Below are 54,231 nucleotides of genomic sequence, written 5' to 3' on the forward strand. Positions count from 1 at the left end.
AAGGCGCCAAGCCGATTGTTGCGAATGTTGCGGACCCTGCGGCTTTGGCCGCGGCCATGGCTGGTCAGGATCTGGCCGTAAGCGCTGTGCGTACACCGGCCGGGCGTGAAGGCGAAATTGTTGCTTTGACCCGATCCATCCTGCATGTCGCATCACTTGTCCGTCTTCGTGTAATTATTATTGGGGGTGCCGCTCGTCTGCATATGCCCGATGGCAGCCCGCACACTGTCTTATCAGATCCAGACTTTCTGCCTGAAAGCATAGTCCCAACCGCACGTGCATCCATGGCGCAGTGGGAACTCTGTTCATCGGATGCCTCAGCAAACTGGACCTATGCCAGCCCGTCCGCCTTATTGCAGCCCGGTGAACGCCTAGGCGTCTTCAGAACCGACACAGATAACCTGATTGTTGATGACGCCGGCAACTCAGAAATCTCCATGGAAGATTTTGCAGTGGCAATTGTAGATGAGGCTCAATCGCCCAAATATCCACGCGCCGCCTTTACCGTAGGCTATTGAACCTCCAACGACCTAGTCGTTTTGGGAGAGCGCCCCGCCTGCAGTTCGCAAGCGGGGTATTTTCTCGAATGCGGTCTCGTCACGCGACCTTACGAATACGAACAGGCCGCACCACGGCATCGACAGTCGCTGACGTAAGGCAGCTATGAGCCGATTCAACAGGGCGGTCCATGGCGGCTGGTGAGAAACTGCAGGCTCACCAATGACCGAGAAAAGCCCCATCGCCACAGGGCAGGTAAATGTCTCACCCAGGATGGCCAGACCCGGCATCACACCGACACCGGCGCGCAGATACACCTGGCTTGCGACGTCCATGGACCCTAGCGTTTGCACCAGTTTGAAATAGATCGGCAGGGCCACACCAGTGCACAAGGTCAAAAGAACGCTTGTTGCCGCCAATGCTGTTACACTCGGCGTCAAGGTCCATGGACGGTCCAGCAGCAGCTTAGCGCCCATCACCAAAACGCTCCGTCGGATCGCATGTCTGACTAAGGAAGTGTGACCACCACTCTCACGAGTGGGTTTTTCCATCTTGATCTCTGGCCAGAAACCATTCCCTGGGGAGCCGCAGCAAGCTGATGCTCAGATAATCAGCTTGGATCAAGGCAAACACGTATTTTTGATTCACTTCTGCAACATTCTTGTGAATGCTGCATTCCCGTCTCTTTTCCGCCGGATTTTGTGCTGATAAGCAATGATTGAATATCGGGATGTTAAATAGTGCGAGTGGGCAGATGAGAGCCGGAGTTAACGGTCAGGTAGCCATTTCATGGGATCAAACTGAAATCGACGGACTCGAGGACGCGCCTCTGGCGTGTCTGGCCGTCGGCGCGGCTTGGTCATGGCGCGGACAGGCGATAGTGCTGAGCGCAGAAGCCGAGAGCAGCGTCGAACAGATTGGATATGCGCGGGGCGCTGCAACCCGCATACAAAACCGCTTCCCGATTGTCCGGGAAATCTCCGGCTACGTGACCGGAGCTTTGACGCTTACCAATGGGTCGCAGCGGTTTTCAGCCAACCTTGTTGCCGACACCAATGATGCAGCGCCGACCATCGTTTTCGATGGCGCTTGCCCGCCACGGGATGAAGAATTCTGGATCGTCGACGTGACCGAGGTTGTGATGGTGCACAAGGCGGGTGTTGAAGGCGGCGGGAATGTCGTTGCATTTCCGGCCTGAACGCGACCTGTATTTTTTTTGATGAAAGCAGTGTGACAGCAACCGTCGCTATGCGCGCAGGGGCCTGTGCTGCCAGCGGTGAACATATCTTTGCAGATATTCGAAACTGCGTTGAATGCCGTGTTGACTCTGCCGGCTTTGCGGATATAAGCGCGGCTTCATTGGTGTTGGTGGCCCCCGCAAGGGGAAGCCTGTCATGAGGGAAATCTCAAGAGGACAACGCCCTTCATAGTTGCCCGTTTGGGCATCGACCTAAAGAAGGAGATCAGCCGTGACCAAACGCACGTCTGCCAAGTACAAAATCGACCGCCGGATGGGCGAAAACATCTGGGGTCGTCCGAAATCCCCGGTCAACCGTCGTGAATACGGCCCCGGCCAGCACGGTCAGCGCCGCAAGGGCAAACTGTCGGACTTCGGTCTGCAGCTGCGTGCCAAGCAGAAGCTGAAAGGCTACTACGGCGACCTGACCGAAAAGCAGTTCCGCCGCATCTATGCCGAAGCCGAGCGTGTAAAAGGCGACACCGGTGAAAACCTGATCGGCCTGCTGGAGCGCCGTCTGGACGCCGTCGTCTATCGCGCCAAGTTCGTACCGACCGTCTTCGCTGCGCGTCAGTTCGTGAACCACGGCCATGTCAAAGTGAACGGCAAGCGGGTGAACATCCCCAGCTACCGCGTCAAAGAAGGCGACGTCATCGAAGTGCGTGACAAGTCCAAGCAACTGGCTGTTGTTCTGGAAGCTGTTGCCCTGGCCGAGCGTGATGTTCCTGACTACATCGATGCTGACCACTCGAAAATGACCGCAACGTTCGTTCGCGCACCGGGCCTGAGCGATGTGCCGTACCCGGTCATGATGGAACCGAACCTGGTCGTCGAATTCTACGCGAAGAACTGATCTTCGCATTCCGATCCGGAATTCAGAGCCGCACCTTTGGGTGCGGCTCTTTTCATTTTCAGCCCAGCAGAACGATATCTGACGCACCTGCGCTGCGACGCAGCTCGTGAATGTCTTTTAGTTCCGGGTCGTTGATCCATCCCATCGCCGCGTCCCGGTTGGGAAAGGAAAGCAGGGCTGCAACGTCAGGCAAGTCCGGTGTGCCGTCCAGCGCGGTTGTTTCTTTGGTGGCGTGTTCGACCTTTCCGCCATGGCGGGCCAGTGCAGGCCCGGCCTGTTCGCGATAAGCGGCCAGCGCGTCGGGATTCTTTACGGTAAGTTTTGCGTAGGCATAGATCATGGCTTTGCTCCTTGATGTGTGGGCAAAAGCTAGGGTGTGATCTGCTTTGCGAAAACACGTGTATTTGCATCAGTGATGTGCGAATTTGCATGTATGGATATTCATTGGGATGATTACCGGGCCGTACTCGCCGTGGTCCGCAGGCGTACCCTGTCCGCCGCGGCACAAGAGCTTGGCGTCAACTACACAACTGTTGCCCGCCGTATAGCCCGCGCCGAAGCTGCGACAGGCGAAGTGCTGTTCGAAAGGCTGACCGACGGGTATCGACCGACAGAAGCAGCGCACCTAGTCGCTGCGTATGCTGCCCGGATGGAAAGCGCAGAACACGCAATGCTGCGCGGTTTGTCAGGGCGGGATGCCCGGTTGGAAGGGCAGCTGACCTTAACCGCGCCGCAACTGTTAATTGCCCATGTGCTGGCCCCGGCGCTGGGCGAGTTTGCTCAAAGGCACCCTGCTGTGTCTTTGCAGGTGCGCGCGGCAAACGAGATTCTGGACCTTAATCGACGCGAAGCCGACATTGCGATCCGGATCAGCCGCAACCCCGGCGATACGTTGAAAGGTCTGCGCCTGACGCAACAGCACAGCGCTTGTTTTGCCACGTCGGAATGGGCCGCGCGAATGCAGCAAGATCCGAACGCGCCCGTGGATTGGTTGCTTTATGAAAAGCAGCCGAACCTGCCGGACGGCGTCGACAATATCTATCCGAACTCGCGCATACATATGCGTTTTGATGACATGGTCGCGATGGCGGGTGCCGCACAATCAGGGTTGGGCGTTGTGCGTATGCCGGTGTTTCTGGGCCGCTCACTTCGGGGCTTGGTGCAGGTTCCGGTTCTTTCACCGCAACCCTACGCAGATATCTGGATCGTGGCGCACCCGGATGTTTGGCCTTCGGCAAAACTGGTCGCGTTCCGCGATATTGCGGTGCCCTTTTTCAAACAAAAAAGCCCGCTGTTTACGGCGTGATCAAATCGGCAAAGGTCGCCCTTCGGCGATTGCTTCCATCGCGAAATACGACGTGACGCTGTCCAGCTCGACCTTTTCGATCAGCCGTTGATACACCTTGTCGTAAGACGCCATATCCTGTGTGACGACTTTCAGCTGATAATCGTAGTCACCACCAATCCGATGAAAATCCACGACCTCGGGGATCGTCAGAACGTGGCTGCGAAAGGCCTGTAGCCACTCGGCCGAATGATGCCGCGTGCGCAGCATGACAAAGACCACAAGGCTCAGGCCCAATTTCTCGCGTGCGATGCGGGCGGTTGAACCGATCAGGACGCCATCTTCGTTCAAAGCCTTCAGCCGCCGCCAGCAGGCGTTCTGCGAAAGCCCCGCACGATCCGCTAACTCCCGTTGCGACAGGGTGGCGTCCTTCTGCAGTTCTTTCAGAATGCGTGTGTCAATTTGATCCAATTTTGATGCCATTACTGATCATATGACACAAAGATTTTAAAATCTATGCAATAATAGGTGAAGTTTTCGCGCTGACAATAAATCACATTAGTCGGACAGTTAGGAGCCAATGCAATGTCCCTGTCCAAGTTTCGTGCGGAACTCTGTTCCACCGCTCACAATTCAAACCTGCGCGATGGGCTGATCGGAGAGAATGTTCTGATCCCGGGTCTGCATGGGGACGTGCCGCTTGTCTATGCGGATTACGTCGCTTCGGGTCGCGCCTTGCGGCAGGTCGAAGACTTTGTGGCGCAACATGTGTTGCCGTTTTACGCGAACAGCCACACCGAGGCCTCTTACTGCGGATCTTACATGACACATCTGCGCCGCGAGGCGCGGGCGGAAATAGCCCGCATTGTAGGTGCCCAGGAAGAGGACGCGGTGATCTTCACCGGGTCTGGTGCCACTGCGGGGCTCAACCGGTTGGTCAGCCTGCTCGGGGTGGCAGAGGCCGACCAACCGGTTGTCTTGATTGGTCCTTACGAGCATCACTCGAACATCCTGCCGTGGCGGGAAAGCAAGGCACTTGTGGTTGAAATCCCCGAAGCCGAAGGTGGCGGTGTTGACCTGGGGGCGCTGGAAACCGCGCTGTTGACCCATGCAGGCGCAGATCTTCTGATCGGTTCCTTTTCGGCGGCGTCCAATGTAACCGGAATTGTCACTGACCCTGATCCGGTGACGCGGTTGCTCAAGGCGCATGGTGCCGTGGCGATTTGGGATTACGCCGGAGGCGGGCCTTACCTGCCGATGGATATGGGGCCGGCGGACGCGCGCAAGGATGCGATCGTCGTTTCCCCGCACAAGTTTCCGGGCGGTCCGGGGGCCTCGGGTGTTCTGATCGTAAACCGGGCTGCAGCCAAACGGAACTGCCCCAGCTGGCCGGGTGGTGGCACCGTAAGTTTCGTGTCACCGTGGCGGCATGACTACAACGCGGACCTGTCTGCGCGGGAAGAGGCGGGAACGCCCAACGTGATCGGCGACATCCGCGCGGCGCTGGCCTTTATCGTCAAGGATGTCGTCGGCACGGAAGAAATCGCAAGGCGCGAGGCGCAGTACAACCAGATGGCGCTGCACGGGTGGAAGGATAATCCGAACCTGACATTGCTTGGGGTCAATAACCCGCATCGCCTGCCGATCTTCTCTTTCCTCGTGCGCGACAATGCGGGGCAGCCCGTGCATCAGCAGCTGTTTACCCGGATGCTCAGCGACGTCTACGGCATTCAGGCACGCGGCGGCTGTGCCTGCGCAGGGCCTTATGCCCACCGCCTGCTGGGGATTGACCGCGCCGCGTCCGAGGCGCTGCACGCGGCCTTGTCTGCGGGCGAAGAGATGAAGAAACCCGGCTGGGTACGCCTGAATTTCTCGTACCTGATGAGCGAGGAAACGGTTCAATTCATCATCGACAGTGTCAATGATCTGTCCCGCCGTACCGAGGAATTCGTGCCGTATTACAACGCCGACCCGGCGACTGCGCGCTTCAAGGCCGCATGATGGAATTGTCGCTTTTCTCAATCCGTTGAGACAGGTATGAGGGGCCCAATCAACGGAGCCTCTCATGACCAAGATCACCCCGCAACCCGGCATTATGGACATCGCGCTTTATCAGGGCGGCCAGTCGCATGTGGCGGGGGTTGAGCATGTGATCAAGCTGAGCTCGAACGAGAACCCGTTCGGCCCCAGCCCCAAGGCAATTGAGGCGGTGCGCGACAGCGCGGCAAATTTGCATCGGTACCCCAACACCGACCACGCCAGTTTGCGCGCGGCCATCGGCGCACGTCACGGGCTGGACCCTGCGCAGATCATCTGCGGTGTCGGCAGCGACGAGGTGCTGCAATTCATCGCTCAGGCCTATGCAGGGCCGGGGGATGAGGTGGTCTATACCGAGCACGGGTTCTCCATGTACCCGATCATTGCCCGCATGGCAGGTGCCACGCCGGTCATGGTGGCCGAGCGCGACCGCAAAGTTGATGTGGATGCCATTCTGGCCGCCGCAACCAGCCAAACGCGGATCGTGTTTGTCACCAACCCCGGTAACCCGACCTCGACCATGATCTCGAACGACGAACTGGACCGTCTGGCGCAGGATCTGCCTGATACCTGCCTGATGGTCTTGGATGGCGCCTATGCCGAATTCGTCGACGGTTTCGATGGTGGCGCGTCATTGGTGGATGCGTATGAGAACGTGATCATGACCCGCACATTCTCGAAAGTGTACGGGTTGGGCGGGATGCGGGTCGGCTGGGGGTATGCGCACCAATCGATTATCGATGTTCTGAACCGGGTGCGTCAGCCCTTCAACCTGTCTTTGACAGCCCTGGCCGCAGCCGAAGCAGCGATCAGCGACGTCGATTTCCTGACGTTCTGCCAATCTGAAAATGCGCGCCTGCGAGTGTGGCTGGCCGAGGAGCTGGACAAGATCGGCGTGCCCTCGGACCCGTCCTGCACCAATTTCATCCTCGCGCGTTTTGCCGACAGGACCGAGGCCGAGGCCTGTGACGACTATCTGAAGACGCAGGGTTTGATTGTCCGCCGGGTTGCAGGCTACAACCTGCCGAATGCCCTGCGGATCACCGTGGGCGATGAGGAAGCCTGCCGCCGCGTCGTTGCGGTGATTACAGCATTCAAAGAGGGCGCAGCATGAGCCAGATTTACGACCGGGTTGCGCTGATCGGGCTTGGCCTGATTGCCTCCTCCATGTTCTGGGCGATCAAGCGTGGAGGCCTGGCCGGGGAAGTGACCGGCTATGCCCGGTCCGAGGCGACACGTGACACGGCGCGCAGAATCGGGCTGTGCGACCGCGTCTGTGACACGGCGCGCGAAGCGGTCGAAGGTGCGGATCTTGTCGTTCTTTGCGTGCCCGTGGGGGCAATGGGGGCCGTCGCAGAAGACATCGCGCCCGTGCTCAAGCCCGGCGCGACCCTGTCGGACGTGGGGTCGGTCAAGCGGCATGTCATTCAGGCGGTTCAGCCGCATATCCCCGAAGGTGTGCATTTCATTCCCGCGCATCCTTTGGCTGGGACAGAGCATTCCGGTCCGGAATCGGGTTTCGCAAAATTGTTCGACAATCGCTGGTGCCTGCTGGTGCCTGTCGAAGGGACCGACCCGGATGCAATCGCCCGCCTTCGGGCGTTGTGGGAAGGTATGGGGTCCCATGTGGATGAGATGGACGCCGATCATCACGATCTGGTTCTGGCCGTCACGTCCCATGCGCCGCACCTGATCGCCTACACGATGGTTGGTGTGGCCGACGATCTGCGCCGGGTGACCGATAGTGAAGTGATCAAATACTCGGCTGCGGGTTTCCGGGATTTCACCCGCATTGCGGCATCTGACCCGACCATGTGGCGTGATGTGTTCCTGTCCAACAAAGATGCGACGCTGGAAATCCTGGGCCGGTTCACGGAGGAGCTGTTTGCGCTGCAACGTGCCATCCGCACCGGGGACGGGGAACATTTGTTTGACTACTTCACCCATACCCGTGCTATTCGTCGCGGCATCATCGATGCGGGGCAGGACACGGATGCTCCGGATTTCGGGCGGGGAAAGGCAGGTTCATGAGGTCATACCGGGGGCAATTTCTGATCGGGATCATGGCGTTGTGCGCCGTGGCCACACAGGCAGCCCCTCTGGAACGATCTCTGGTCCCACCTGCACGTCCGATTCTGGACCAGCAAAACGTGCAGGTTGTGTCCGCCGTTGCCCCGGTGTCCGTCGCGGTCATAACCGATCTGCGCCCCATCTCACGTCCGGTTTCACCGCAGGTCACTGCTGCACTGGCGCGACCTTCGGATTTGCCGCTGCTGGGGCCCGACACCTCGCTGATACCTAACATGAGACCTGAATTGCTTGAACAGCAGGTGCTTTTCAAAAAACGCAAGCTGCGCAAAGGGTCCGTTTGCGGAGATATCGCAATTCAGGGCAAGCCCGTCGGAAGGGTCGGCAGCGAGAATTCAGCCTGTGGCGTAAAAGATGCAGTGCAGATCACCTCTGTTTCCGGTGTGGCACTCAGCCGCCCGTCGACAATGGATTGCGGCACCGCCGTTGCGCTGAACAAATGGGTCGATAAGACAGTCAAACCCACCTTCAAACGTCGCGGCCCGGTGGTCGAGTTGCAGGTGGCGGCTCATTATGCCTGCCGAACTCGAAACAATCGTAAAGGCGCGCGGATTTCCGAGCACGGCAAAGGGCGCGCGATCGATATTTCGGCCTTCAAAATGGCCGATGGTGAGGTGGTGACTGTCTTGGAAGGATGGCGCAAGAACCCGTCACAGAAGCAGCTGCAGAAAATCTGGCGCGGCGCCTGTGGCCCGTTCGGCACCGTTTTGGGGCCGAACTCGGATAGCTACCATCGCGATCATTTCCATCTGGATACGGCACGCTACCGCAGCGGAGCGTATTGCCGTTAACGCAGGATCAGCCGCGGGGCGGGGCCCAGCGGCACCGGCCCCAGGGCGACAAAACCATCCCGGAAGTTCAGCTGAAGGTCCAGCGCGTTGGGGTTGCCGCCCAGCCCTGCCAGAAAATTCAGTGCGCGGGTGACAGGATCAACCGCCTGATCAGGCAGGGCACCTGCCGCGTTTGCCATGTCGATCATATCACGCCAGTTCTCGGCCTTGACAGCGATCTCACCACTGGGAACACCCTGCGCGTCTACATCCAGTTTACCGGCAGCAAACAGACGCAATCCACCCCATTTGATCTCGGCCAGTCGCAGGTCGATGGCCACGGGCTGCGGCCTGCTGTGTTCCAGCGCCGACCTGTCCCAGACTTTGCTGAACGTGGTGACCATGTCCAGTTCCAGCGTTTCGAAGGACTGCGGCAGCGAAGCCGCCGAATTCATAAGGACCCGCAACCGGTCGCCGGGTGTGAACCCATCCGCGCGGGCGGTAATGGCATAGGCTTCGGGCTGGGATGTTTGCGCCATGATCAGGCTCAGGGTGTCCCCGGCGGCCAGTGCAGTGGAGTTTTCGGTCACCGACCAAGCCCCTGCCGTCAGCGCCAGTTTCTCAAGCACAAGCGAAACGCCGGGCTGCAACTGTAGTTCTGCAATCAATTCATCGGCAACAATCGTTGAGGTTTGATCGTAGTAAGACAGTCGTTGCGGCGTCTCGGCAAACCGCAGCACCTGCCGGCCGGGCCAGATCGCGGGGCTTTCGAATTCGATCCAGTCCGCACGCCAGGCTGTGCCATTCACCGGATCTGCAAGGGCAGGGTTGTTCAGACGAGTCACGTGATGGGTCGGATACCCTGCCGTTGCCACGTCCGAGAAATCAGCCAGCCAGCCGCGCGCCTGTTGTTGATCAAACCAGCCAGTGATTGCCGCGCGCAGACCATATCCGGCGACAAACCAATATGCGCTCCACAGGACGCCGATAAAAATGATCACTCGTATGATACGGCGCATGAGCTTTGGCCCTTTTTCCTGCCTCGGAATTGATGTTTATAGGCCCAAACGGGCAAGGACCAGTGCAATGACGATGTGGGTTTTCGGTTATGGATCGCTGCTGTGGAATCCGGGCTTTCCGGTCGCGCGCAGCGAACGCGCGACACTGCATGGCTATGCCCGGTCCTTCTGCATGAGCTCGATCCACCACCGGGGAACCGAGGAAGAACCGGGGCTGGTGCTGGCGCTGGACGAACAGGCAAACGCGATTTGTACCGGTCTGGCCCTTGCGGTTGAAACCGGTCACGAAGACCGCACCCTGCACGAACTGCGCGAGCGCGAGCTGATTTCGTCGGCCTATGTCGAACGTATGCTGGATGTGCACCTGGAAAATGGCGACATCGTCAACGCCGTGACCTATGTGATCGATGCCGACCATGTGCAGTATTGCGGCGGGATGCCGTTGGAGGATCAGGCCCGGATCATCGCCCATGCGGTTGGCGGGCGCGGCCCGAATGACGAATACCTGTACAATACCGCCGAACATCTGGCCGAGATCGGCCTACGCGACGCCGATCTTGAGTGGTTGGCGCAACGGGTGCGCAGTATTACCGCATAAACTCTTGGCGTCACCAGTGGAATTTCGCTAGTTTCGACGCAGAGCAGGCAAATACCGGGAACCACGCGCATGGCGCAGGCACATCAGGGCGCGAGACCCCATTTCTCGCATCCAACACGGCAGATTCTGTTGATGTTGATGGCGATCGGCCTGTCCGGGCTGGGTGTGTTTCTGGCGCTGCCCTATGTGTTGCCGGTGTTCTTCGCCAACCCGTACCTGAACGGCTTCATCCTGATGGTGTTCCTGATCGGCGTTCTTGCCTGTTTCTATCAGGTGACGCAACTGATCGGATCTGTACGCTGGATCGAGGCCTTCGTCGGCGGTGTTGTTCGCGAAGACGCCCGCACGCCGCAATTGTTGGCTCCTTTGGCCTCATTGCTGCGCGAACGGGGCGCGAGGTCGCAGATCAGCTCCACTTCAACCCGCTCGATTCTGGATTCCGTAGCCGAACGGGTCGAGGAAGAGCGGGAGATCACTCGCTATATCACCAACGTGCTGATCTATCTGGGTCTTTTGGGTACGTTCTTTGGACTGGCGACAACCGTACCGGCCATTGTCGATACCATCCGCAGCCTAAACCCGCAGGAGGGCGAGGAAGGGCTGGCCGTTTTCAACCGCCTGATGACCGGGCTCGAGGCGCAATTGCAGGGGATGGGCGTTGCGTTCGGATCGTCTCTGTTGGGTCTGGCCGGGTCGCTGATCGTCGGCTTGCTCGAAGTTTTTGCAGGGCACGGGCAGAACCGCTTCTATCGCGAGCTTGAAGAATGGCTGTCTTCGATCACCCGCTTAGGTTTCGCGGGTGGAGAAGAAGGCGGTGCCGAAATTGCCGTGCTCACGCCGGTGCTGGACGCCATGTCAGAACAGATGGATGCCTTGCAGGATCTGTTCTCTGCGCAGGAAAGCGACCGGGCCGAGGTTTCTGCCAAGCTGGGTTTGCTGGTCGATGTGATCGGTGAGATGAACAACCGTCAGGCCAATACCGAAGGAGTCACCTCGGCTTTGGAACGCGTGGCGCTGGGTCAGGAAGCCCTGCTGGATCACATGCGCGATCACGGCGCGGGTGAAGGCATCGACGCCGAAAGCCGGATGCGCCTGCGCTCGATGGATGTGCAGCTGCTGCGTATCCTCGAAGAGATTTCGGCGGGCCGTCAGGAAAGCATGAACGAGTTCCGAAAGGATATAGAACTGCTGGTCAAGGCGCTGACCCTGCCGCGCGGTGCGGTGCGTACCACGCCGGAAGGAGAATAACCCATGGCGCTGTCCCGCCGCACCGGTCAACGGTTCCAGGGCTCGGTCTGGCCCGGTTTCGTCGACGCGATGACGGGGCTGTTGATGGTGCTGACCTTTGTGCTGACCATCTTCATGGTGATCCAGTTTGTGCTGCGCGAAACCATCTCGGGTCAGGAAGACGAACTGACCACATTGGCCGACGAAATCGCGGCTTTGGCGGGCGCGCTGGGGCTGGAAGAACGCGAAAACAGCCGGTTGCAGGCGCGGCTTGGGGCGTTGAACACCACCCTGTCGCGGGCTGAAGACGATCTCGCGCAAGCCCAGTCACTGATCGCGTCACTGACCACCGAGCGCGACCGTCAGGCTGCCGCATTGGATCAGGCACAGACCCGGATCACCAACTTCGAAGCGCAAGTTGCCGCCCTGCTGGCCGAACAGGAACGGGCACTGGGCGATATTGCAGCGCTTGAAACGCAGCGCGCGCAACTGTTGACCGAGCAAGAGGCGCTGAACCTGGCGCTTGCCCAAAGCCGCGAGGAAATCGACGCGCAGACCGAAGCCGCCCGTTTGGCCGCTGCCCGTCGGGAAGCACTGGAAGCACTGGTGGCGGATCTGGAGCAAGGCAGCGCCGACCGAGACGCCCAGATCACCACCCTTGAACAGCAGCTCAGCGATGAAGAAGCCGCCCGTCTGGCCGAAGCCGCCGCCGCCGAGGCATTGCGTAACCGTCTTCAGGATGCCGATGCCGAGCTGACGGCCATGACACTTGCGCTGGAAGCGCAACGCAAAGAGGCCGAAGACACACTCACCCTGTTGGCCGCAGCACAGGCGGCGCGTGCCGCGTTGGAGCGTCAGTTTGGTGACGTGAACCCGGATCAACTGCGGGCCCAGCTTGAAGCCGCTTTGCAGGCGCAGACGCAGGCGCAGGCGGATGCCGACGCACAACGCTCTCTGGCCGAGCAGCGGCAGGCCTTACTGGACCTCGCCAATGCGACGCTTTCGGATGAAAAAGAAATCTCTGCCGAGGCGCAGCGAGAAGCCGCCCTGCTGAACCAGCAGATCGCCGCCCTGCGCGGGCAACTTGGCTCCTTGCAGGCTTTGCTTGACGATTTCGAAGAACGCAACGCTGCCGCCGAGGTGCAGATTCAGACGTTAGGGCAGGACCTGAACGCCGCACTGGCTCGTGCCGCATCCGAAGAACGCAGGCGCCGTCTGCTGGAAGAAGCGGAACGCCTGCGTCTTGAGGCCGAGGCCGAGGCACTGGCCGGGCAGAACCAGGAATTGGCGGCACAGGCCGAGGACCTGCAACGCTATCGCTCGGAATTCTTCGGTCGTTTGCGGGACGTTCTTGGCGGTCAGGAAGGGGTGCGCATCGAAGGCGACCGGTTTGTGTTCTCTTCCGAGGTTCTGTTCCCGACCGGGTCCGCCGTACTGTCCGCAGAAGGGCAGCAGGAGGTCGCCAAGGTGGCTAACATCCTTCGTAGTGTTGCCGCTGAAATCCCGCCGGGTCTGAACTGGGTGATCCGGGTCGACGGCCATACCGACAACGTTCCTCTGGCCGGGTCGGGCAGGTATCGCGACAACTGGGAGCTCAGCCAGGGTCGAGCGCTGTCGGTTGTGCGCTATATGGTTGACGCACTGGGCATTCCGCCCAACCGTCTTGCAGCCAACGGGTTTGGTGAATTCCAGCCCGTAAACCCCGCTGACACGCCCGAGGCACACGCGCAAAACCGCCGGATCGAGTTGAAGCTGACCGAAAGGTAAGGTCACTGGCCCTTAGCAGCCACGAAAACAAACAGCCGATCCGCAACCGGTTATTGGCGATACCGACCCCAGCGACCCGAACCGTTGGAAAATCAAGGCGGTGCATGTCCGCCAGACGTTTCACACGCAGCCTAACCGAGATAGTTAACGCGCCCCCGGTTGAGCAGATAAGTCCTTGCCTGTGCTGGGCGAAACAAAAAAAACCCGCCTTGGTAGGCGGGTTTTCTGTTAAATGCGGCGGGCGATCAGTCCGCCGTCAGAAGCGGAGGCTTGTCACCCGAAATGCGCGGTTGATCCGGGCCAAGGATCTCAAGATCCAGATCACCTTTCTTGACCGAGACACGGACCACACCGCCTTTTGCCAGCTTGCCAAACAACAATTCTTCGGCCAGCGGTTTCTTGATGTATTCCTGAATGACGCGACCCAGCGGGCGCGCACCCATCTTGTCGTCATACCCTTTATCCGCCAGCCATTCGGCGGCTTTGGGTGTCAGATCAATGGTCACACCACGATCCAGCAACTGCGCTTCCAGTTGCAGGACGAATTTCTCGACCACCTGCAAAATGACCTCTTTCGGCAGCGGCGCGAACGAGATCACGGCATCCAGACGGTTGCGGAATTCCGGCGTGAACATGCGTTCAATCGCGGCGGTGTCTTCGCCCTCGCGACGGTCACGACCGAACCCGATCGCGGCCTTGGCCTGCTCTTGCGCCCCCGCGTTCGAGGTCATGATCAGCACCACGTTGCGGAAGTTCACTGTACGGCCGTTATGGTCGGTCAGTTCCCCATGGTCCATCACCTGCAACAGGATGTTGAACACGTCCGGGTGCGCCTTTTCAATCTCGTCCAGCAGCAACACACAATGTGGATGCTGGTCGACACCGTCGGTCAGCAGGCCGCCCTGATCGAACCCGACATAGCCCGGAGGCGCGCCGATCAGACGGCTGACCGCGTGTTTCTCCATGTATTCCGACATGTCGAAACGCAGCAGTTCAACGCCCAGCGTATCCGCCAGCTGTTTCGCCACCTCGGTCTTGCCCACGCCGGTCGGGCCGGCAAACAGATAGTTGCCGATGGGCTTTTCGGGTTCCCGCAGGCCGGCGCGGGCCAGTTTGATTGCGCTGGCCAGCGCCTCGATCGCCAGATTCTGACCAAACACCACCCGTTTCAGCGAGGCTTCGAGGTCTTTCAGCACCTCGGCATCGTCCTTGGTGACGTTCTTGGGCGGGATGCGGGCGATCTTGGCAACCACGGCCTCAATCTCTTTGACACCAATGGTTTTGCGCCGTTTGCTTTCCGCCACCAGATGCTGCGCCGCGCCAGCCTCGTCAATCACGTCGATGGCCTTGTCGGGCAGCTTGCGGTCGTTGATGTAACGTGCCGACAGCTCGACCGCCGTTTTGATCGCATCAGCGGTATACTTGATGTCGTGATGTTTTTCGAAATAAGGCTTCAGACCGCGCAGGATCTTGACGCTGTCTTCAACCGAAGGCTCGTTCACATCGATCTTCTGGAACCGGCGCGACAGGGCGCGGTCCTTTTCAAAATGCTGGCGAAACTCTTTGTAGGTGGTCGAGCCCATGGTGCGCAGCTTGCCGCCCTGCAACGCAGGTTTCAGCAGGTTCGAGGCATCCATTGCCCCGCCCGAGGTTGCACCAGCACCGATCACGGTGTGAATTTCGTCGATGAACAGCACCGCGTCGGGGTGCTCTTCCAGCTCGGTTACAACCGCTTTCAGGCGTTCCTCGAAATCGCCGCGATAACGGGTCCCGGCCAGCAGCGCACCCATGTCCAGCGAGTAGATGGTGGTGTTTGCCAAGACATCCGGCGCCTCTCCGGCGACGATCTTGTGCGCCAGACCTTCGGCGATGGCGGTTTTGCCCACGCCCGGATCGCCCACCAGCAGCGGGTTGTTCTTGCGGCGGCGGCACAGCACCTGGATGCAGCGTTCCACCTCATCCGCCCGCCCGATCAGCGGATCGACATCACCCGCACGCGATTTCGCGTTCAGGTCAATGCAGTATTTCCCAAGCGCACTTTCCTTTTGTTCCGTGTCGCCGGAACCTGACTGAGCTTCTTCTTCCACCTGATCCGCACCGGATACCGACCGGCTTTCGCCATACGCGGGGTCTTTGGCCACGCCATGGGCGATGAAATTGACCGCGTCGTACCGGGTCATGTCCTGTTCTTGCAGGAAATAGGCGGCATTGCTTTCGCGTTCGGCGAAAATGGCGACCAGCACATTGGCGCCGGTCACTTCGGTCCGGCCCGAGCTTTGCACGTGGATAGCGGCGCGTTGAATGACGCGCTGGAACGCTGCCGTTGGTACGGCTTCGGACCCGTCAATATCCGTGACCAGATTCGATAGGTCCTCGTCGATGAACTCAACCAGAGTGCTGCGCAACTCGTCCAGATCAACGCTGCACGCTTTCATGACGCGTACCGCATCGGGTTCTTCCAGAAGCGCCAGCAGCAAATGCTCCAGCGTTGCAAATTCGTGTCGCCGTTCATTCGCAGCTGCAAGGGCCGCGTGGATGGCTTGTTCCAGTGTGCTCGAGAATGAAGGCACGCGGGTGCTCCTCTGTCTTGGGTCAGAAGGGGGCGGGCTTTCGGCCGGAACCCCATCCCAACCATGTCCTCATACTATTAGAGTTTGGTTGATCGTGGCCCGGCTTCAAGGGTTTTCTTTCACTTGACAGTCACATTTGTTGTGACCGTGGCCGTGAAGAGGGGCAAATAAGCATCAGAACCTGTCTTTTCTACCCCGGATTTCGGCGAAAACCGCCGCAGGATCGGCGTTTACCATACCAAGATGGGCCTGAATCGCCGGATCCGTGGCCCTCAGGAACGGGTTGGTGGCTTTTTCAAGCGCCAAAACCGACGGAACAGTGGCTTCGCCAGCGGCGCGGGCGCGGTCGATATCGGCAATTCGCTGTTTCAGCGCAGCGTTCTCGGGATCGACGGTAATGGCGAATTTCGCGTTGGATTGTGTATATTCATGCCCCGAACAGACAAGGGTGTCGTCCGGCAAAGCGGCCAGCTTGCTCAGCGACGCCCACATCTGCGCCGGGCTGCCTTCGAACAGACGCCCACACCCGAGGGCCATCAGGCTGTCAGCGGTAAAGACGACCGCGCTTTGCGGAAGATAAAACGCGACATGACCAACCGTGTGCCCCGAAACGTCCAGCACCTCGACCAGTTCGCCACCCACCTCAAAGCTGTCGCCTTCGGCAACCTGCTGGTCCAGCGGGGGCAGGCGGTGCGCGTCGGCGGCCGCACCGATGACCTTTGCGGGGTGATGGGTCAGAATTTCGGGCAGCCCTTCAACGTGATCCCAGTGATGATGGGTCAGCAGCACATGTGACAAGCTCCATCCCCGATCTTCCAGTGCTGCAAGAATCGGCGCGGCTTCGGGCGCATCGATCAGCGCAGTCTGGCCATTGCCGCTGTCATGGGCCAGAAAGGCGTAATTGTCGCTGAGGCACGGGATTGTAACGATTTCAAGAGGCATGGCCTTTTGCCCTTTCATTGCTAGACTGCGCCCAGCTAAGCCGATTGACCGGATGTCCGCAATGCATCTTGATGTGCAGGATCTGAGGAACTTCTACTACCGCAGCACCCTTGGGCGCGCGGCACAGGCAGCTATTCGCGGGCGGCTGACCGAGCTCTGGCCCGAAGCCAAAGGTCAGACCGTTGCCGGTTTTGGCTTTGCCGTGCCGCTATTGCGCCCTTATCTGGCCGGTGCGCGCCGGGTCATCGGGCTGATGCCCGGCCCGCAGGGCGTGATGCCCTGGCCTGCGGGGATGCCCAATGTCTCTGTGCTGACAGAAGAAACCCGGTGGCCCATTGAAACCGGTCACGTGGACAAGCTGGTGGTGATGCACGGGCTGGAAACGTCCGAGCGGCCAAACCAGCTGCTGGAGGAATGCTGGCGTGTTCTGGGCCCTGGTGGCAGGGCCGTGTTCATTGTTCCGAACCGGGCGGGTCTGTGGTCACGTACGGACAAAACGCCATTTGGCTTTGGTCGTCCCTATTCCGCCACTCAGCTGGAAAATCAGCTCAGGTCGCATTACTTCCTGCCCGAGGCGCATTGCTCGGCTCTTTACATGCCGCCGTCCTTCCGGCGGTTCTGGTTGAAATCGGGCAGTCTGATCGAAAAAACCGGACAGCGCATTCCAACTGTCATGGCGGGCGGGGTGTTGATGGTTGAGGTCACAAAGAACATTCATCCGCCTCGGGGCAATGTCACCAAAGATGCCATAAGGAAGCCGATCAAGGCGCTTGACGGTTTGCTAAAGCCTGCATGACAACTGCGTGCATCCCAAAGTGACAAATTCGCGAGAAAAAAGTCACAGGAATCGCAAAAACCTGCATATTCGTAACATTTTTCAACCGGGTTGACGGGTCCAAACGGTCGCACTTGGTGTAAGTGCATGAAAATTAACATTTTGTGGATAAATCTGTTACCGCTATAGCGTATTGCTTGGTTGGTTCACCTCTGCTACATCCCCGGTGATTTTGATCCCCGACCGTCTGGCCGGGGTTTCCTCACGCCCCAAGGTAGCGGCCGCTACCCAAAATCGGGGCCTCAAATATCGGAAGGGTGGACGTGTCCGAACCAGCTTCGATTTCCACAGGCATCGCCGAGCGCTATGCCACCGCGATCTTCGAGATCGCAAAAGAGAATAATGACCTTGCGGGTCTGGAATCCGGCATCAATGATCTGGCAGCAGCACTGGGCGACAGTGCCGACCTGCGTGACCTGATCGCATCGCCTTTGATTTCGCGGGCCGAGCAAGAAGGAGCAATTGCCGCTGTTGCTGACAAGATGGGGCTGAACGCCATCCTGCGCAACACGCTGGCTCTGATGGCGCAGAAACGCCGCCTGTTTGTTGTGCCGCAACTGGTGCAGGTGCTGCGTGACATGCTGGCAGATGAGCGTGGCGAAGTGACCGCCGATGTCGCCTCGGCCAAGGCGCTGACCAAGACACAACTGGAAAAACTGTCCAAGACGCTGTCCGAGCGTGTGGGCAAGACCGTAACTATCAATGCGACCGTGGATGAAAGCCTCATCGGCGGTCTTGTCGTCAAAGTGGGCTCGAAAATGATCGACAGTTCGATCCGTTCGAAGCTGAACTCCCTACAGAATGCAATGAAAGAGGTCGGATAAATGGGAATCCAAGCTGCAGAGATTTCTGCAATCCTGAAGGACCAGATCAAGAATTTTGGTCAGGAAGCCGAAGTGGCCGAGATCGGTCGCGTGCTGAGCGTCGGTGACGGGATTGCCCGTGTATATGGCCTGGACAACGTTCAAGCCGGTGAGATGGTCGAATTCCCCGGCGGCATCATGGGTATGGCGCTGAACCTGGAAAGCGACAACGTCGGTGTCGTTATTTTCGGTTCTGACCGTGACATCAAAGAAGGTGACACTGTCAAGCGCACCAACTCGATCGTGGACGTTCCGATCGGTGACGAGCTGCTGGGCCGTGTTGTTGACGGTCTGGGCAACCCGCTGGATGGCAAAGGTCCGATCAATGCCACCAAGCGTGGCGTTGCAGACGTCAAGGCACCTGGCATCATCCCGCGTAAATCGGTGCACGAACCGATGGCAACCGGCCTGAAATCGGTTGACGCGATGATCCCGATTGGCCGCGGCCAGCGCGAGCTGATCATTGGTGACCGCCAGACCGGTAAAACCGCCGTGGCTCTGGACACCATCCTGAACCAGAAGGTCTATAACGAAGCCGCAGGCGACGACGAGTCGAAGAAACTGTACTGCGTTTACGTTGCGATCGGTCAGAAGCGTTCGACCGTTGCCCAGCTGGTGAAGAAACTGGAAGAATCCGGTGCGATTGAATATTCGATCGTTGTCGCCGCAACCGCGTCCGACCCGGCACCGATGCAGTTCCTGGCACCCTATGCCGCAACCGCGATGGCGGAGTATTTCCGCGACAATGGCCGTCACGCGCTGATCATCTATGATGACCTGTCGAAACAGGCCGTGTCCTATCGTCAGATGTCGCTGCTGCTGCGCCGCCCGCCGGGCCGCGAAGCCTATCCGGGTGACGTTTTCTACCTCCACTCCCGTCTGCTGGAACGTTCGGCGAAGCTGAACGAAGATTTCGGTGCCGGCTCGCTGACCGCTCTGCCGGTTATCGAAACCCAGGGTGGTGACGTTTCGGCCTTTATTCCGACCAACGTGATCTCGATCACCGACGGTCAGATCTTCTTGGAAACCGAACTGTTCTATCAGGGCATCCGTCCTGCCGTGAACACCGGTCTGTCGGTTTCGCGTGTGGGCTCGTCGGCTCAGACCGACGCGATGAAATCGGTTGCCGGTCCGGTCAAGCTGGAACTGGCTCAGTATCGCGAAATGGCGGCCTTTGCGCAGTTTGGGTCCGACCTCGACGCCGCAACCCAGCAGCTGCTGAACCGCGGTGCGCGCCTGACCGAGCTGATGAAGCAGCCGCAGTACTCGCCGCTGACCAACGCGGAAATCGTCTGCGTCATCTTCGCGGGCACCAACGGTTACCTCGACAAGATCGACGTGTCGGATGTTGGCCGCTACGAGGCTGGCCTGCTGGCGCATCTGCGCGGCAAGCACGCTGACCTGCTGAAGTGGATCACCGACGAAGATCCGAAGATCAAAGGCGACGCGTCCGACAAACTCAAAGCAGCGATCGACGAATACGCCGCGACCTTCGCTTGATAGGAGGTTCCGATGCCTAGTCTGAAGGACCTTAAAAACAGGATCGAGTCGGTCAAATCGACCCGCAAGATCACCAAGGCCATGCAGATGGTCGCGGCCGCAAAACTGCGCCGCGCCCAGGAATCTGCCGAAGCCTCGCGCCCTTATGCCGAGCGGTTCAATGCCGTGATGGCCGGGCTGGCGGCGTCGGTCGGGGGCAGCGACAGCGCCCCCAAGCTGCTCCGTGGTACGGGCAGTGATGATGTCCATCTGCTGGTTGTGTTGACAGCTGAACGCGGCCTGTGTGGCGGCTTCAACTCGAACATCGCCAAGCTGGCCCGCCAGAAGGCGGAAGAGCTGCGCGGCAAGGGCAAGACGGTCAAGATTCTGACCGTCGGCAAGAAAGGCCGCGACGCGCTCAAGCGTGATTTTGGCGATCTGTTCGTTGGGCATGTGGACCTGAGCGAGGTCAAGCGTCTGGGTTATTCCAACGCGCAGGACATCGCAAAGGACATCCTGTCCCGCTTCGACGGGGGCGAGTTCGACGTTGCCACGATCTTCTACTCGAAGTTCGTCAACGTTGTGACCCAGATCCCGACGGCACAGCAAGTCATCCCCGCCTCGTTCGAGGAATCGGAAGGTGACGACAGCGGTGCCATTTTCGACTACGAGCCCAGCGAAGAGGCCATTCTGGCCGACCTGCTGCCCAAGGGGGTTGCGACCGCGATCTTCTCGGCTCTGCTCGAAAACGGAGCGTCTGAACAGGGCGCGCGGATGTCCGCAATGGACAACGCGACACGCAACGCGGGTGAGATGATCGACAAGCTGACGATCCAGTTCAACCGCTCGCGTCAGGCCGTGATCACCAACGAGCTGATTGAAATTATTTCCGGCGCCGAGGCGCTGTAGAGACAAACCGGAGACGAAACATGGCGAATGCAAAAGGCAAAGTCACACAGATCATCGGGGCCGTCGTCGACGTGCACTTCGAAGATCAGCTGCCTGAAATTCTGAACGCGCTGGAAACCACCAACAACGGCAAGCGCCTGGTGTTGGAAGTTGCTCAGCACCTGGGTGAAAACACTGTCCGCACCATCGCGATGGACGCGACCGAAGGTCTGGTCCGTGGTGAAGTGGTCACCGACACCGGTGCACCGATCTCGGTTCCGGTTGGCAACGCCACCCTGGGCCGCATCCTGAACGTGGTCGGCGAGCCGATCGACGAAAAAGGCCCGGTTGAGGCAACCGAAGCGCGCGCGATCCACCAGCCCGCACCGACCTTTGCCGAACAGTCGACCGAGTCCGAAGTTCTGGTCACCGGCATCAAGGTGGTTGACCTGCTGGCCCCTTACGCCAAAGGCGGTAAGATCGGCCTGTTCGGCGGCGCCGGCGTTGGTAAAACCGTTCTGATCATGGAACTGATCAACAACATCGCAAAAGTGCACTCGGGCTTCTCGGTGTTTGCGGGTGTTGGTGAACGGACCCGTGAAGGCAACGACCTGTATCACGAGATGATCGAATCGAACGTGATCAAGCCGGACAACCTGTCGGAAAGCCAGGTGGCCCTGGTTTACGGTCAGATGAACGAGCCTCCGGGTGCGCGTGCGCGTGTTGCTCTGACCGGTCTGACTCTGGCCGAGCAGTTCCGCGACCAGTCCGGTACCGACGTTCTGTTCTTCGTCGACAACATCTTCCGCTTTACACAGGCGGGTTCCGAGGTGTCGGCTCTGCTGGGTCGTATTCCGTCCGCCGTGGGCTACCAGCCGACACTGGCTACCGACATGGGTGCCCTGCAGGAACGCATCACCTCGACAAAGGCCGGATCGATCACTTCGGTGCAGGCGATCTACGTGCCTGCGGACGACTTGACCGACCCTGCGCCGGCAACCTCGTTTGCTCACTTGGATGCGACCACCGTTCTCAACCGTGCGATCTCGGAAAAGGGTATCTACCCGGCGGTTGACCCGCTCGACTCGACCTCGCGCCTGCTCGACCCGGCCATCGTCGGCGAAGAGCACTACAAGGTTGCGACCGACGTTCAGCAGATCCTCCAGCGCTACAAGTCGTTGCAGGACATCATCGCCATCCTCGGCATGGACGAACTGTCGGAAGAGGACAAGCTGACCGTGGCCCGTGCCCGTAAGATCGAACGCTTCCTGTCGCAGCCGTTCGACGTGGCCGAGGTCTTCACCGGCTCGCCGGGTGTTCAGGTTCCTCTGGATGTCACCATCTCGTCGTTCAAGGCCGTTGTGGCTGGCGAATACGATCACCTGCCCGAAGCAGCCTTCCTGATGGTTGGCGGCATCGACGAAGTGATCGCCAAAGCCGAAAAAATGGCAGCAGCAGCCGCCTAAGGAGTATCCCTGATGGCAAACACGATGCATTTCGACCTCGTCAGCCCCGAGCGGAGCCTTGCTTCGCTCGAGGTCACCGCGGTCCAGATTCCCGGCGCGGACGGGGACATGACGGCGATGCCCGATCATGCCCCCACCATCACAACGCTGCGCCCCGGTCTGCTGAAGGTTGAGGCACCCGAAGGGTCCAGCGAATACCTGGTCACCGGCGGGTTTGCCCAGATCAACGGCGACAGCCTGTCGGTTCTGGCCGAAAAGGCGGTTCCGGTTTCGGAAATCACCCGTTCGCATATGGACGAGCTGATTGCCGAGGCACGCGCCTCGCACGAAGCGGCAAAGGGCGGCGACGACATGTCGATCGTCGACGAAGCCGCCAAGCTGCTGGCCGATATGGAAGCTCTTGGGACACATATGAGCCTGTAATTGGCTTAACAGTGGAAAATTGGAATGGCCTCGCAATTGCGGGGCCGTTTTTTTGTCGTGCTTTTGCCAGAAAGCCGGGGTAAGTTGCGGAAATTCAAGTATAATGATGAAAACATGAAAAAATTTCTGACCCATCCCATTGGCATCGATCAGGGTGAAAGTGTTCTGTTTTCGGAATTTGCCGAAGGCGGGGACATGTGGACTGGCGAAGGCCCCCGCGAACGTCGGAAACCCATCCAATTCAAGGACACGTTTCTTAGCCCGCCCATGGTTCAGATCGGGATTTCCCTTTGGGATGTCGACACATCATCAGCCCTGCGCGCCGAGGTTCAGGCAGAAAACATCACCTCGGAAGGGTTTGAAGCGGTGTTTCGGACATGGTCCGACACGCGGATTGCCCGCATCCGGATCAGCTGGACTGCGTTTGGAGAGGTGGCACACCCGGACGACTGGAACATTTCCTGATCCGGGGCTTACAGGACAGGCGCAGGACTCAGTCGTCTTGCGCTTCGATCATATCGACCCGTGTGGCGTGGCGGCCACCTTCGAATTCGGCACCCAGAAACGCATCCACAATATCCAGCGCCTGACCTTCGCCGACAACGCGCGCGCCAATCGACAGCATGTTGGCATTGTTGTGCTGGCGGATCATCCGCGCAGAAAACGCATCCGAACAGACACCGCAGCGAATGCCGGGCACCTTGTTTGCGGCCATCATGATGCCCTGACCCGTGCCGCAGAGGATAATGCCCAATCCGCAATCCCCCGAAGCCACGGCCAGTGCCGCGGCCTTGCCGTGTTTGGGGTAATGGGTGCTTTCAGGGGTCGTCGGGCCGATATCGACCACGTCCCAGCCTTGCTGCGCGATGTGGTTGGCCACAGCCTGACGCAGCTCGATTGCCGCGTGGTCGCTGGAAAGAACAATGCGTTTGTTGCCAGTCATGGAGATCGGTCCACTTGTGTCGCTGATCGCGCACATGGGTCAGGCTTGTGCGCAATCGGTGGTTCAAAAAGAAAGGGACGACACATCCTGTCGCCCCGTCCAAACTCAATCCATCTGGTACATGGATTCGTAGATCGGTGTCAGCGTCTTGTCTTCGAACAGGGATGACACGCTGGTTCCGTTCCAGATGTTCAGGATCGCCTGCGTAAAGATAGGCGCGGTCGGAACAATGCGGATGTTCTTGGCGCCCAAAATCTCTTTGGTCGGCTGGATGGTGTCGGTCAGCACCAGCGACTTCATCACCGAATTTGTCACCCGTTCCACCGCAGGGCCGCTCATGACGCCATGCGTGATGTAGGAATGAACCTCTTTCGCACCGTTATCCAGCAGCACCTGCGCCGCCTTGCACAGCGTTCCGGCGGTGTCGCACATGTCGTCCACGATCAGACAGATCTTGTCCTTCACATCCCCGATCACGGTCATCTCGGCCACTTCGCCAGCTTTCTCGCGGCGCTTGTCCACGATCGACAGAGGGGCGTTGATCCGCTTGGCCAGTTCGCGTGCGCGGGCCACGCCGCCCACGTCGGGTGAGACCACCATGATTTCATCTAGATTTCCCTTGAACTGATGCTTCACATCCAGCGCAAAGATCGGCGAGGCATAAAGGTTGTCCACGGGCATATCGAAAAAGCCCTGAATCTGGGCCGCGTGCAGGTCCATTGTCAGGATCCGTTCGATCCCGGCCCCTGTCAGCATGTTGGCCACCAGCTTGGCGCTGATGGGCGTGCGGGCCTTGGTGCGACGGTCCTGACGGGCGTACCCGAAATACGGGATCACGGCGGTGATCCGCTGCGCGGACGACCGGCGCAGCGCATCGGCGATGATCAGCAGTTCCATCAGGTTGTCATTGGCCGGGTTCGAGGTCGGTTGGATAATGAACATATCCTCGCCGCGCACATTTTCGAACACTTCCACGAAAATCTCACCGTCGTTGAACCGTTCGACACGCGCATCGACCAGACCCTGATCAACGCCTCGGTACAGGCTCATGCGGCGTGCGATGGCTTGGGCAAGCGGAAGGTTGGCGTTCCCAGCGATAAGCTTGGGTTCGTGAAGTGTCGGCATCGGCTGAGGTCCCCGGGCAGCAATGGCAATGTGACAGAATCGTGATGTTGACACCGCTTAGCATGGCCTTACCGTCCCGCAAAGGTAACGCAGCGGAGAAAGTGCACATGACCCAGATTGACTACTTTTTTGCGACACTCTCGCCCTATTCCTATCTGGCAGGGATGCGGTTGGAAGAAATCGCGGCGAAACACGGCGCGACGATCAACTATAAGCCGCTGGACATTATCGCCCTGTTCGCGCGCACCGGGGGGACCCCTCCGAAAGACCGGCATATCTCTCGTATCGAGTACCGCGCACAGGAGCTGCTGCGCCAATCGAAGAATCTGGGGATGGAGTTCAATCTGAAACCCGCGCACTGGCCGACCAACATGGCCCCGTCATCTTATGCGGTTATTGCCGCGATCAAGGACGGCTCGGGCGATGTGGGTAAGCTGTGTCATAGCTTCCTTCGCGCCTGCTGGGCCGAGGAAAAGGATATCGCACAGGACGATGTCATCCGCGAATGTCTGACGCAAGCCGGGTTTGATCCCGGTCTGGCAGACAGCGGCTTGCTGGTGGGCGCAGAAACCTACGCCGCCAACCTCGAGGAAGCCGTGGACCGGGGTGTCTTCGGCGCACCGTTCTACATCACGCCCGACGACCAGCGGTTCTGGGGTCAGGACAGGCTGGACGATCTGGACCGGCATCTGGCCGAGATGACCGAGTGACGGTCGGCGCCGTGACGCGATCCGTTTTCGTCAGGCACTTGGGCGAGGGGGAGCGGAAACTGCTCGCCCTCCATTGCACGATTGCACATTCCGGTGCCTGGTCCGGTTTGGCCATTGTGCTGGATGGTTGTGCGTCATTTATTGCCCCGGATATGCTGTCGCATGGGCGCAGCCCGGATTGGGACGGGCAGGTTGATTTCTTTGACGCTGTGACCAAACCGGCCCTGGCTGAATTGACCGAACCCATGGATGTAATCGGGCATTCCTTTGGGGCGATGATCGCGCTTAGGCTGGCGATCGAACATCCCGACCGTGTGCGCAGCCTGATCCTGATCGAACCCGTGTTCTTTGCAGTTGCAAAACAGGATGCGCCGCTGTTGTTCGAACAGCACGAACGGGACTCCGAGCCGGTCAACGCGGCCTTCGCATCTGGTGACAAGGTTTTGGCCGCGCGCCTGTTCAACAGGGCGTGGAGCACAAAGATCAGCCCCAAATGGCCTGATTTGCCCGAACGCACGCGGGCAAATATGGTGCGCGGGATCGATGCGGTTCCGGCTGTGCAGCCTGTGCTCTACGATGATCAGGCAGGTTTGCTTGACCCGGATAGGCTCCGGCGTGCATCGATGCCGACCCTGCTGCTGAGCGGGTCAGAGACGCCGCCGGTGATCCACGCGATTTGCGCCGGGCTGCAACGGCGTCTGCCTGATGCGCGCCATGAAAGCATCAGCGGCGCAGGGCACATGCTGCCGATTTCACACCCTGATGAAACCGGCGCTTTGCTGCGGGCGTTCTGGCAGGCCAACGCCCCGTTAGGCGTCAAAGCAGATTGAGAAACTGATCGATCTCCGCCGCTCCGATGGACCAGTCGCAAACCAGCCTGCACGCGAGGTTTTCGTTGTTATCCTCGCCTTCCAGCTCTGCACCCCAAAGGTGATAAACCGCGCCTGCCTTGTGCAGTTGCTTGTGCTTCGCGCGTGGGAATGAGGCAAAGATCATATTGGCCTGCGGTTCGTGCAGAAATGCGGCCCCCTTGGCGCGCAACCCCTCGGCCAAGCGGGCGCAGTTGTCATTGGCCTGACGCGCCATCTTCAGCCACAGGTCGTCTTCCAGATAGGCCGCCATCTGAGCGGACAGATAGCGGTGTTTGGAAAACAGATGCGCCCCGCGCTTGCGCCGCAGCTCAAACTCCCAGGCTTTGCTTTCATCAAAGAACACAACCGCCTCGACACCCATGAGACCGTTCTTGGTGCCACCAAAACTGACAGCATCTACACCTGCTTTCCATGTCATATCCGCAGGGGAACAGTTCAGCGCAACCAACGCGTTGGTAAAGCGCGCGCCGTCCAGATGCACGGGCAGGCCGTACGTCTTGGCGACCTCGCACAGGGCCTGCAACTCTGCCAGCGAATAGACCGATCCGCGCTCGGTCACTTGTGTGATCGACACAGGTCCGCGCTGCGGCCCATGTACGCCGCGTGTTTCCTCGCCCAGAATTGACCCGCGCAAAGCCTCAGGGGTCATCTTGTCTCCGCCCGGTACCAGGGTCAGCTTGGCGCCGCTGTAAAACTCCGGCGCGTTGCATTCGTCCTCGTGGATATGCGCGACTGGGGAACAGAAAACCGTTTCCCAAGGCTTTGACAATGTTGCAAGGGCCAGAGAATTCGCGGCTGTCCCCGTCGCCACCAGATAGACCGCAGCACCCGGAGCCTCGAAGATGCTGCGGATACGGTCGCGCACCTCGTTCATCAGCGTATCCGCACCATAGGCCATCTGATAGCCCTGATTGACCTCGGCCAGCCTGGCCATGACCTGCGGATGAACCGGCCCGGAATTGTCAGACGCGAAATGCATCAGCTTGGCTCCTCGATTATGTAATCTTCCCACTCTTCCATGGGTGTCTCAAACTCGGACACTGTGCGCCCCTGAACCGAGACCCCGGCGGCATGCACACTGTCCGCTGTACCAGATATCAACGGGTGCCAGTCGTAAAGCGGTTTGCCTTCCCACAGCAACCGATACGCGCAGGTTTGTGGCAACCAATAGGCATGTTCGTCGATATTGTCGGGGGTCATGACGATGCATTCGGGCACGAATTGATGCCGGATGTCGTATTGTACGCAGCGGCAGCTTTCGTCATCCAACAGGCGGCACGCGACGCAGGTCAGGGCAACCTCGCCCGTGTCTTCATCTTCCAGCTTGTTCAGGCAGCATTTGCCGCAGCCATCACATAACGCCTCCCACTCGCGCTGGTTCATTTGGCGCAGGGGTTTGCGCTCCCAAAACCGGGCAGGCAGGCCCGCGCGTTCAATCGGATCAACACTCATAGGGTGGTCAATATACCGCGGGCCTGTTTGCAGTCGGCATCCATCTGCGTGATCAGACTCTCCAGCCCGTCAAATGTCATCTCGGGGCGCAGAAAGTCGATCAGACCCACCGACAGCGTCGCCCCGTACAGATCGCCCGAAAAGTCGAACAGGAAGGTTTCGATATTGGGCACCTGGCCGTTAAACATCGGACGTACCCCGATCGAGGCCGCGCCGTGATAGCTGCCTTTATGCGGCCCATCCAACACGTCCACCAATACGGCGTAGACACCGAACTTTGGCGGGTGCAGCCCTTCGATGGACATATTCGCGGTGGGAAAGCCCAACTCGCGCCCGCGCTGTTCGCCCCCGATCACTTCGCCTTCGATCCGGTGCCAGTGTCCCAGCATCGCGGCTGCGTCCCGCGGTCGGCCGTCGCTCAGCGCGGTGCGAATGGCGGTTGAGGACACAACGTTTTCCGACCGTTCCATCAAAGGCGCAATCGTCACGCCGAACCCCATGTCCCGCCCGAACCGCACCAGATCCTGCGCCGTGCCGCTGCGGCCCTTGCCAAAGCAGAAATCGGCCCCCACCACGACATGCGACAGGCCCAGCCCGTCGCAGATCACGTTGCGTGCAAACTCTTCCGGCGATAGCCCTGCCAGCGCGGCGTTGAACGGCAGTTCATACAGCTTCTCTACGCCCAGCTTTTCCAGCCGGTGCGCCCGCGCATTGCCCCGCATCAGGCGGAACGGAGGCGTGTCCGGCGCAAAATACTCCCGCGGATGCGGCTCGAAGGTCAACACACCCAGCGGCGCGTCTGGCGCAGCATTACGGGCCAGTTCGATGACCGACTGGTGCCCCAAATGAACGCCGTCGAAATTCCCGATTGCCACGCTGGCGCCGCGATCTTCTGGCTGGACGAACTGGATATCCCGGATGATGTGCATAGACGATTGCGTAGCGGCGCGAGTCAATTTGTTCAAGCGGCAGTTTGAATTCCAAGAATGCGATCCTGCGAATGAGCTTTGAACATTTCGCTTGGCCGGGAAAATGCACGAGGCCAATCCAAGTATTTCAGGTCAGGCGCCTCCAACCGCTTGATTCAAAAAAAACTCTGGGTTTAGACTGAAAATCCGGTCCCCTGGATTTAGGCGCACCGGATCAAAGCCCGGCCAGGTTCGAACGAACCCAGCACAGGAGGCAGACCCATGTACCGAATGCGACTGTTCGCGATTCGTCATGCCCGCACTTTCGAGTGGATCTATAAATGTGTCGAACGCGGCATGGTCGCGATGGACCCGCTATTTGCAAAGATCGGATATAACCGCGTCGAACGCCCCATCGCACTGGTCGAGAAGGGCGTCAAAACCCTGTTGTTCGATTGCAAGATGTGCGGGCAATGCGTGTTGTCATCCACCGGCATGTCCTGCCCGATGAACTGCCCAAAGCAATTGCGCAATGGCCCATGTGGCGGCGTACGTCCCGGCGAGTTTTGTGAGGTGAAGCCGGATATGAAATGTGTCTGGGCCCTGGCTTGGAACGGAGCCAGCCGCATGCGGAACGGAGCCGACAAGATAAAAGAAGTTCTGCCACCGGTGGAGCACACGTTGAAAGGCTCGTCATCCTGGTTGCGGGTCAGCCGCGAGATTGCAGCGCACGAGCGCGAGACCCGGGATGCTGCCCGATTGGCGCTGGCCGAGGCATTCCCCGAAGCGCGCGAGAATGAACCTTCTGCGGCACCACTGGCCGCCGAACCACCCAACGCGATAAACCGGGAACTGAAGAAATGAGTGATACCCATCGCAACGAGGTGGAGCCGATTGGCTATGTTCCGGTTCCCCAAGGATATGTGTCGCACAGCCGGTTGGAAAAGGTACTCCGTTCAGGCCGTTTCGCAGTCACCGCCGAATTGAACCCACCCGACAGTGCCGACCCCGAGGATGTTTTTCAGGCGGCCCAACCGCTTGGTGAAGTGGCTGACGCGATCAATGCAACCGATGCTTCGGGCGCGAACTGTCACATGTCCTCGATTGGGATTTGTGCCTTGCTGACGCGCGCGGGTTATTCTCCGGTCTATCAGATTTCCTGCCGCGACCGGAACCGGATTGCCATTCAGGGAGATGTTCTGGGGGCTGCGGCGTTGGGCGTCAGTAACGTGCTGTGCCTGACCGGCGACGGCGTCGGCGTCGGGGATCAGCCGGGGGCAAAACCGGTTTTCGATTTCGATTCCCTGACCCTGTTGCGGACGATCCGCACGATGCGCGATCAGGGAATGTTCCTTTCTGGTCGTAAGATCACGCGCCCGCCGCAACTGTTCCTTGGTGCTGCCGAAAACCCCTGTATCCCGCCTTATGACTGGCGACCTGACCGTCTGGCAAAGAAGGTTGAGGCCGGGGCCGAGTATATTCAGACCAATTACATCTACGACATTCCGCTGTTCGAGAAATTCATGGCGCGGGTGAGGGATGCGGGGCTGGACAAGAAAGTGTTCATCATCGCGGGCGTCGGCCCCATCGCGTCAGCGCGTGCGGCACGCTGGATGCGCAGCAATGTTCCCGGCATTCACATCCCCGATCAGGTCATCGAGCGGATGGAGAAAGCCGAAAAGCCAGCTGACGAGGGCAAGAAGATCTGTATCGAACTGATCCAGCAGATCCGCGATATCGCGGGGGTGTCCGGCGTTCATGTGATGGCCTACAGGCGCGAACACGTGGTGTCAGAGATCATTCTGGAATCCGGTGCGTTGAAAGGGCGAAAACGCGCCCGACCGTCCTGAAAGGCACAGGCAAAAAACAGCGTCCAAACAAAAAAGGCACCGGTCGGGCGCCTTTTGCATGGAAGTGTTCGCCGATCAGTCGAACTTGCGCGACGGGGCCAGTACCATGGCTTCACCGATCAGAACCTTCTTGCCCTCGACCGAGCAATGGCAATCCAGTTTGACGCGACGCTTGGAAAAGTCGATGTCGATAACTTTGACCTCGGCGTAAACCATGTCACCGGGGCGCACGGGGGCCAGGAACTTCAGTGACTGCCCCATATAGACCGTGCCATGGCCCGGCAGTTGTTCGCCAATCACGGCCGAAATCAGCCCAGCTGTCAGCATCCCGTGCGCGATGCGCGCTTCGAAGATTGTATCGCGGGCATAATCATCATCCAGATGCACCGGATTCCGGTCTGTCGAGATCTGCGCAAACATCTCGATATCTTCGTCCGTCACCACTTTGCGCAGGTGGCGGGACATGCCCATTTCGATGTCTTCGATACAGATCGTTCCGCGTGGAAGATTGTCCAACATGTTGCCCTCACTCGAAATCGACCGAGAAAGAAAAAACCACTATCCGGCCTAGGTTGGCAACTTTATTACTTCGCAGTTGCAGAAAATCAAGTCTTTTCTTGCTATCTCAATCGACCGATAGTGTAGGTCGGGTTGATCTTTTCCCTTTCGATATAAGCCGTTAGGGATTCGTGATCCGGATGGTGCGACGTTTTTGTCTCGGCCGCCGCCAGCCCGCCCGAAATGAACAGGGAATCAATGCCTTCACCCATACCCCCCAGAATGTCCGTATGGGGGCCGTCGCCGATCACCAGAATGTCGCTATCCGGGATATCATGGCCCAGTTCCTGCAACCTGCGGCGCGCCAGATCGTAGATCGGCGGGTGCGGTTTGCCGAAATACAGGCTCTCGCCGCCCATCTCGGTATAGAGCTTTGCCAAAGCGCCGGCACACCATTCGCGCACCTCGCCGCGATCGACAACAATATCGGGGTTTGCGCATAGCAGCTTCATGCCCATCTGCTTGGCATAGAGGAAATCGGGGCGGTTCACGTCCGGGTCAGCCATCGGATCAAAGGGACCACAGCAGACGATCCCTTCGGCCTCTCTTAGCGGGACACGTTCGATATGGATCGGGTGGTGCAGCAGTTTCAGTGGCTCGAAAAAGCCCGCATCGCGCTGCCATTCCCCCATGAAGTAAACCTTGTGCCCGACAGCGCCACGGAACATCGCCGACCGCGCGGAATCGCCGCTGGTGGCAATGGTGTCATAGGCGTCTGCGGGAACATTGAACTGCACCAGTTGCTCGGCCACACCCGCGCGGGGTTTGGGCGAGTTCGTGACCAGCACGACAAGCCCCCCGTCCGCGCGATAGGCTTGAAGGGCTGCAACAGCTTCGGGATAGGCCGTGATCCCGTTGTGAACGCACCCCCACAGATCGACAAACAACGCTTTGTAGCGGGCAGAGATTTCGGAAAGCGCGTGAACGATCTGGGTCATATGTGGCCTCAAGCTGAAACTGCACGAGCCTTATGACCGATTGGCAAGGGATTGGCCACCAATCGATCGGTGGCCGCCCTGTATTTCGTCGGTTGGGTAAAGGTCTGTTTAAGCGCAATGCCGAAGGCGCAGACTGAAGACCAATAATGCGAGGCCCGTTTTACTCAGAATGACGGACCCCGCGTGTTTTTTCAGACCTTCAGGTTCGGAATGATCTGCTTTTTACGGCTCATGATGCCCGGCAGAACCACGGCGTCGCCATCGACGGATGCACCAAAGCTTTTCTCGGCAACGGTTTTGACCAGATCATTGGGCACCAGCAGGGTGGCTTCCTCGTTCAGGATATCGACGACGAACAGCAGCACCTGATCGACACCGTCTTCTTTGGCGACATCCACCATCGAACCCGCCAGGCTTGCCTTGCGGTCCAGAATGACACCCGGCGCAGTGGTTTCCAGAACCGAGACGCGGAATTTGGTGCCATCGACCTCGTATTCCTTGCTGTCCATGCGGATCAGTTCGGCATCCGAGAAGGACGAGACATCCGATTTCGCCGCAAACATATCTGCCGCGTAAGCCGAGATATCCAGCTCCAACTCGGCCGCCAGCCGCTCTGCGACCTCGCGGTCATGGGGCGTGGTGGTGGGCGAGCGGAATTCCAGCGTGTCCGAAAGGATGCAGGTCAGTGCCGCGCCCTTGATGGCGTCGGGCATCTTGGCTGCATCGTCGCCCATCAGGTCAACCATGATGGTGGCCGTGCAGGCCAGCGGGCGCACGGTGATGTCGATCGGGCCTTTGGTTTCCAGACCACCGACCAGCTTGTGGTGGTCGATGATGGCGCGGATGTCTGCGTCATTGACGTTGGCGGGCAGTTCGGCGGGGTTGTTGGTGTCGACGATGACCACCGGAGTGTCCGCGGCCAGATCGTCCAGGATGCGCGGTTTGGGCAGGTCCCAGTTGTCCAGCATGAACGCCGCTTCGGTGTTGGGTTCGCCCAACAGCACGGGCTCGGCCTGCACACCTTTGATTTCGTTAAGGTACCACGACCACAGGATCGGCGAGCCTGTGGAATCGGTGTCGGGGGATTTGTGGCCAAATACGAGCGTTGTCATGTCAGCGTCCTGCGGAATGGAAATTTGCGCGCCTTATAGGGCGGACAAACGTCCTTGTCACGCCACAGCAGCCCGTCTGCGACGCTTGGTCTGAAAACCGCTGAACCGGCTTAGAAAGCGGCGCGTGTCAGCGTGTATCCGGCCTGCTCCAGCTGGTTCAGCAAACCGTGATCGTCACTCAGATGACCTGCGCCGACCGCGATCACCGCTGTCTGATCCGTGATGGCCAGAATATGCTCCATCCACAGGGCATTCCGCTGGACCAGCATCTGCTGCTCGAACCCGTTCCATTCCTCATCGAAGACGTCCCGGCTCAGCCCGGATTCCTCGAACCCCTGCAGGCGGGCAAATTGTATGATCTCGGCGTGCTTTTCTTCCAGATATCCATTGGCCATGGTGGCCAGTTGATCGTTGCTTCCCATCATCGCCCCGGACAGCCGCACCAGCGACTCGACCTGCTGTTCCAGAGGGTGGCTGTCGAACATGGCGATCAGGTCGTCGATACGTTCCAGCGAGTATTGCGGAATGCCGTTTTCTGCGGCCAGATCGTTCAGGCGGGCGTCCATGCCGTAGGTCCCGTTCGGATCTTCCATCATGCAGGGCGGGATGCTCAGCATCATGCTCAAGAACCACGGTCGCATTTTGGCTGCCATCCAGCCGGGAATGCCGCGCTGGTTCAACGCGGTCGAGAATGCGGCCCAGTCTTCATCTCCCATCAGGTCGATCAGGGTCGGCCCGGATGTGATCATTACAGCGTTGAGATTATTGGCCAGGTTTTTTTCGAATGCGTCCATGTCAGTCTGGGTGACTTCGAAATAGAACGCGTCAGCCTTGCTCAGGTCCGGAGACAGGCGTTCAACCACCTTTTCCATGCGTTCGTCATACGTGTGCAGGGTGCCAATGATGTGCAGAACCGTGTCATCCTTGCGCGCAATCCAGTGGTTGCCTTCCGGAAAGGGGATGTCCGCCACCGCGCGCTGCAACTCGGCCCGCGCGTCATCCGACAGCTGCGGGCGCAGGTCCTGCCCATCGCACGCAGCCGCAGCCGTGATCGGGGCCAGTAGAAAAGCAAGAAATGTCAGCAGGCGCATGAACCCATCCGGTGTTGTGTCATCAAGGTGTTCCAGACATAGCCATGCCTGCGACCCATGTTCAAGCAACCCGTCTGGTATTCCTCAACAATCTGCGTAGCATAGGCCCCATGAACCGCGAGCAGGACCTCTATCCCCCGATCAAGGCGCTTTTGGAGCGTCAGGGATACACCGTCAAAGGAGAAGTGGGCGCTGCCGATATCGTCGCGATGCGCGAAGACGAGCCGCCTGTGATTGTCGAGCTCAAGCTCAGGTTCACGCTGTCCCTGTTCCATCAGGCAATTGCCCGCCTGAAACTCACGGATCAGGTCTATATCGGGGTCAGCAAACCCACCGGGCGCACGGCCCGGCGGGCGCTCAGGGACAATCTGGCGCTGTGCCGCAGGCTTGGTCTGGGTCTGATCACCGTACGTACCGATGGCACGGTCGAGGTGCAATGCGATCCGGGGCCCTATGCGCCGCGCAAGAACAAGGCCAGGGCGGCGCGGCTGCTGCGCGAATTCGACCGGCTGGAGGGCGACCCCAATTCCGGGGGCGCGACACGTCATGGGATCGTGACGGCCTACCGCCAGGATGCGCTGAAATGCGCGGCCTTTCTGGCCGAACACGGCCCGGCCAAAGGGGCCGAGGTCGCCAGATCGGTGGGTGTTCCGGTCGCCACCCGGTTGATGCGGGAAAATCACTATGGCTGGTTCGAGAAGGTTGAAAAAGGTGTCTACGCTCTTACCTCTGAGGGAACAGACGGCTTAAAACACTGGGCCTACAGCTGGGAACAGGCCGACTAGGCCGTTCTCAAAAAAATCCCAAACACCTTGTTGACTCGGCGTTTTAGACTCCCTAGCTATGCGTCGTTATCACTCACACACACCGAGTGCTAACGCCTCGTCGAATGGCGAGGGGAGGATAAACAAAACTTTGAGCCCAAGGAGCTGCAAAGATGGCATTGAAACCGCTTCATGACCGTGTGCTGGTTCGCCGTACCGAAAGCGATGAAAAAACCGCAGGCGGACTGATCATTCCTGACAGCGCAAAAGAAAAGCCCAGCGAAGGCGAAGTCGTCGCAACCGGCGAAGGCGCGCGCAAGGACAGCGGCGAGCTGATCGCAATGGCGGTCAAGGCTGGCGACAAGATCCTGTTCGGCAAATGGTCGGGCACCGAGGTCCAGGTCGACGGCGAAGAGCTGCTGATGATGAAAGAAAGCGACATCATGGGGATCATCGAGTAAGCCCGCGCTTTCTCTGATCTTCCACTAAACACATTTTCTCAAGGAGAAACGACATGGCTGCAAAGGACGTCAAGTTCGACACCGATGCCCGCAACAAGATGCTGAAAGGCGTCAACATTCTGGCGGATGCTGTCAAAGTGACCCTGGGCCCCAAAGGCCGCAACGTGGTTCTGGACAAATCCTTCGGCGCACCGCGCATCACCAAAGACGGTGTTTCGGTTGCCAAGGAAATCGAACTGGAAGACAAGTTCGAAAACATGGGCGCGCAGATGGTGAAAGAAGTCGCCAGCCGCACCAATGACGAAGCCGGTGACGGCACCACCACCGCGACCGTTCTGGCGCAGGCCATCGTAAAAGAAGGCCTGAAGCAGGTTGCAGCGGGCCTGAACCCGATGGACCTGAAGCGCGGCATCGACCTGGCAACCGCCAAAGTTGTCGAAGGCATCCGTGCTGCTTCGCGCGAAGTCAAAGACTCGGCAGAAGTTGCTCAGGTTGGCACCATCTCGGCCAACGGCGAAGCTGAAATTGGCCAGCAGATCGCGGACGCGATGCAGAAGGTTGGCAACGAAGGCGTCATCACCGTCGAAGAAAACAAAGGTCTGGAAACCGAGACCGATGTTGTCGAAGGTATGCAGTTCGACCGCGGCTACCTGTCGCCTTACTTCGTCACCAACGCAGACAAGATGATCGCAGAACTCGACGACTGCATGATCCTGCTGCACGAAAAGAAACTGTCTTCGCTGCAGCCGATGGTTCCGCTGCTCGAGCAGGTGATCCAGTCGCAAAAGCCGCTGCTGATCATTGCAGAAGACGTTGAAGGCGAAGCGCTGGCAACTCTGGTTGTCAACAAACTGCGCGGCGGCCTGAAAATTGCTGCTGTCAAGGCACCGGGCTTCGGCGATCGCCGTAAGGCCATGCTGCAGGACATCGCAATCCTGACCGGCGGTCAGGTGATCAGCGAAGATCTGGGCATGAAGCTTGAGAATGTCACCATGGACATGCTGGGCACCGCCAAGAAGATCGAGATCAGCAAAGACGAAACCACCATCGTCGACGGTGCTGGCGAGAAAGCCGAGATCGAAGCACGTGTTGCTCAGATCCGCACCCAGATCGAAGAAACCTCGTCGGATTACGACCGTGAGAAGCTGCAGGAACGCGTTGCCAAACTGGCAGGCGGTGTTGCCGTTATTCGCGTCGGCGGCATGACCGAAGTTGAAGTGAAAGAGCGTAAGGACCGTGTGGACGATGCTCTGAACGCAACACGCGCAGCCGTTCAGGAAGGCGTCGTTGTAGGCGGTGGTGTTGCTCTGGTTCAGGCCGGTAAAGCACTGGAATCGCTGAAAGGCGCAAACGCTGATCAGGACGCAGGCATCAACATCGTGCGCAAGGCTATCGAAGCGCCGCTGCGCCAGATCGCCGAAAACGCAGGCGTTGACGGTGCGGTTGTTGCAGGCAAAGTGCGCGAATCTTCGGATCCGGCCTTTGGCTTCAATGCTCAGACCGAAGAATATGGCGACATGTTCTCGTTCGGCGTGATCGACCCGGCCAAAGTTGTCCGTACCGCTCTGGAAGATGCGGCATCGGTTGCCGGCCTGCTGGTCACCACCGAAGCGATGGTTGCAGACAAACCGCAAAAAGATGCACCTGCTGGCGGCATGCCCGACATGGGCGGCATGGGCGGCATGATGTAAGCACGTCGAATTCGCCTAAGCGAATTCCGACGACCCCTGACAGGCGTTTGGCTGCAAGGTCAGGCTGTCGAGAGGGGAAGCAAAGTGCTAACGGACGGGGTCGCCTTTTGGCGGCCCCGTTTCATTTCCGATGGCCGCAATGCGGCCATGCCTCCGGCGGGAGTATTTTGTAAAAGATGAAGGCTGGGCCGCGTGTGCCCGAATTGTGAGTGTCCAACGCGCCGCCAAGTCGGTATGTGGTTGAAATGCGACTGTTCCTTCTGACCGCCCTGACCATGTGCGCCTTTGCGGCGAACTCCATTCTGAACCGGCTGGCTATCGACAGCGGGTCCAGTGATCCTGCGGGGTTTGCCATTATCCGGGTTCTGGCGGGGGCGTTGGTTCTGGCCGCACTGATCCTGCTGCGTAGAGGACATTTGCCCCTTCGCAACCGCAGGCGCGTCATCGGGGCCGGGTCGCTTTCCCTGTATATGATCGGGTTTTCCATTGCCTATCTGACGTTGGATGCGGGGCTGGGCGCACTTATCCTGTTTGCCGTTGTGCAGATCACTATGTTCGCCGCCACCGCCCTTGCCGGGGTCAAACCCACCCGACGACAGCTGGCCGGGGCAGCGATTGCACTGGGTGGTCTGGCCTGTGTCCTGTGGCCCACAGGAACAGTGCAGGTCGATCCAACCGGAACCGTTTTGATGATTGCAGCCGGGATCGGCTGGGCAGCCTATTCACTGGTCGGGCGGTCCGAGCCTGATGCGTTGCAGGGCACGGCCGCAAATTTCATCGTCGCGCTGCCGGTAACCGCGCTGGCCCTGATGGCCACAGGGGCAGAGTGGCACATGACCGGATTGGGCTATCTCCTTGCGGCCTTGTCAGGTGGCGTGACCTCGGGTCTGGGATACGCCTTGTGGTATCGCGTTCTGCCCCGGCTGGCACCTTCAACGGCGGCGGTCGTCCAGCTCAGCGTGCCGGTGATCGCGATTGTGGGCGGCGTGGTGCTGTTGGGGGAAAGCGCGGGTGTGCGGCTGCTTGTTGGTGCGGCACTGGTTTTGGGCGGTATCGCGCTGGCTGTCCTGCGACGTCAACGTGGGAAGGGCTTTTAACGCAGGCGTACAGGCTTTATCTGGCGGGTATGAGAATTCTGATCGCCCTGCTTTGTTGCCTTTTTCCCGCCGTGGCCAGCGCGAAATGCGTTGTCCTGCTGCACGGTCTGGCCCGGACCGAGGCGTCATTCAGCGTGATGGAGCAACTGTTCAAAGCGAATGGCTATTCCGTCGTGCGCCCCGGTTACCCATCGACCGAAATCGGTATCCCCGAACTGGCCGAACAAACCATCCCGCAAGCATTTGCAGCCTGCGGCAGTGACACCGTCAATGTCGTTGCGCATTCCATGGGTGGCATCCTGTTGCGATACTGGTTGCAGGACCACAGCCCTGAAAACATGGGCCGTGTCGTCATGCTGGGGCCGCCCAATCAGGGTAGCCAGCTGGTCGATGAACTCAGCGCGTGGGAGGTGTTCGGATACCTGAACGGCCCGGCCGGACTGCAACTGGGTACGGGCCCGGATAGTATTCCCAGCCGCCTGCCGCCCGTGGATTTCGAACTGGGGGTCATCGCAGGTGATCAGTCCCTGAACCTCGTGTTTTCATCTCTGATCGACGGCCCGGACGATGGCAAGGTGTCGGTCGAATCCACCAAAGTCGAAGGCATGGCCGATCATCTCGTCTTGCCGGTGACCCACACTTTCATGATGAACAACCCGCAGGTCATGGCACAGGCTCTGCACTTTATCGAATTTGGTCGGTTCGATCCCCAGATCACTTGGCTGGACGGTGTGATGGACGTAATAGACGAGATCTGCATCGGGCAGAATTGCTCGGAACCGGGGGCGGAGCCATCAGAATGACCACATTGGAACTGACATTGACCGGTGCCGAGGTTCTGCTACCGGATGAAGGGCTGTCACGCGCGGAGCTTTCCGTTGCAGGTGGGGTCATTCAGAAAGACGCAACCGGGCGGCGGATTGACCTGACCGGGTTTCTTGTTCTGCCAGGTATTGTCGACTTGCACGGCGATGGGTTCGAACGCCATATCGCCCCACGTCGCGGCGCGATGAAGCAGATGAATGAGGGCATTCTGTCGGTCGAGGCCGAACTGGCCGCCAACGGCATCACCACAGCCGTTCTGGCGCAGTTTTACAGCTGGGAAGGCGGCGTGCGCGGCCCGGACTTTGCCGCGCAGGTGTTTGCGGCCATCGCAGCGGTCAAGGGCAGCACGGTCACCGATCTGATCCCGCAATTGCGGTTCGAGACCAATATGCTCGCGGATTACGACGGGCTGGCCCGTCGCATCGCCGATTGGCAGGTGCCATACGTGGTCTTCAATGATCACCTGCCGCATGATCGTTTGGCACAGGGCAAGAAACCACCGCGCCTGACCGGGCAGGCATTGAAGGCCGGACGCAACCCAGAGGCGCATTTTGCGATGCTGCTCGACATGCACGCCCGCAAGGCTGAGGTTCCGGCGGCGCTAGAAGCGCTCTGTTCGGACCTTGCGGACATGGGCGTGCGTCTGGGCAGCCACGATGACGCAACTGCCGAGGCGCGCGCTTGGTGGCGCCGCCAAGGGGTGCGCATTGCCGAGTTCCCCGAAACGCTTGAAGCCGCCGAGGCGACGCGCGCTGCCGGGGATCATGTTATTCTCGGTTCGCCCAATGTGGTCCGCGGTGGCTCGCATAAGGGCAACGCCAGCGCGGTAGAGCTGATCGCCATGGGGCTCTGTGATGCCCTGGCCTCGGATTACCATTATCCCAGTCCACGCCGCGCGGCGCTGATGCTGATCAAAACCGGGCTGCTGGATCTCGCAGGGGCCTGGGCGCTGATCTCATCCGGCCCCGCGCGGGTGCTGGACTTGCAGGACCGGGGCACGCTTGCCGCGGGCAAACGCGCCGATCTGGTAATCCTTGATGCAAGCACTCACCGGGTCGCCGCGACATTGGCGGGCGGGCGCGTCAGCTATATGTCTGGGGATATCGCAACCCGCTTTGTGGGGTAAAACCAGACCAGCTTCACCTTTTTCCAAATACTCTCGCCGAAGGCATCGCGCCGTAGCGCGATATTCTACCGCTTGATCCGGTTGAAATGTCCCATCTTGCGACCGGCCTTGACCTCGGCCTTGCCGTAAAGATGCAGCGCGACGTCCCGTTCGCGCGCCAGCTCGGGCACACGGTCCATATCGTCGCCAATCAGGTTCTCCATCACCACATCCGAGTGGCGCTGCCCGTCGCCCAACGGCCAGCCCGCCACAGCGCGGATGTGCTGTTCGAACTGATCCACGGCGCAGCCATTCTGCGTCCAGTGGCCCGAGTTATGCACGCGCGGCGCGATCTCGTTCACGATCAGCCCGCCGGGTGTCACGAACAGCTCAACGCCCATGACACCGACATATTCCAGCGCGTTCAGGATATTGGCCGCCAGCAGGATGGCATCGGTGCGCTGGGCGGGGGACAGTCGGGCAGGGATGGTGGTGGTGTGCAGGATGCCGTCGCGGTGCACATTCTCACCCGGATCAAAACAGGCCACCTGACCATCCAGCCCCCGCGCTGCAATGATCGAAACCTCGTGTGAGAAATCAACGAACCCCTCCAGAAGGGCAGGCGCACCAGCCATATCGGCCAGCGCGGCCTCGGCATCCCGGGGGGTGCGCAATCTGGCTTGTCCTTTGCCGTCATAGCCAAAGCGGCGGGTCTTCAGGATGGCGGGGGCGCCGATTTCTTCGATGGCCGCATTCAGGCTGTCCAGATCGGTGATATCCGCAAACGGAGCCGTTTTCAGGCCAAGCCCCTGCAGGAACGTCTTCTCGGTCAGGCGGTCCTGACTGACCCTCAATGCCTCACGCCCGGGACGAATGGGGCGATGGGCTTCCAGAATATCCAATGCCTCGGTCGGGATGTTCTCGAACTCATAGGTGATGACGTCCACCGCATCGGCGAAGGCCGTCAAGGCGTCGATATCGTCGTAGGCCGCTGTCGTAACCCGATCCGCAACCTGCCCGGCAGGCGGGTTTGCGCCCGGCTCGTAGATGTGGCTGACAAACCCCAGCCGAGAGGCCGCCACCGACAGCATCCGGCCCAGCTGGCCGCCACCCAGAATCCCAATCACTGCACCTTGGGCGAGCATCTCCGCCATCGTCAATTCTCCAAACGTTTTCCAATTGCGCCAAGCGCCGCTCTCAGCGCCTCATGCGCGCCCTGTTCGATCAGGGTGCCCGTCATTTGCAGGCTCAAAGTACCTTCGGTCGCCAAAGCGTCGCGCTCCTGTGCCAACCGCCCGGCTGTGCCTTTTTCCATCGCGGCGAGAAAACCCGCCATCAACTGCGTGGTATAGAACTCGGCCCCGTCCGCATCGCCGGTTACGTCACCCAGCCATTCGGCCCCGGTGGCCATCAGATCCAGAATGCCGGGAACCATGGCACAAATGGCAAAATGCGCGTTCAGCGCCACCTCATCCGCAACCTTGACCACGGGGTTTTCCGGCTCAAACAGCTCGGCCAGCAAGCGGTCATTGCCGAACGCCGCCATCGGACAGCCACCGGACTGCAAGAACCCCAGTGGGATGGTTTGGACGAAATCCGACGCAGGGGCGCAAAGCTTGGCCAAATCTTCGGCGGAAACGGCCGCCATAACCGAAACAACCTGCTGATCGGCGCGAAAGGTCAGGGGGGCCAGAACCTCGGCCGCGATATGCGGGCGCAGGCACAGAAACACGATGTCCGAGGCGTCAATCACCGCTTGCGGCGGCGCGATAGTCACGCCCAGTTCGGCCTTCAGGGCGGCCGAGACCTCGGCGTTGCGTTCTGTCACGCTGATCTCATGCCCTTTGGCGGCCATCAGCCGCGCAATCGGCGCGGCGATATGCCCGGTGCCGATAAACCCGATCCGGCTCATCCCTGCGGTTCCTCGGGGATTGAGGCGGACAACGCGTCACGCCAGGCATCCAGCCGCGCGGCCAGGGCCTCATCCTGCAAGGCCAGAATGCCCGCTGCCATCAGGCCCGCATTGGCCCCGCCAGCGGACCCGATTGCCATGGTCGCCACGGGAAAGCCCTTGGGCATCTGCACAATGGAATACAGCGAATCCACGCCCGACAGGGCCCGCGTCTGAACAGGCACGCCAATCACCGGTACGCGTGTTTTCGAGGCCATCATACCCGGCAGATGTGCCGCTCCGCCAGCGCCCGCGATGATCACCTGCAACCCGCGCGACACGGCGGTCTTGCCATAGTCCCACAACCGGTCCGGGGTGCGATGGGCCGAAACGATACGCGCCTCATAAGCGATGCCCAGTTCATCCAGAATATCTGCGGCTTCCTTCATCGTGGGCCAGTCCGACTGGCTGCCCATGATGATCCCCACTGTCACATCGCTCATCCGCTTATGTCCCCGCGCTCAGAAAGAGCGCGCACTATAGCCAAATCCGCTTTTGTGGCAATGCGGTACAGGGCGTTCAGGCAATGATATCGGGGGTCAGGCGATCTTCGATCAGGCGGATGAAGTCTTTCAGGCGCAGTTTTTCCTTTTTCAGACGCCGAAGGGTCAACTGATCAGCCGTTCCTTTTTCATGCAGCGCCTCGATCGCCTCATCAAGGTCGCGGTGCTGGCGGCGGAAAACCTCCAACTCAACCCGCAGAACTTCTTCGGTTTTCATCGAAAGGTCGGTGGGCGCGTTCATTGGCGACTCGGGCTTGTTGTGGTGCTTGCCCAACAAGATAGTGTGTCAGACGTTATCGCGCCAGACCTTGTGGACATCCTGGTTTCTTCCCATATTCTATAACAAGCGGTTGCCGGAACGGGACCGCGCACCACGTCGCTTTGACAATAAAGGACGAAAATACGTGTCGAAACTTACTCTTGGCTCATACCCGCATCTTTTGGGGTTCGAGCAGCTGGAACGCCTTCTGGAACGGTCTGCAAAGGCCGGTAATGAAGGATACCCGCCCTATAACATCGAACAGACCTCGGACTTTTCCTACCGCATCACCCTTGCGGTGGCCGGGTTCGCCGAAGAGGATCTGTCGATCACCATCGAGGATCGCCAACTGGTGATCCGGGGCCGTCAGCGCGACGACAGCGAGGGGCGCATCTTCCTGCACCGTGGTATCGCGGCGCGTCAGTTTCAGCGCATGTTCGTGCTGGCTGACGGGGTCGAGGTGGGAGAGGCGATCATGGAAAACGGTCTGCTGCATGTGGATCTGACCCGCGCCGTGCCGGAAACCGTGGTTCAGACAATCAACATACGGAAGGGGTAAGAGCAATGAATACACCGATTGAAATCAACACCGAAGGCGATCGTATCGTCTATGTGAAAACAGTCGACGTTGCCGATCTGCCGCGTGATCTGCGCGATCAGGCAGGTGATCTGGATCACCTTTATGCCGTGCACGATTCCGATGGGCAGCAACTGGCACTTGTGGCCGACCGCAAGCTGGCCTTCGTTCTGGCCCGTCAGCACGACCTGTCACCTGTGGCCGTTCACTGAACGGCCCCTTTGTCCGGTGGGGCTGAAACGTTGCCCGCAACACACGCGCATCGGCGAAACTGCCGCTTTTAACCTGTAACGGAGCCGACTGCATGAGCTGGTTTGAATTCGACTGGGTAGACGCCTTCACCAATCGTGCATTCGGCGGCAACGGTTGTGCCGTGGTCCACGGCGGCGCGGGTCTCTCGGCCGAGGTCTGCATGGCCTATGTGCGCGAAACCTCTCTGGTCGAATGCACATTCACCGGCCCGTCCGACGTGGCCGACATCCGCGTCCGTTATTTTCTGGCCAGCCGTGAAATTCCCTTTGCCGGTCATCCGACGATTGCCACCGTAGCGGCGATGCGGTCGCGCGGCATGATCTCCGGTGATAACCTGACGCTGGAAACCGGCGCTGGTATCGTTTCGATCGGTTTGCAGGGCAAACAGATTGAGATGACGCAGGTCGCACCGCAATTTGGTGCGCATGTGCCAGCCGATCTGGTGGCAAAGGCGATCAGCCTGCCGCAAGAAGCCATCATCTCGCCACCCCGGATGGTTTCAACCGGCTTGCCCTTCTGTATTACCGTTCTGCGCGATCATGACGCTTTGCGCGCGGCCCGCCTGTCCGAGGACGCGCTGCGCAAAGTGGCTGCGACGGCAGGGTATTCCGGCTCGGACATGGCCGAGCCTTTCCTCGTGACGCTCCAAGGGGCCACCGACGCGGGCGATACGTTCTCGCGCCTGCTCATGGCCCCGCCCAGCCCGCCCGAGGATCCGTTTACCGGGTCTGCCACCGGGGCCATGGCGGCTTATCTGTGGAAATACGGGCTGATGACCAAAGACAGTTTCGTTGCTGAACAGGGGCACGATATGGGTCGCCCCGGCCAGGCCGTTGTCACGCGCGTTGGCCCCACCGATGCGATGACGGGAATCAAGGTAGCCGGTCAGGGGCATATCCTGATGCGCGGGCAGGTTGATCTGCCAGAAGCCACCCAGTAGCCGAACCGTTCCCGTCCCCAGGGACTGCCCGGAACACCTCAGACTATCAAAACAAAAACGGCCCCCGAAAACCGGAGGCCGCTGTGTTTCATTCATCTGGTTCAGCCTGCTGCGATCAGGCCCATGCTTTCCAGCTTCAGCAGCACCTGATGAGCGCAGTTGTCGACCTCGACATTTTCGGTCTCGACACGCAATTCAGGGTTCTGAGGCACGTCATACGGGTCCGAGATACCGGTGAATTCCTTGATCTTGCCTTCGCGCGCCAGCTTGTACAGACCCTTGCGGTCGCGCCGCTCACATTCTTCGATGGTGGTCGCAACATGCACTTCGCAGAAGGCACCGAACTGCTCGATCTCTTCGCGTACCGCGCGGCGCGTGGTGGCATAAGGTGCGATCGGCGCGCAGATGGCGATGCCGCCGTTCTTGGTGATCTCGGATGCGACATATCCGATCCGGCGGATGTTCAGGTCGCGATGCTCTTTCGAGAAACCCAGTTCGGATGACAGGTTTTTCCGCACGATATCGCCATCCAGCAACGTGACCGGACGGCCCCCCATCTCCATCAGCTTGACCATAAGCGCGTTGGCGATGGTGGACTTGCCCGAGCCCGAGAAGCCGGTGAAGAACACGGTAAAGCCCTGCTGGCTGCGTGGCGGCTTGGTCTTGCGCAGCTCGGCCACCACTTCGGGAAAGCTGAACCATTCGGGGATTTCCAGACCCTCGGCCAGACGGCGGCGCAGCTCGGTGCCCGAGATGTTCAGGATCGTGACATTGTCCTTGTCCAGAATCTCGTCATTCGGCTCGTATTGCGCGCGTTCCTGCACATAGACCATGTGTTTGAAATCGACCATCTCGACGCCGATCTCGTCCTGGAACTGGCGGAACAGGTCCTGCGCGTCATAGGGGCCATAGAAATCTTCACCGGCCGAGTTCTTGCCCGGGCCCGCGTGATCGCGGCCCACGATGAAATGGGTGCAGCCATGGTTGGCACGGATCAGCCCGTGCCAGACCGCCTCGCGCGGGCCAGCCATGCGCATCGCCAGATTCAGCAGGCTCATCGAGGTGGTGGATGCGGGATACTTGTCCAGCACCGCCTCATAGCAGCGCACGCGGGTAAAGTGGTCCACGTCGCCCGGCTTGGTCATGCCGACGACCGGGTGGATCAGCAGGTTGGCCTGCGCTTCCTTGGCGGCGCGGAAGGTCAGCTCCTGGTGCGCACGGTGCAAGGGGTTGCGGGTTTGGAAGGCCACGATCCGGCGCCAGCCCAGCTTGCGGAAATAGGCGCGCAGCTCGTTCGGCGTATCGCGGCGACCGCGGAAGTCATAGTGAACAGGCTGTTGGATGCCCACGACAGGGCCACCCAGATAGACCTTGCCCGCCACATTGTGCAGATAATTCACAGCCGGGTGGGCATCGTCATCGGCACCAAAAACCTTCTCGGCCTCGCGGGCCTTGTTCGGGGTCCAGCGGTCAGTGACCGTCATGGTGCCCAGAATCACGCCTTCCTGATCGCGCAGCGCGATATCCTGACCCAGTTCGATCTTGTCCGCAAAATCTTCGCTGACGTCCAGCGAGATGGGCATCGGCCAAAGCGTGCCATCAGCCAGACGCATGTTTTCGACGACATTGTCGTAATCGGCTTCGCTCAGGAAACCTTTGAGCGGGTTGAAACCGCCGTTCATCAGCAGCTCCAGATCACAGATCTGGCGCGGGCTCAGATCCCAGCTGGTCAGGTTGGCGGCTTCAACCTTCAGTTTCTGGGCCGAGTCATACGACACATAAAGTTCGGGAATGGGGGCCAGATTGCTTAACATCGTCATCTGAATACTCTTATCGCAGTGTTGTGTTGCCAATGATTCAAGGGCGTTTTCGGGGCATTTGCACCGACTGTCGTGCGAAGTCCACTGGCGTCAATGAAACAAAGGACGATATGCGCTGATTTCTCGCGGATTGGAAGGAATTTCCAACTCTGAAATCAAAATGATGATCTGGTTCTTTGGTGAGCAGATAATCCGATCATGCAAAGTATGACTGTTCCTGTTTTTGCGTGTGCGGCGCAAGCCCGGACGCGCGGGTGACTGGCAGGGCGGGAATCGGATCGGCAACGCCGCGCAGCTGGAACATCCGGATACCCTCCGGCGGCAGGTCCATGCCCGCGGCCTTCAACACCTCTTGTGAGACCAGCAGTTCGACCCCCAAGGCCTTGGTTTCGCTTTCCAGTCGGCTGGCCACATTGACGGCGTCGCCGATGATCGTTCTCGCGGCATGTCCCTGCGCGCCAATCTCACCCAACACCAGATCACCAAGGTGCAGGCCCATTCCGATGCGAATGCCGGGGCTGCCTTCGGCCTCAAGCTGCTCGTTGAACCGGTCGAGGGCATGGCTGATATCTATCGCAGCCTTCAACCCCGCGCTGGCGGATGCGGCTGCATCGGGTTTTTCGAAAACCGCCAGCAACCCGTCTCCCATATACTTGTCCACGACACCGCCGTCCTTGGTGATGGCAGGCACGACGGCGTCGAAGAACCGGTTCAGCAGGAACACGATATCATAGGGCAGCTGCCCCGTCGTGCGGGCGGTAAATCCGCGCATGTCCAGAAACAGCACGGCCAGTTTCCGTTCCTGCCCCTGACTGGCATGCCCGCGAACGCGCCCGCCATCCGGTTGAAAAACGCGGAAAACGGTGGTCGGTTCCGTCGGGCGGATCTGGCAGGCCAGCCGTGTCTGCGGTGAGGCGCCGACAGCGGCCAGGCTGCGGGCCTCGACATCGCCGGGCGGGGGCAGGGCGTTAGCGCCTTCCTCGATGATGACGCGGCATGTGGTGCAGCGTCCCTTCCCGCCGCACAAGGCCGTATGGGGCACACTATGTGCCTGCGAAATCTCAAGCAGTGTCATGCCCTTTTCGGCATCCACCTCGGGCCCGTTGCTGTAACTTACCCGCACCGAATGCCTGCGCCGCCACAGCTTGCGCCCGATATACACAAGACCCGTGGCCGCCAAGGCGAGCCAGAACGCCAAAAGGGCATTATCCTTGACGGTGAACATGGTCTGGAACGCCTCGGGCGAGGGCCAGTTGTAATGCTCGATATATTGTTCCCGCAGAAACTCATCCGCGAATTCCAACCAAATGCGGCGGCCCTCGGTCAGCAGACCGGCCAAGGCGAACATGGGGATGAAGACGGCAACACCGATCAGATAGGGTACGGCGCTGGACCACCATTTCGTCAGCCGTAACCACATATGCAGCCCGATACAGCCATGCACCCAGACGATCAGCAACAGTGCGCTTTGCATCCAAATCACGGTGCTGGGCCACATCAGGATGATGATATACCCCATCTCGTCATTGACGTCATAGATCTCGTGCGCGACCCGCGTCTGGATGACATGCGAGATCAGCTGCAAAGGTATCAGCAGACCCAGAACAATCTGCAACGCCGTGCTGAACGGCATGCGCAGGGTCCGGCGTTGTGCGATCGAAGCTAGCGCCAGACCGGCATGAGTGAACAACGCCGCATAAAGCAGCAGGCTCATAAAACTGTGCCGCGTCACCGCTGTTCGACCGTCCTGCATCCCGTGCAGATAATCGGTGTGAAACAGGCCCAGTCCGATGTTGATGAAATGGAAGAAAGCGAAAGCAAACAGAACCAACCCGCTGCCGATCCGAAGCCGGGCTGCCCAACCGCCACGCCACAAAGCGCTCTTCAAGAATACCACCTGTATCGCTGTTCGCCGTGGTTGGACTTTGCGAGGACGTTCGCGGTCAGGTCAAGGCTTCGGGTGCAAATCTAGGTCTGCCAATGGGTGGCGGGGTGTTGGGATTGAATTGATATCTTGTCCGCACAAAACAGCACCAGATGGCTGAGGTCAGGGCGCGAGCGCGAGCTGTAGATCAAGCCGTCCGCCCCCAGTGCCCGCGCTTTATCTGAAAAAGACCATGTCGGGGAAGGGGCCCCCGTCGCGCGAATATCCTGCCAGATCACCGATGCAGCCGTCTGCCCGCGGTAGTCCACCAATCGCGCGTTTTCCACCAGAAACCTTTGAACCACCCGGTCGGGATCATCACCCGAGATGTAGCGGCGGATGGCGACCGAAGCGCCCTCGGCGCTGAGCGAGGCATAAAGCGCGAATTGTCCGGAATGATGAAAGCGCCCCTCGGGCGCGCGGGCAGGCAGCAATGGGGCTGCTGCCTGCGACGCAAACAGAATTCTCCAGACAGGGCCAGAGAATTCAAGCATGTGTCAGTCCTGTTCGGCCAGGAACCGTTCGGCATCCAGTGCCGCCATACAGCCCATTCCCGCGCTTGTTACCGCCTGACGATAGACATGGTCGGTCAGATCGCCCGCTGCGAACACGCCGGGAATCGACGTTTCGGTGCTGCCCGGTTTGGTGACGACATAACCACCCATATGGGTTTCCAGCGTGTCTTTGACCAACTCGTTCGCAGGGGCGTGGCCGATGGCGACAAAGACGCCCTTGCACGGGATCTCGGTGATCTCGCCGGTTTTGACATGTTTGACCCGAACACCTTCAACGCCCAAAGGCGCATCGGTGCCGATCACTTCTTCCAACTGGTGGAACCACAGCGGTACGATCTTTTCATTCTTCAACAGGCGATCCTGAAGGATTTTTTCCGCCCGCAACTCATCGCGGCGGTGGATCAGGGTCACCTTGCTGGCGAAATTGGTCAGGAACAGGGCCTCTTCCACGGCTGTGTTGCCGCCGCCGATCACCACGATTTCCTGCCCGCGATAGAAGAACCCGTCACAGGTGGCGCAAGCCGAGACGCCAAAGCCCTTGAACTTCTCTTCCGACGGCAGACCCAGCCATTTCGCACGCGCGCCGGTGGCCAGAATGACAGCGTCCGCCGTGTATGTGGTGCCGCTGTCGCCCTTGGCGGTGAAGGGGCGCTTGCTGAGGTCCAGATCGCTGATGATATCGCCGATCACCTCACATCCCATGGCCTTGGCATGGTCCTGCATCCGCACCATCAGGTCCGGGCCCTGCACCTCGGTGTCACCGGGCCAGTTTTCGACCTCGGTCGTCGTTGTCAGCTGACCACCGGGTTCGATGCCCTGTACCAGAATGGGTTCCAGCATGGCGCGGCTTGCATATACGCCTGCGGTGTATCCTGCGGGCCCCGACCCGATGATCAGAACCTTGGTGTGTCTTGTGTCGGCCATGGTGCCCCCGCTCGAATTGCCTGAATTGGGCCCGCGGCCCGTCGCCCCGATATAGCGACCGACTGGCCCGGCTTAAAGCCCCTTACTGTTAAGCCCCCTTCGGGCCGGGGTGCCTTGGGTTTTCGGGAAGAAGGCGAAAAGGAAACAAAGAAAATTGCGCATCTGCGAAACATTATTGCGCGCGTGTGGGGTGCTGATATAAGAACCGAAAAAATCAGGAGCATTTGATGGTCACGACTCGGCTGGATGATATTGATCGCAAGATTCTGGCGGAACTGCAGGCGGACGGTCGTATGACCAATGTCGAGCTGGCAAAACGGGTCGGAATCTCGGCCCCGCCCTGTCTGCGCCGGGTGCGCACACTCGAAGAATCCGGCTTCATCACCGGCTATCACGCCGAGGTCAACTCACGCGAGTTGGGGTTCGAGGTTCAGGTATTTGCCATGGTCGGTCTGGACAGCCAGGCCGAAGTCGAACTGCGCGCGTTCGAAGGCCGCTGCCGCGAATGGCCATTGGTCCGCGAATGCCACATGCTGAACGGCGAAGTGGACTTCATCCTGAAATGCGTCGCACCTGACCTGAGCAGCTTTCAGCAGTTTCTGACGGGCGAGTTGCTGACCACGCCAAACGTGGCCAGCGTCAAGACATCGCTCGTTATTCGCGGCGCAAAAGACGAGCCAGGCGTACCGTTCGACGTTCTGGAAGAACGTATGAACCGGACGGCGTAACGCCAACACGTTTTGGTTGCGCGGTGATTGGTGGCAACAGTGCTGCCACCGCAAGGGATAGAACCCAACTTATTACCAGCTGCATGATGCCCCCCACAATGCAGTAATCACAATCATGCTCAGGCCGTCATCGCGTCGATCTCACCATCTCCGGCGCGCGGCATCAGCAGCGGGCCGAAATCGTTCAGCGACTCGATATGCGCGAACAGGTTCAGATAGATCGACCGAAGCGAGTGGCTGATCATGCGAACCGCATTCACACCTGGATGATATGTTTCGAACTGTAATCCATCTACGCGAATAACGGAATGGCGTTTTAAACAAATGTGAAACAGTTCAACGGGGGTGGGCGGCATTGTTTCAATGACACCCATCCCGTCCTGAAATTCGGACACGGGTGTAAGAATCGGCTGCCCCCCATGCAGGTGCCGCAAATGCGCAGGTGTTCCCACGATTCGCGCCGCCGGGCCAGCAATGACACCCGACATTGGCTTTTGCATCCCGAACGTATCCGCCATGATCCGCGTCAGCGGCCGCGTCCGGCCACGTGAATCCGCGCGTCCGGGGATCAGAGTGACAGATCCCTTCCACAACACGGTTTCCGATGCGCCATCCTGCGTCAGGACCGTATCCCCCGGCATCAGATCCTCGATTGCCATCGGTCCATGTTCCGTTTCTACCAAAGATCCACGTGTGAAGGCGCAAAACGCGTCTTCAAACATCGGCAGGGCAGGTGCGATGTGGCGGGTCTGAACCACATCTCCGTTCTTCAACAGGCTGCTGACCTCATAGCGGCGCAGCTGGGCTTTTGGCTTGGAAACCGGCCGCGGCGCGTCCCGCAGCATAACAGACGTTTCGATAGCATTTCTGGCCGCGCGGGCCAGTGAATTAGGAATAGTCATTAATATTCCGTCCCCTCAAAATGTTCGGTCAGGCGCGGCGTACCCCCGTACAGACGCGCCCGGCGAACTGGTTCTTTGCCTTGAAACAAATGGGTGACCCTCGGGCGGCAACCGGTACGGTCCCGCGACGCGACTAAATCTCGCTTTCCAATGGTCAACACATTGACCCCCCAGACAAACTCGTACTTCACGGGCGAAATTGCCCGCACACACACAACTCCTAAAAAGTCACGAACCCCTCGCTCGTGACGCGCGATACATCAGGCCGGAGCGAACCTGATACGCGTTGACCCAAATAAGACCGGCAGCTTGGTCTCTGGGTTTTCTGTCTCAGCGTCGTGCCGCGATGCGACTGGCGACCCTGACAGAATTGCTTGTTACCCGCTTCCACGGCATTTCCAGGTTCTGGTCCCGAGTGGCCTCGACCATGGCTTTCAGAAAGCGTGATTTGGTCTTCATTTTTTGGTCCTGCTCTGAACGGGGTGTATTTCCCCACATCCTCTGTGAACCTTTTGTGACGCGGGTTTGCGGCAGGGATAAGGCTTATCCGGGATGATTTGCGGACAGAAAAATGAAGTCAGACGGACCTCCCACTCAACACGCCAGCGCCCGATTTTCGAACGTCAGATACCGATCTGATTACTGGCAAAAACTCGTTACGATTCTGATGCCCAATCAACACAACAAATGTGGCGGAAAAGTGGCAGGGCACCTAAATCTGGACGAAGATCACAATCTTATGACGGAGATCAGGCGCCCGTAATCGACCTCGTTCGCGTGCGTTGATCGGCGATAGGAATAGAACCTGTCGGGGTCGGAATATGTGCAGTGCCGGGTCCACTCGGCCTGTCCGATTCCCGCCTGCCGCAGCCGGTGCAGCCCGAAGGCGGGCAGATCAAATTGCAGGCGGTCACTTTCACCATTGGCAAAAAAGCGGCTGTTGTCCGGTGAATCCGCCAGGAACGCGTCCAGAAACTCTGGCCCCACTTCGTAAGCGCGCTGGGAAATACTGGGTCCGATCACGGCGCAGATATTGCTGCGGTCGGCCCCCAGCGCCTCCATCGCGTCCAGCGTTGCCTCCAGAACACCGTCCAGCGCGCCGCGCCACCCGGCATGGGCGGCACCGATCACATGCGCGTCGGGATCGGCGAACAGAACCGGCTGGCAATCGGCCGTCAGGATCGTCAGGGCCAGACCGGGTGTTGCTGTGACAATGGCATCCGCTTTGGGCTTTTCACCTTCAACCGGGGCTTTGACTGTCAGAACCGTTGGCGAATGAACCTGATGCACCGCGACCATTGCCTCGGGTTCAACCTCCATCGCGTCTGCCACCCGTCGCCGGTTCAGCGCGACAATCTCGGTTTGATCCGAGGACCCCTGACCACAGTTCAACCCGCTGAAAATTCCTGAAGACGCGCCGCCGCGACGGGTAAAGAACCCATGGCGAAATGGCGACAGCAGATCCGAGGTCAGAATTTCCAGCGTCATGGTTCCAATCCTGGTGGTGGGGCTGCATAGGCCGGGAAAAGGCCCATCACCTTGAACAGATTTCCCATTTCATCAGGATGCGTCAACCGCCGATGCGCGGCAATCAGCGCATCCAGCTCGGAACCGCTCAGTGCCTTGGACAGGGCTTGCGCGCGGGCGGTGATCCCCAGCCGTTCGAGGAAGACGCCCTGCGGTGTCAAGCGCGTATGCCTGCACCCACAGGCGCGGGTCGCAACGGCCAAAGGCTCAAAATCCACATGCGCGGTCAAATCGGCCTGACCGGGCGATGCCAGAGGATCGGCATGTTCGTGGTTTTGCAGAGCCTGCAAGGTATCGCCCAGCGAATGCCAGTCGCCATAATCCACAATCAATGCCGCGCCGCCATGGCTGGCGACCCGCCCTGCGATCACGGTCAAAACGGGAATCGCAGCAGCACACAGTTCGACCAGATCACCGTCCTTGGTGTCCGACAGCCTGTCATTCAACGCCACCTGCGGCCCGATCGCGCCCAGTCCGAACGTCAACCCGCCGTCGCGCTCGCCCACCAGACGCTCGCGCCAGCCCGTACCGTCACGCTGGAACTGGCGGATGGGCAGGGCATCAAAGAACTCGTTGGCAACCAGCAACAGCGGCTGGTCGGGCAGGTCGGCGATCATGTCGATCCAGGCCGCCTCGTATTCGTTCAGGGTTTCAGCCTGCACCTGTTTCAATACAGGCGATGCTTCGACCAGAACTACCTGCGCCGCCTTGTGAAATCCGGGAATCGTTCGTGTAGCGCGCAGAATATCGGCCATCAGGGTACCGCGCCCCGGCCCCAGCTCGCATAGTGTAAACGGTGCGGGCCGTCCCTGATCCATCCAGCTTTGCGCCAGAGACAGCCCGACCAGCTCCCCGAACATCTGGCTGATTTCCGGCGCTGTGGTGAAATCCCCCGCAACCCCCAGCGGATCACGGGTCGTGTAATAGCCCAGCGTCGGATGCAGCAGGCACTCAGCCATGTAATCCGCCACGCTCATGGGTCCATCCTGTCGGATGCGGGCGACCAGATGATCGGTCAAGCTCATGCCGCCCGCCGCCGCGCACGCAGGGCAAACCACAGAC

The 54,231-nt window shown here is 59.5% G+C and carries 60 protein-coding genes (1 of these 60 only partly in view); 32 read left to right on the forward strand and 28 right to left on the reverse strand.

Annotated features, from left to right (window positions below):
- Positions 1-518 (forward strand): NAD(P)-dependent oxidoreductase (locus tag ACR0ES_RS07365; protein ID WP_480870035.1); only part of this gene is annotated, 518 nt, incomplete at its 5' end.
- Between the two features lie 12 nt (positions 519-530).
- Here ACR0ES_RS07365 and ACR0ES_RS07370 read toward each other — a convergent pair.
- Positions 531-974: a hypothetical protein gene (locus tag ACR0ES_RS07370; RefSeq protein ID WP_480565296.1), complete on the reverse strand. Its 444-nt coding sequence runs from the start codon at positions 972-974 to the stop codon at positions 531-533.
- A gap of 278 nt (positions 975-1,252) precedes the next feature.
- Here ACR0ES_RS07370 and ACR0ES_RS07375 point away from each other — a divergent pair, with 278 nt between their 5' ends.
- Both ACR0ES_RS07375 and rpsD read left to right on the forward strand, forming a co-directional pair.
- Complete coding sequence (locus ACR0ES_RS07375; RefSeq protein WP_480773786.1) at positions 1,253-1,696, forward strand: hypothetical protein; 444 nt, start codon at positions 1,253-1,255, stop codon at positions 1,694-1,696.
- 271 nt (positions 1,697-1,967) lie between these two features.
- A complete protein-coding gene (gene rpsD, locus ACR0ES_RS07380; RefSeq protein ID WP_170374584.1) occupies positions 1,968-2,588 on the forward strand; it encodes a 30S ribosomal protein S4 in 621 nt (206 codons plus the stop codon).
- 58 nt (positions 2,589-2,646) lie between these two features.
- Here the strand turns inward: rpsD and ACR0ES_RS07385 are convergent, their stop codons facing one another.
- Positions 2,647-2,928 (reverse strand): DUF1330 domain-containing protein, encoded by a 282-nt coding sequence (locus ACR0ES_RS07385; protein ID WP_480539361.1) that lies wholly within the window; start codon positions 2,926-2,928, stop codon positions 2,647-2,649.
- A 93-nt stretch (positions 2,929-3,021) separates the two neighbouring features.
- Here ACR0ES_RS07385 and ACR0ES_RS07390 point away from each other — a divergent pair, with 93 nt between their 5' ends.
- Positions 3,022-3,894 (forward strand): LysR family transcriptional regulator, encoded by an 873-nt coding sequence (locus ACR0ES_RS07390; protein ID WP_480870037.1) that lies wholly within the window; start codon positions 3,022-3,024, stop codon positions 3,892-3,894.
- Here ACR0ES_RS07390 and ACR0ES_RS07395 read toward each other — a convergent pair whose 3' ends face one another.
- Positions 3,895-4,356, reverse strand: coding sequence for an Lrp/AsnC family transcriptional regulator (locus ACR0ES_RS07395; RefSeq protein ID WP_267365621.1), 462 nt, complete (start codon positions 4,354-4,356; stop codon positions 3,895-3,897).
- A gap of 102 nt (positions 4,357-4,458) precedes the next feature.
- Here ACR0ES_RS07395 and ACR0ES_RS07400 point away from each other — a divergent pair, with 102 nt between their 5' ends.
- The 4 genes from ACR0ES_RS07400 to ACR0ES_RS07415 all read left to right on the forward strand — a co-directional run bounded on the left by ACR0ES_RS07400 (position 4,459) and on the right by ACR0ES_RS07415 (position 8,789).
- On the forward strand, positions 4,459-5,874 hold the full coding sequence (locus tag ACR0ES_RS07400; protein ID WP_480870039.1) for an aminotransferase class V-fold PLP-dependent enzyme: 1,416 nt from the start codon (positions 4,459-4,461) through the stop codon (positions 5,872-5,874).
- Positions 5,875-5,938: 64 nt separating this feature from the next.
- Complete coding sequence (gene hisC / locus ACR0ES_RS07405; RefSeq protein ID WP_480870041.1) at positions 5,939-7,024, forward strand: histidinol-phosphate transaminase; 1,086 nt, start codon at positions 5,939-5,941, stop codon at positions 7,022-7,024.
- Positions 7,021-7,941 (forward strand): prephenate/arogenate dehydrogenase family protein, encoded by a 921-nt coding sequence (locus ACR0ES_RS07410; protein WP_267365625.1) that lies wholly within the window; start codon positions 7,021-7,023, stop codon positions 7,939-7,941. Before hisC ends, ACR0ES_RS07410 begins: the two co-directional genes overlap by 4 nt.
- Positions 7,938-8,789, forward strand: a complete 852-nt coding sequence (locus ACR0ES_RS07415; protein ID WP_480870043.1) for an extensin-like domain-containing protein — start codon at positions 7,938-7,940, stop codon at positions 8,787-8,789. The genes ACR0ES_RS07410 and ACR0ES_RS07415 overlap by 4 nt, the downstream gene beginning before the upstream one ends.
- Here ACR0ES_RS07415 and ACR0ES_RS07420 read toward each other — a convergent pair.
- On the reverse strand, positions 8,786-9,787 hold the full coding sequence (locus tag ACR0ES_RS07420) for a DUF2125 domain-containing protein (protein WP_480870044.1): 1,002 nt from the start codon (positions 9,785-9,787) through the stop codon (positions 8,786-8,788). The genes ACR0ES_RS07415 and ACR0ES_RS07420 overlap by 4 nt on opposite strands.
- A gap of 67 nt (positions 9,788-9,854) precedes the next feature.
- Here ACR0ES_RS07420 and ACR0ES_RS07425 point away from each other — a divergent pair, with 67 nt between their 5' ends.
- From ACR0ES_RS07425 to ACR0ES_RS07435, 3 genes are all read left to right on the forward strand, one after another.
- On the forward strand, positions 9,855-10,385 hold the full coding sequence (locus tag ACR0ES_RS07425) for a gamma-glutamylcyclotransferase (RefSeq protein ID WP_480557829.1): 531 nt from the start codon (positions 9,855-9,857) through the stop codon (positions 10,383-10,385).
- A gap of 69 nt (positions 10,386-10,454) precedes the next feature.
- Complete coding sequence (locus ACR0ES_RS07430; protein ID WP_480773778.1) at positions 10,455-11,633, forward strand: biopolymer transporter ExbB; 1,179 nt, start codon at positions 10,455-10,457, stop codon at positions 11,631-11,633.
- A gap of 3 nt (positions 11,634-11,636) precedes the next feature.
- A complete protein-coding gene (locus ACR0ES_RS07435) occupies positions 11,637-13,379 on the forward strand; it encodes a peptidoglycan -binding protein (protein ID WP_480870046.1) in 1,743 nt (580 codons plus the stop codon).
- A gap of 245 nt (positions 13,380-13,624) precedes the next feature.
- Here the strand turns inward: ACR0ES_RS07435 and clpA are convergent, their stop codons facing one another.
- Entirely contained in the window at positions 13,625-15,949 is a 2,325-nt protein-coding gene (gene clpA, locus ACR0ES_RS07440; RefSeq protein ID WP_267363009.1) for an ATP-dependent Clp protease ATP-binding subunit ClpA, read from the reverse strand.
- Between the two features lie 174 nt (positions 15,950-16,123).
- A complete protein-coding gene (gene gloB, locus ACR0ES_RS07445; protein ID WP_480482287.1) occupies positions 16,124-16,891 on the reverse strand; it encodes a hydroxyacylglutathione hydrolase in 768 nt (255 codons plus the stop codon).
- Between the two features lie 61 nt (positions 16,892-16,952).
- On the opposite strand from gloB, the gene ACR0ES_RS07450 reads away from it, so the two are divergent.
- The 7 genes from ACR0ES_RS07450 (at position 16,953) to ACR0ES_RS07480 (ending at position 23,310) form a co-directional block, all read left to right on the forward strand.
- Positions 16,953-17,687 (forward strand): class I SAM-dependent methyltransferase, encoded by a 735-nt coding sequence (locus tag ACR0ES_RS07450; protein ID WP_480482285.1) that lies wholly within the window; start codon positions 16,953-16,955, stop codon positions 17,685-17,687.
- A 302-nt stretch (positions 17,688-17,989) separates the two neighbouring features.
- A complete protein-coding gene (locus ACR0ES_RS07455) occupies positions 17,990-18,550 on the forward strand; it encodes a F0F1 ATP synthase subunit delta (RefSeq protein ID WP_209598051.1) in 561 nt (186 codons plus the stop codon).
- On the forward strand, positions 18,551-20,089 hold the full coding sequence (gene atpA, locus ACR0ES_RS07460) for a F0F1 ATP synthase subunit alpha (protein ID WP_209504804.1): 1,539 nt from the start codon (positions 18,551-18,553) through the stop codon (positions 20,087-20,089).
- Positions 20,090-20,101: 12 nt separating this feature from the next.
- The gene (locus tag ACR0ES_RS07465) at positions 20,102-20,977 is read left to right on the forward strand and encodes a F0F1 ATP synthase subunit gamma (RefSeq protein ID WP_480482282.1); all 876 of its coding nucleotides are present in this window, start codon (positions 20,102-20,104) and stop codon (positions 20,975-20,977) included.
- A gap of 20 nt (positions 20,978-20,997) precedes the next feature.
- Entirely contained in the window at positions 20,998-22,422 is a 1,425-nt protein-coding gene (atpD, locus tag ACR0ES_RS07470; RefSeq protein ID WP_209504802.1) for a F0F1 ATP synthase subunit beta, read from the forward strand.
- Positions 22,423-22,434: 12 nt separating this feature from the next.
- Entirely contained in the window at positions 22,435-22,845 is a 411-nt protein-coding gene (locus tag ACR0ES_RS07475; protein ID WP_209504801.1) for a F0F1 ATP synthase subunit epsilon, read from the forward strand.
- A 114-nt stretch (positions 22,846-22,959) separates the two neighbouring features.
- Complete coding sequence (locus tag ACR0ES_RS07480; protein ID WP_209504800.1) at positions 22,960-23,310, forward strand: H-type lectin domain-containing protein; 351 nt, start codon at positions 22,960-22,962, stop codon at positions 23,308-23,310.
- A 28-nt stretch (positions 23,311-23,338) separates the two neighbouring features.
- Here ACR0ES_RS07480 and rpiB read toward each other — a convergent pair whose 3' ends face one another.
- A complete protein-coding gene (gene rpiB, locus ACR0ES_RS07485; protein ID WP_480487551.1) occupies positions 23,339-23,788 on the reverse strand; it encodes a ribose 5-phosphate isomerase B in 450 nt (149 codons plus the stop codon).
- A gap of 105 nt (positions 23,789-23,893) precedes the next feature.
- A complete protein-coding gene (locus tag ACR0ES_RS07490; RefSeq protein ID WP_209504798.1) occupies positions 23,894-24,913 on the reverse strand; it encodes a ribose-phosphate pyrophosphokinase in 1,020 nt (339 codons plus the stop codon).
- A gap of 107 nt (positions 24,914-25,020) precedes the next feature.
- Here ACR0ES_RS07490 and ACR0ES_RS07495 point away from each other — a divergent pair, with 107 nt between their 5' ends.
- Both ACR0ES_RS07495 and ACR0ES_RS07500 read left to right on the forward strand, forming a co-directional pair.
- Positions 25,021-25,623, forward strand: coding sequence for a DsbA family protein (locus ACR0ES_RS07495; protein WP_480773774.1), 603 nt, complete (start codon positions 25,021-25,023; stop codon positions 25,621-25,623).
- Between the two features lie 11 nt (positions 25,624-25,634).
- The gene (locus ACR0ES_RS07500) at positions 25,635-26,453 is read left to right on the forward strand and encodes an alpha/beta fold hydrolase (protein WP_480773773.1); all 819 of its coding nucleotides are present in this window, start codon (positions 25,635-25,637) and stop codon (positions 26,451-26,453) included.
- Here the strand turns inward: ACR0ES_RS07500 and ACR0ES_RS07505 are convergent.
- The 3 genes from ACR0ES_RS07505 to ACR0ES_RS07515 are packed head-to-tail and all read right to left on the reverse strand — an operon-like array spanning position 26,440 to position 28,876.
- On the reverse strand, positions 26,440-27,474 hold the full coding sequence (locus ACR0ES_RS07505) for a threonine aldolase family protein (protein ID WP_480605204.1): 1,035 nt from the start codon (positions 27,472-27,474) through the stop codon (positions 26,440-26,442). The two genes, ACR0ES_RS07500 and ACR0ES_RS07505, sit on opposite strands and share 14 nt — an antisense overlap.
- Entirely contained in the window at positions 27,474-27,947 is a 474-nt protein-coding gene (locus ACR0ES_RS07510) for a YcgN family cysteine cluster protein (protein WP_480493604.1), read from the reverse strand. The genes ACR0ES_RS07505 and ACR0ES_RS07510 overlap by 1 nt, the downstream gene beginning before the upstream one ends.
- Positions 27,944-28,876: a bifunctional riboflavin kinase/FAD synthetase gene (locus ACR0ES_RS07515; RefSeq protein ID WP_480475451.1), complete on the reverse strand. Its 933-nt coding sequence runs from the start codon at positions 28,874-28,876 to the stop codon at positions 27,944-27,946. The genes ACR0ES_RS07510 and ACR0ES_RS07515 overlap by 4 nt, the downstream gene beginning before the upstream one ends.
- 261 nt (positions 28,877-29,137) lie before the next feature.
- Between ACR0ES_RS07515 and ACR0ES_RS07520 the strand changes: the two genes are divergently transcribed.
- Positions 29,138-29,719 (forward strand): methylenetetrahydrofolate reductase C-terminal domain-containing protein, encoded by a 582-nt coding sequence (locus tag ACR0ES_RS07520; protein WP_480487559.1) that lies wholly within the window; start codon positions 29,138-29,140, stop codon positions 29,717-29,719.
- Positions 29,716-30,705 carry a methylenetetrahydrofolate reductase gene (locus ACR0ES_RS07525; protein WP_480475455.1) on the forward strand — a complete coding sequence of 330 codons (990 nt, stop codon included), beginning with the start codon at positions 29,716-29,718 and terminating at the stop codon, positions 30,703-30,705. The genes ACR0ES_RS07520 and ACR0ES_RS07525 overlap by 4 nt, the downstream gene beginning before the upstream one ends.
- A 75-nt stretch (positions 30,706-30,780) precedes the next feature.
- On the opposite strand, the gene ACR0ES_RS07530 is transcribed toward ACR0ES_RS07525, so the two are convergent.
- The 4 genes from ACR0ES_RS07530 to ACR0ES_RS07545 form a co-directional block, all read right to left on the reverse strand.
- Complete coding sequence (locus ACR0ES_RS07530) at positions 30,781-31,224, reverse strand: MaoC family dehydratase (protein WP_480870048.1); 444 nt, start codon at positions 31,222-31,224, stop codon at positions 30,781-30,783.
- A 101-nt stretch (positions 31,225-31,325) separates the two neighbouring features.
- Positions 31,326-32,201: a TIGR01459 family HAD-type hydrolase gene (locus ACR0ES_RS07535; protein ID WP_267362988.1), complete on the reverse strand. Its 876-nt coding sequence runs from the start codon at positions 32,199-32,201 to the stop codon at positions 31,326-31,328.
- A 191-nt stretch (positions 32,202-32,392) separates the two neighbouring features.
- The gene (locus ACR0ES_RS07540) at positions 32,393-33,313 is read right to left on the reverse strand and encodes a manganese-dependent inorganic pyrophosphatase (RefSeq protein WP_480475459.1); all 921 of its coding nucleotides are present in this window, start codon (positions 33,311-33,313) and stop codon (positions 32,393-32,395) included.
- Between the two features lie 110 nt (positions 33,314-33,423).
- Positions 33,424-34,404, reverse strand: coding sequence for a TraB/GumN family protein (locus ACR0ES_RS07545; protein WP_480870050.1), 981 nt, complete (start codon positions 34,402-34,404; stop codon positions 33,424-33,426).
- A 110-nt stretch (positions 34,405-34,514) separates the two neighbouring features.
- On the opposite strand from ACR0ES_RS07545, the gene ACR0ES_RS07550 reads away from it, so the two are divergent.
- The 6 genes from ACR0ES_RS07550 (at position 34,515) to ACR0ES_RS07575 (ending at position 40,368) form a co-directional block, all read left to right on the forward strand.
- Positions 34,515-35,189: a DUF2161 domain-containing phosphodiesterase gene (locus tag ACR0ES_RS07550; RefSeq protein ID WP_480557812.1), complete on the forward strand. Its 675-nt coding sequence runs from the start codon at positions 34,515-34,517 to the stop codon at positions 35,187-35,189.
- 152 nt (positions 35,190-35,341) lie between these two features.
- Positions 35,342-35,629, forward strand: coding sequence for a co-chaperone GroES (groES, locus tag ACR0ES_RS07555; RefSeq protein ID WP_170536247.1), 288 nt, complete (start codon positions 35,342-35,344; stop codon positions 35,627-35,629).
- A gap of 53 nt (positions 35,630-35,682) precedes the next feature.
- Positions 35,683-37,320, forward strand: coding sequence for a chaperonin GroEL (groL, locus tag ACR0ES_RS07560; RefSeq protein WP_267362982.1), 1,638 nt, complete (start codon positions 35,683-35,685; stop codon positions 37,318-37,320).
- 245 nt (positions 37,321-37,565) lie between these two features.
- On the forward strand, positions 37,566-38,417 hold the full coding sequence (locus tag ACR0ES_RS07565) for a DMT family transporter (RefSeq protein WP_480482255.1): 852 nt from the start codon (positions 37,566-37,568) through the stop codon (positions 38,415-38,417).
- A gap of 29 nt (positions 38,418-38,446) precedes the next feature.
- Positions 38,447-39,220, forward strand: a complete 774-nt coding sequence (locus ACR0ES_RS07570; RefSeq protein WP_480482253.1) for an alpha/beta fold hydrolase — start codon at positions 38,447-38,449, stop codon at positions 39,218-39,220.
- Complete coding sequence (locus ACR0ES_RS07575) at positions 39,217-40,368, forward strand: alpha-D-ribose 1-methylphosphonate 5-triphosphate diphosphatase (RefSeq protein WP_480539331.1); 1,152 nt, start codon at positions 39,217-39,219, stop codon at positions 40,366-40,368. Before ACR0ES_RS07570 ends, ACR0ES_RS07575 begins: the two co-directional genes overlap by 4 nt.
- Positions 40,369-40,433: 65 nt before the next feature.
- On the opposite strand, the gene ACR0ES_RS07580 is transcribed toward ACR0ES_RS07575, so the two are convergent.
- From ACR0ES_RS07580 to ACR0ES_RS07595, 4 genes are all read right to left on the reverse strand, one after another.
- The gene (locus tag ACR0ES_RS07580) at positions 40,434-41,501 is read right to left on the reverse strand and encodes a 5-(carboxyamino)imidazole ribonucleotide synthase (RefSeq protein WP_480870052.1); all 1,068 of its coding nucleotides are present in this window, start codon (positions 41,499-41,501) and stop codon (positions 40,434-40,436) included.
- A 2-nt stretch (positions 41,502-41,503) separates the two neighbouring features.
- On the reverse strand, positions 41,504-42,259 hold the full coding sequence (locus ACR0ES_RS07585) for an NAD(P)-binding domain-containing protein (protein ID WP_480487573.1): 756 nt from the start codon (positions 42,257-42,259) through the stop codon (positions 41,504-41,506).
- A complete protein-coding gene (gene purE / locus ACR0ES_RS07590) occupies positions 42,256-42,741 on the reverse strand; it encodes a 5-(carboxyamino)imidazole ribonucleotide mutase (protein ID WP_267362974.1) in 486 nt (161 codons plus the stop codon). The genes ACR0ES_RS07585 and purE overlap by 4 nt, the downstream gene beginning before the upstream one ends.
- A 76-nt stretch (positions 42,742-42,817) precedes the next feature.
- Positions 42,818-43,042: a YdcH family protein gene (locus ACR0ES_RS07595; protein WP_267362973.1), complete on the reverse strand. Its 225-nt coding sequence runs from the start codon at positions 43,040-43,042 to the stop codon at positions 42,818-42,820.
- 163 nt (positions 43,043-43,205) lie between these two features.
- On the opposite strand from ACR0ES_RS07595, the gene ACR0ES_RS07600 reads away from it, so the two are divergent.
- The 3 genes from ACR0ES_RS07600 to ACR0ES_RS07610 all read left to right on the forward strand — a co-directional run bounded on the left by ACR0ES_RS07600 (position 43,206) and on the right by ACR0ES_RS07610 (position 44,829).
- Positions 43,206-43,619, forward strand: a complete 414-nt coding sequence (locus tag ACR0ES_RS07600) for an Hsp20 family protein (RefSeq protein ID WP_058275530.1) — start codon at positions 43,206-43,208, stop codon at positions 43,617-43,619.
- 5 nt (positions 43,620-43,624) lie between these two features.
- The gene (locus ACR0ES_RS07605) at positions 43,625-43,849 is read left to right on the forward strand and encodes a DUF1150 family protein (protein WP_209504776.1); all 225 of its coding nucleotides are present in this window, start codon (positions 43,625-43,627) and stop codon (positions 43,847-43,849) included.
- Positions 43,850-43,941: 92 nt separating this feature from the next.
- The gene (locus ACR0ES_RS07610) at positions 43,942-44,829 is read left to right on the forward strand and encodes a PhzF family phenazine biosynthesis protein (RefSeq protein ID WP_480870054.1); all 888 of its coding nucleotides are present in this window, start codon (positions 43,942-43,944) and stop codon (positions 44,827-44,829) included.
- A 101-nt stretch (positions 44,830-44,930) separates the two neighbouring features.
- Here ACR0ES_RS07610 and ACR0ES_RS07615 read toward each other — a convergent pair whose 3' ends face one another.
- The 4 genes from ACR0ES_RS07615 to trxB all read right to left on the reverse strand — a co-directional run bounded on the left by ACR0ES_RS07615 (position 44,931) and on the right by trxB (position 50,012).
- Positions 44,931-46,649, reverse strand: a complete 1,719-nt coding sequence (locus tag ACR0ES_RS07615; protein WP_480870056.1) for a bifunctional sulfate adenylyltransferase/adenylylsulfate kinase — start codon at positions 46,647-46,649, stop codon at positions 44,931-44,933.
- A 196-nt stretch (positions 46,650-46,845) separates the two neighbouring features.
- Positions 46,846-48,537 carry an adenylate/guanylate cyclase domain-containing protein gene (locus tag ACR0ES_RS07620; RefSeq protein ID WP_480870058.1) on the reverse strand — a complete coding sequence of 564 codons (1,692 nt, stop codon included), beginning with the start codon at positions 48,535-48,537 and terminating at the stop codon, positions 46,846-46,848.
- An 80-nt stretch (positions 48,538-48,617) separates the two neighbouring features.
- Positions 48,618-49,067 carry an RES family NAD+ phosphorylase gene (locus tag ACR0ES_RS07625; RefSeq protein ID WP_480870060.1) on the reverse strand — a complete coding sequence of 150 codons (450 nt, stop codon included), beginning with the start codon at positions 49,065-49,067 and terminating at the stop codon, positions 48,618-48,620.
- A 3-nt stretch (positions 49,068-49,070) separates the two neighbouring features.
- Positions 49,071-50,012, reverse strand: coding sequence for a thioredoxin-disulfide reductase (gene trxB / locus ACR0ES_RS07630; RefSeq protein WP_209598032.1), 942 nt, complete (start codon positions 50,010-50,012; stop codon positions 49,071-49,073).
- A gap of 227 nt (positions 50,013-50,239) precedes the next feature.
- Here trxB and ACR0ES_RS07635 point away from each other — a divergent pair, with 227 nt between their 5' ends.
- Positions 50,240-50,740, forward strand: coding sequence for an Lrp/AsnC family transcriptional regulator (locus ACR0ES_RS07635; RefSeq protein ID WP_209504770.1), 501 nt, complete (start codon positions 50,240-50,242; stop codon positions 50,738-50,740).
- Positions 50,741-50,859: 119 nt separating this feature from the next.
- Here the strand turns inward: ACR0ES_RS07635 and ACR0ES_RS07640 are convergent, their stop codons facing one another.
- The 5 genes from ACR0ES_RS07640 to lgt form a co-directional block, all read right to left on the reverse strand.
- A complete protein-coding gene (locus tag ACR0ES_RS07640) occupies positions 50,860-51,642 on the reverse strand; it encodes a Hint domain-containing protein (RefSeq protein WP_267362963.1) in 783 nt (260 codons plus the stop codon).
- 330 nt (positions 51,643-51,972) lie between these two features.
- The gene (locus tag ACR0ES_RS07645) at positions 51,973-52,101 is read right to left on the reverse strand and encodes a hypothetical protein (RefSeq protein ID WP_267362961.1); all 129 of its coding nucleotides are present in this window, start codon (positions 52,099-52,101) and stop codon (positions 51,973-51,975) included.
- Between the two features lie 270 nt (positions 52,102-52,371).
- Complete coding sequence (gene pgeF, locus ACR0ES_RS07650; RefSeq protein WP_480553930.1) at positions 52,372-53,130, reverse strand: peptidoglycan editing factor PgeF; 759 nt, start codon at positions 53,128-53,130, stop codon at positions 52,372-52,374.
- Positions 53,127-54,194 carry a class I SAM-dependent methyltransferase gene (locus tag ACR0ES_RS07655; protein ID WP_480870062.1) on the reverse strand — a complete coding sequence of 356 codons (1,068 nt, stop codon included), beginning with the start codon at positions 54,192-54,194 and terminating at the stop codon, positions 53,127-53,129. The genes pgeF and ACR0ES_RS07655 overlap by 4 nt, the downstream gene beginning before the upstream one ends.
- Positions 54,191-54,231 carry the 3' end of a prolipoprotein diacylglyceryl transferase gene (gene lgt / locus ACR0ES_RS07660; protein ID WP_480870064.1) on the reverse strand. Its footprint extends 850 nt past the window's final position, so 41 of the gene's 891 nt are visible here — the last part of the coding sequence; its start codon lies beyond the right edge, outside the window; it ends in the stop codon at positions 54,191-54,193. The genes ACR0ES_RS07655 and lgt overlap by 4 nt, the downstream gene beginning before the upstream one ends.

The organism is Ruegeria sp. N7, from assembly GCF_056531345.1.

What these genes read in the sequence shown, in the direction of transcription:
- ACR0ES_RS07370 (WP_480565296.1), bottom strand. Translation starts at nt 974, where the DNA reads ATGGGCGCTAAGCTGCTGCTGGACCGTCCATGGACCTTGACGCCGAGT.
- ACR0ES_RS07375 (WP_480773786.1), top strand. Translation starts at nt 1,253, where the DNA reads ATGAGAGCCGGAGTTAACGGTCAGGTAGCCATTTCATGGGATCAAACT.
- ACR0ES_RS07385 (WP_480539361.1), bottom strand. Translation starts at nt 2,928, where the DNA reads ATGATCTATGCCTACGCAAAACTTACCGTAAAGAATCCCGACGCGCTG.
- ACR0ES_RS07390 (WP_480870037.1), top strand. Translation starts at nt 3,022, where the DNA reads ATGGATATTCATTGGGATGATTACCGGGCCGTACTCGCCGTGGTCCGC.
- ACR0ES_RS07395 (WP_267365621.1), bottom strand. Translation starts at nt 4,356, where the DNA reads ATGGCATCAAAATTGGATCAAATTGACACACGCATTCTGAAAGAACTG.
- ACR0ES_RS07400 (WP_480870039.1), top strand. Translation starts at nt 4,459, where the DNA reads ATGTCCCTGTCCAAGTTTCGTGCGGAACTCTGTTCCACCGCTCACAAT.
- hisC (WP_480870041.1), top strand. Translation starts at nt 5,939, where the DNA reads ATGACCAAGATCACCCCGCAACCCGGCATTATGGACATCGCGCTTTAT.
- ACR0ES_RS07410 (WP_267365625.1), top strand. Translation starts at nt 7,021, where the DNA reads ATGAGCCAGATTTACGACCGGGTTGCGCTGATCGGGCTTGGCCTGATT.
- ACR0ES_RS07415 (WP_480870043.1), top strand. Translation starts at nt 7,938, where the DNA reads ATGAGGTCATACCGGGGGCAATTTCTGATCGGGATCATGGCGTTGTGC.
- ACR0ES_RS07420 (WP_480870044.1), bottom strand. Translation starts at nt 9,787, where the DNA reads ATGCGCCGTATCATACGAGTGATCATTTTTATCGGCGTCCTGTGGAGC.
- ACR0ES_RS07425 (WP_480557829.1), top strand. Translation starts at nt 9,855, where the DNA reads ATGACGATGTGGGTTTTCGGTTATGGATCGCTGCTGTGGAATCCGGGC.
- ACR0ES_RS07430 (WP_480773778.1), top strand. Translation starts at nt 10,455, where the DNA reads ATGGCGCAGGCACATCAGGGCGCGAGACCCCATTTCTCGCATCCAACA.
- ACR0ES_RS07435 (WP_480870046.1), top strand. Translation starts at nt 11,637, where the DNA reads ATGGCGCTGTCCCGCCGCACCGGTCAACGGTTCCAGGGCTCGGTCTGG.
- gloB (WP_480482287.1), bottom strand. Translation starts at nt 16,891, where the DNA reads ATGCCTCTTGAAATCGTTACAATCCCGTGCCTCAGCGACAATTACGCC.
- ACR0ES_RS07450 (WP_480482285.1), top strand. Translation starts at nt 16,953, where the DNA reads ATGCATCTTGATGTGCAGGATCTGAGGAACTTCTACTACCGCAGCACC.
- atpA (WP_209504804.1), top strand. Translation starts at nt 18,551, where the DNA reads ATGGGAATCCAAGCTGCAGAGATTTCTGCAATCCTGAAGGACCAGATC.
- ACR0ES_RS07465 (WP_480482282.1), top strand. Translation starts at nt 20,102, where the DNA reads ATGCCTAGTCTGAAGGACCTTAAAAACAGGATCGAGTCGGTCAAATCG.
- atpD (WP_209504802.1), top strand. Translation starts at nt 20,998, where the DNA reads ATGGCGAATGCAAAAGGCAAAGTCACACAGATCATCGGGGCCGTCGTC.
- ACR0ES_RS07475 (WP_209504801.1), top strand. Translation starts at nt 22,435, where the DNA reads ATGGCAAACACGATGCATTTCGACCTCGTCAGCCCCGAGCGGAGCCTT.
- ACR0ES_RS07480 (WP_209504800.1), top strand. Translation starts at nt 22,960, where the DNA reads ATGAAAAAATTTCTGACCCATCCCATTGGCATCGATCAGGGTGAAAGT.
- rpiB (WP_480487551.1), bottom strand. Translation starts at nt 23,788, where the DNA reads ATGACTGGCAACAAACGCATTGTTCTTTCCAGCGACCACGCGGCAATC.
- ACR0ES_RS07490 (WP_209504798.1), bottom strand. Translation starts at nt 24,913, where the DNA reads ATGCCGACACTTCACGAACCCAAGCTTATCGCTGGGAACGCCAACCTT.
- ACR0ES_RS07495 (WP_480773774.1), top strand. Translation starts at nt 25,021, where the DNA reads ATGACCCAGATTGACTACTTTTTTGCGACACTCTCGCCCTATTCCTAT.
- ACR0ES_RS07505 (WP_480605204.1), bottom strand. Translation starts at nt 27,474, where the DNA reads ATGCATTTCGCGTCTGACAATTCCGGGCCGGTTCATCCGCAGGTCATG.
- ACR0ES_RS07510 (WP_480493604.1), bottom strand. Translation starts at nt 27,947, where the DNA reads ATGAGTGTTGATCCGATTGAACGCGCGGGCCTGCCTGCCCGGTTTTGG.
- ACR0ES_RS07515 (WP_480475451.1), bottom strand. Translation starts at nt 28,876, where the DNA reads ATGCACATCATCCGGGATATCCAGTTCGTCCAGCCAGAAGATCGCGGC.
- ACR0ES_RS07520 (WP_480487559.1), top strand. Translation starts at nt 29,138, where the DNA reads ATGTACCGAATGCGACTGTTCGCGATTCGTCATGCCCGCACTTTCGAG.
- ACR0ES_RS07525 (WP_480475455.1), top strand. Translation starts at nt 29,716, where the DNA reads ATGAGTGATACCCATCGCAACGAGGTGGAGCCGATTGGCTATGTTCCG.
- ACR0ES_RS07530 (WP_480870048.1), bottom strand. Translation starts at nt 31,224, where the DNA reads ATGTTGGACAATCTTCCACGCGGAACGATCTGTATCGAAGACATCGAA.
- ACR0ES_RS07535 (WP_267362988.1), bottom strand. Translation starts at nt 32,201, where the DNA reads ATGACCCAGATCGTTCACGCGCTTTCCGAAATCTCTGCCCGCTACAAA.
- ACR0ES_RS07540 (WP_480475459.1), bottom strand. Translation starts at nt 33,313, where the DNA reads ATGACAACGCTCGTATTTGGCCACAAATCCCCCGACACCGATTCCACA.
- ACR0ES_RS07545 (WP_480870050.1), bottom strand. Translation starts at nt 34,404, where the DNA reads ATGCGCCTGCTGACATTTCTTGCTTTTCTACTGGCCCCGATCACGGCT.
- ACR0ES_RS07550 (WP_480557812.1), top strand. Translation starts at nt 34,515, where the DNA reads ATGAACCGCGAGCAGGACCTCTATCCCCCGATCAAGGCGCTTTTGGAG.
- groES (WP_170536247.1), top strand. Translation starts at nt 35,342, where the DNA reads ATGGCATTGAAACCGCTTCATGACCGTGTGCTGGTTCGCCGTACCGAA.
- groL (WP_267362982.1), top strand. Translation starts at nt 35,683, where the DNA reads ATGGCTGCAAAGGACGTCAAGTTCGACACCGATGCCCGCAACAAGATG.
- ACR0ES_RS07565 (WP_480482255.1), top strand. Translation starts at nt 37,566, where the DNA reads ATGCGACTGTTCCTTCTGACCGCCCTGACCATGTGCGCCTTTGCGGCG.
- ACR0ES_RS07570 (WP_480482253.1), top strand. Translation starts at nt 38,447, where the DNA reads ATGAGAATTCTGATCGCCCTGCTTTGTTGCCTTTTTCCCGCCGTGGCC.
- ACR0ES_RS07575 (WP_480539331.1), top strand. Translation starts at nt 39,217, where the DNA reads ATGACCACATTGGAACTGACATTGACCGGTGCCGAGGTTCTGCTACCG.
- ACR0ES_RS07580 (WP_480870052.1), bottom strand. Translation starts at nt 41,501, where the DNA reads ATGGCGGAGATGCTCGCCCAAGGTGCAGTGATTGGGATTCTGGGTGGC.
- ACR0ES_RS07585 (WP_480487573.1), bottom strand. Translation starts at nt 42,259, where the DNA reads ATGAGCCGGATCGGGTTTATCGGCACCGGGCATATCGCCGCGCCGATT.
- purE (WP_267362974.1), bottom strand. Translation starts at nt 42,741, where the DNA reads ATGAGCGATGTGACAGTGGGGATCATCATGGGCAGCCAGTCGGACTGG.
- ACR0ES_RS07595 (WP_267362973.1), bottom strand. Translation starts at nt 43,042, where the DNA reads ATGAACGCGCCCACCGACCTTTCGATGAAAACCGAAGAAGTTCTGCGG.
- ACR0ES_RS07605 (WP_209504776.1), top strand. Translation starts at nt 43,625, where the DNA reads ATGAATACACCGATTGAAATCAACACCGAAGGCGATCGTATCGTCTAT.
- ACR0ES_RS07610 (WP_480870054.1), top strand. Translation starts at nt 43,942, where the DNA reads ATGAGCTGGTTTGAATTCGACTGGGTAGACGCCTTCACCAATCGTGCA.
- ACR0ES_RS07615 (WP_480870056.1), bottom strand. Translation starts at nt 46,649, where the DNA reads ATGACGATGTTAAGCAATCTGGCCCCCATTCCCGAACTTTATGTGTCG.
- ACR0ES_RS07625 (WP_480870060.1), bottom strand. Translation starts at nt 49,067, where the DNA reads ATGCTTGAATTCTCTGGCCCTGTCTGGAGAATTCTGTTTGCGTCGCAG.
- trxB (WP_209598032.1), bottom strand. Translation starts at nt 50,012, where the DNA reads ATGGCCGACACAAGACACACCAAGGTTCTGATCATCGGGTCGGGGCCC.
- ACR0ES_RS07635 (WP_209504770.1), top strand. Translation starts at nt 50,240, where the DNA reads ATGGTCACGACTCGGCTGGATGATATTGATCGCAAGATTCTGGCGGAA.
- ACR0ES_RS07640 (WP_267362963.1), bottom strand. Translation starts at nt 51,642, where the DNA reads ATGACTATTCCTAATTCACTGGCCCGCGCGGCCAGAAATGCTATCGAA.
- ACR0ES_RS07645 (WP_267362961.1), bottom strand. Translation starts at nt 52,101, where the DNA reads ATGAAGACCAAATCACGCTTTCTGAAAGCCATGGTCGAGGCCACTCGG.
- pgeF (WP_480553930.1), bottom strand. Translation starts at nt 53,130, where the DNA reads ATGACGCTGGAAATTCTGACCTCGGATCTGCTGTCGCCATTTCGCCAT.
- ACR0ES_RS07655 (WP_480870062.1), bottom strand. Translation starts at nt 54,194, where the DNA reads ATGAGCTTGACCGATCATCTGGTCGCCCGCATCCGACAGGATGGACCC.